Annotated in this window: 49 protein-coding genes (1 of these 49 only partly in view); 25 read left to right on the top strand and 24 right to left on the bottom strand. The window is 62.2% G+C overall.

The features are described from left to right. The 7 genes from AC1Y2B_RS08680 to AC1Y2B_RS08710 all read right to left on the bottom strand — a co-directional run. Positions 1 to 43, bottom strand: the start of a protein-coding gene (locus AC1Y2B_RS08680; RefSeq protein ID WP_482252680.1) for an ROK family protein. 881 nt of this gene lie to the left of the window's left edge; only the first 43 of its 924 coding nucleotides appear in the window; its start codon is at positions 41 to 43; its stop codon lies beyond the left edge, outside the window. Beyond that, the gene (locus AC1Y2B_RS08685; protein ID WP_482252681.1) at positions 40 to 1,047 is read right to left on the bottom strand and encodes an SIS domain-containing protein; all 1,008 of its coding nucleotides are present in this window, start codon (positions 1,045 to 1,047) and stop codon (positions 40 to 42) included. Before AC1Y2B_RS08685 ends, AC1Y2B_RS08680 begins: the two co-directional genes overlap by 4 nt. Further along, complete coding sequence (locus tag AC1Y2B_RS08690; protein ID WP_482252682.1) at positions 1,044 to 2,186, bottom strand: Gfo/Idh/MocA family protein; 1,143 nt, start codon at positions 2,184 to 2,186, stop codon at positions 1,044 to 1,046. Before AC1Y2B_RS08690 ends, AC1Y2B_RS08685 begins: the two co-directional genes overlap by 4 nt. Before the next feature lie 11 nt (positions 2,187 to 2,197). Next, complete coding sequence (locus tag AC1Y2B_RS08695; protein ID WP_482252683.1) at positions 2,198 to 3,295, bottom strand: ABC transporter ATP-binding protein; 1,098 nt, start codon at positions 3,293 to 3,295, stop codon at positions 2,198 to 2,200. 69 nt (positions 3,296 to 3,364) lie between these two features. Beyond that, positions 3,365 to 4,585: an ABC transporter substrate-binding protein gene (locus AC1Y2B_RS08700; protein ID WP_482252684.1), complete on the bottom strand. Its 1,221-nt coding sequence runs from the start codon at positions 4,583 to 4,585 to the stop codon at positions 3,365 to 3,367. A gap of 50 nt (positions 4,586 to 4,635) precedes the next feature. Next, a complete protein-coding gene (locus AC1Y2B_RS08705) occupies positions 4,636 to 5,481 on the bottom strand; it encodes a carbohydrate ABC transporter permease (RefSeq protein ID WP_482252685.1) in 846 nt (281 codons plus the stop codon). Continuing rightward, entirely contained in the window at positions 5,482 to 6,399 is a 918-nt protein-coding gene (locus AC1Y2B_RS08710) for a carbohydrate ABC transporter permease (protein ID WP_482252686.1), read from the bottom strand. A 214-nt stretch (positions 6,400 to 6,613) separates the two neighbouring features. Here AC1Y2B_RS08710 and AC1Y2B_RS08715 point away from each other — a divergent pair, with 214 nt between their 5' ends. Together AC1Y2B_RS08715 and AC1Y2B_RS08720 are read left to right on the top strand one after the other, a co-directional pair. Further along, on the top strand, positions 6,614 to 7,363 hold the full coding sequence (locus tag AC1Y2B_RS08715; RefSeq protein ID WP_482252687.1) for a GntR family transcriptional regulator: 750 nt from the start codon (positions 6,614 to 6,616) through the stop codon (positions 7,361 to 7,363). 7 nt (positions 7,364 to 7,370) lie between these two features. Then, positions 7,371 to 9,203 (top strand): beta-N-acetylhexosaminidase, encoded by a 1,833-nt coding sequence (locus AC1Y2B_RS08720; protein WP_482252688.1) that lies wholly within the window; start codon positions 7,371 to 7,373, stop codon positions 9,201 to 9,203. Between the two features lie 30 nt (positions 9,204 to 9,233). Here the strand turns inward: AC1Y2B_RS08720 and AC1Y2B_RS08725 are convergent, their stop codons facing one another. The 7 genes from AC1Y2B_RS08725 to AC1Y2B_RS08755 are packed head-to-tail and all read right to left on the bottom strand — an operon-like array spanning position 9,234 to position 19,199. Next, positions 9,234 to 10,925, bottom strand: coding sequence for a hydantoinase B/oxoprolinase family protein (locus AC1Y2B_RS08725; protein WP_482252689.1), 1,692 nt, complete (start codon positions 10,923 to 10,925; stop codon positions 9,234 to 9,236). Next, positions 10,909 to 12,936, bottom strand: coding sequence for a hydantoinase/oxoprolinase family protein (locus tag AC1Y2B_RS08730; protein ID WP_482252690.1), 2,028 nt, complete (start codon positions 12,934 to 12,936; stop codon positions 10,909 to 10,911). Before AC1Y2B_RS08730 ends, AC1Y2B_RS08725 begins: the two co-directional genes overlap by 17 nt. Next, positions 12,936 to 13,517, bottom strand: a complete 582-nt coding sequence (locus AC1Y2B_RS08735; RefSeq protein ID WP_482252691.1) for an amino acid synthesis family protein — start codon at positions 13,515 to 13,517, stop codon at positions 12,936 to 12,938. The genes AC1Y2B_RS08730 and AC1Y2B_RS08735 overlap by 1 nt, the downstream gene beginning before the upstream one ends. Then, a complete protein-coding gene (locus tag AC1Y2B_RS08740) occupies positions 13,510 to 14,337 on the bottom strand; it encodes a UPF0280 family protein (RefSeq protein ID WP_482252692.1) in 828 nt (275 codons plus the stop codon). Before AC1Y2B_RS08740 ends, AC1Y2B_RS08735 begins: the two co-directional genes overlap by 8 nt. Further along, complete coding sequence (locus AC1Y2B_RS08745) at positions 14,334 to 15,782, bottom strand: 6-hydroxynicotinate reductase (RefSeq protein ID WP_482252693.1); 1,449 nt, start codon at positions 15,780 to 15,782, stop codon at positions 14,334 to 14,336. Before AC1Y2B_RS08745 ends, AC1Y2B_RS08740 begins: the two co-directional genes overlap by 4 nt. Further along, positions 15,775 to 18,384: a molybdopterin-dependent oxidoreductase gene (locus tag AC1Y2B_RS08750; RefSeq protein WP_482252694.1), complete on the bottom strand. Its 2,610-nt coding sequence runs from the start codon at positions 18,382 to 18,384 to the stop codon at positions 15,775 to 15,777. Before AC1Y2B_RS08750 ends, AC1Y2B_RS08745 begins: the two co-directional genes overlap by 8 nt. Beyond that, positions 18,381 to 19,199: an FAD binding domain-containing protein gene (locus AC1Y2B_RS08755; RefSeq protein WP_482252695.1), complete on the bottom strand. Its 819-nt coding sequence runs from the start codon at positions 19,197 to 19,199 to the stop codon at positions 18,381 to 18,383. Before AC1Y2B_RS08755 ends, AC1Y2B_RS08750 begins: the two co-directional genes overlap by 4 nt. A gap of 98 nt (positions 19,200 to 19,297) precedes the next feature. Between AC1Y2B_RS08755 and AC1Y2B_RS08760 the strand changes: the two genes are divergently transcribed. The 8 genes from AC1Y2B_RS08760 to AC1Y2B_RS08795 all read left to right on the top strand — a co-directional run bounded on the left by AC1Y2B_RS08760 (position 19,298) and on the right by AC1Y2B_RS08795 (position 28,772). Beyond that, positions 19,298 to 19,720 carry a MarR family winged helix-turn-helix transcriptional regulator gene (locus AC1Y2B_RS08760; protein ID WP_482252696.1) on the top strand — a complete coding sequence of 141 codons (423 nt, stop codon included), beginning with the start codon at positions 19,298 to 19,300 and terminating at the stop codon, positions 19,718 to 19,720. A gap of 71 nt (positions 19,721 to 19,791) precedes the next feature. Next, a complete protein-coding gene (locus tag AC1Y2B_RS08765; RefSeq protein WP_482252697.1) occupies positions 19,792 to 21,825 on the top strand; it encodes an oxidoreductase in 2,034 nt (677 codons plus the stop codon). Between the two features lie 150 nt (positions 21,826 to 21,975). Further along, positions 21,976 to 22,872, top strand: coding sequence for a hypothetical protein (locus AC1Y2B_RS08770; RefSeq protein WP_482252698.1), 897 nt, complete (start codon positions 21,976 to 21,978; stop codon positions 22,870 to 22,872). Positions 22,873 to 22,958: 86 nt separating this feature from the next. After that, a complete protein-coding gene (locus tag AC1Y2B_RS08775; protein WP_482252699.1) occupies positions 22,959 to 23,801 on the top strand; it encodes a flagellar motor protein MotB in 843 nt (280 codons plus the stop codon). Between the two features lie 87 nt (positions 23,802 to 23,888). After that, on the top strand, positions 23,889 to 25,193 hold the full coding sequence (locus tag AC1Y2B_RS08780; RefSeq protein ID WP_482252700.1) for a flagellar hook protein FlgE: 1,305 nt from the start codon (positions 23,889 to 23,891) through the stop codon (positions 25,191 to 25,193). Between the two features lie 9 nt (positions 25,194 to 25,202). Continuing rightward, on the top strand, positions 25,203 to 26,660 hold the full coding sequence (gene flgK, locus AC1Y2B_RS08785) for a flagellar hook-associated protein FlgK (RefSeq protein ID WP_482252701.1): 1,458 nt from the start codon (positions 25,203 to 25,205) through the stop codon (positions 26,658 to 26,660). Between the two features lies 1 nt (position 26,661). Then, complete coding sequence (locus AC1Y2B_RS08790) at positions 26,662 to 27,672, top strand: flagellin (RefSeq protein ID WP_482252702.1); 1,011 nt, start codon at positions 26,662 to 26,664, stop codon at positions 27,670 to 27,672. Next, the gene (locus tag AC1Y2B_RS08795; RefSeq protein WP_482252766.1) at positions 27,672 to 28,772 is read left to right on the top strand and encodes a flagellar basal body P-ring protein FlgI; all 1,101 of its coding nucleotides are present in this window, start codon (positions 27,672 to 27,674) and stop codon (positions 28,770 to 28,772) included. Before AC1Y2B_RS08790 ends, AC1Y2B_RS08795 begins: the two co-directional genes overlap by 1 nt. Before the next feature lie 68 nt (positions 28,773 to 28,840). On the opposite strand, the gene fliP is transcribed toward AC1Y2B_RS08795, so the two are convergent. From fliP to fliF, 4 genes are read right to left on the bottom strand one after another with little or no spacing between them, the layout of a single operon-like run. Then, positions 28,841 to 29,566 (bottom strand): flagellar type III secretion system pore protein FliP, encoded by a 726-nt coding sequence (fliP, locus tag AC1Y2B_RS08800; protein ID WP_482252703.1) that lies wholly within the window; start codon positions 29,564 to 29,566, stop codon positions 28,841 to 28,843. Further along, a complete protein-coding gene (locus tag AC1Y2B_RS08805) occupies positions 29,563 to 29,832 on the bottom strand; it encodes a FliM/FliN family flagellar motor switch protein (RefSeq protein ID WP_482252704.1) in 270 nt (89 codons plus the stop codon). Before AC1Y2B_RS08805 ends, fliP begins: the two co-directional genes overlap by 4 nt. After that, positions 29,825 to 30,421, bottom strand: coding sequence for a FliH/SctL family protein (locus tag AC1Y2B_RS08810; RefSeq protein ID WP_482252705.1), 597 nt, complete (start codon positions 30,419 to 30,421; stop codon positions 29,825 to 29,827). The genes AC1Y2B_RS08805 and AC1Y2B_RS08810 overlap by 8 nt, the downstream gene beginning before the upstream one ends. Beyond that, positions 30,421 to 32,028 (bottom strand): flagellar basal-body MS-ring/collar protein FliF, encoded by a 1,608-nt coding sequence (fliF, locus tag AC1Y2B_RS08815; protein ID WP_482252706.1) that lies wholly within the window; start codon positions 32,026 to 32,028, stop codon positions 30,421 to 30,423. Before fliF ends, AC1Y2B_RS08810 begins: the two co-directional genes overlap by 1 nt. Positions 32,029 to 32,142: 114 nt before the next feature. Here fliF and AC1Y2B_RS08820 point away from each other — a divergent pair, with 114 nt between their 5' ends. The 10 genes from AC1Y2B_RS08820 (at position 32,143) to AC1Y2B_RS08865 (ending at position 41,728) form a co-directional block, all read left to right on the top strand. Then, entirely contained in the window at positions 32,143 to 32,622 is a 480-nt protein-coding gene (locus tag AC1Y2B_RS08820) for a flagellar basal body-associated FliL family protein (protein WP_482252707.1), read from the top strand. A 9-nt stretch (positions 32,623 to 32,631) separates the two neighbouring features. Continuing rightward, positions 32,632 to 33,027, top strand: a complete 396-nt coding sequence (locus tag AC1Y2B_RS08825; RefSeq protein ID WP_482252708.1) for a hypothetical protein — start codon at positions 32,632 to 32,634, stop codon at positions 33,025 to 33,027. Next, entirely contained in the window at positions 33,024 to 33,584 is a 561-nt protein-coding gene (locus tag AC1Y2B_RS08830) for a MotE family protein (RefSeq protein WP_482252709.1), read from the top strand. Before AC1Y2B_RS08825 ends, AC1Y2B_RS08830 begins: the two co-directional genes overlap by 4 nt. Before the next feature lie 64 nt (positions 33,585 to 33,648). Next, positions 33,649 to 34,521, top strand: a complete 873-nt coding sequence (motA, locus tag AC1Y2B_RS08835; RefSeq protein WP_482252710.1) for a flagellar motor stator protein MotA — start codon at positions 33,649 to 33,651, stop codon at positions 34,519 to 34,521. After that, complete coding sequence (locus AC1Y2B_RS08840) at positions 34,518 to 36,713, top strand: tetratricopeptide repeat protein (RefSeq protein ID WP_482252711.1); 2,196 nt, start codon at positions 34,518 to 34,520, stop codon at positions 36,711 to 36,713. Before motA ends, AC1Y2B_RS08840 begins: the two co-directional genes overlap by 4 nt. 81 nt (positions 36,714 to 36,794) lie before the next feature. Then, a complete protein-coding gene (locus AC1Y2B_RS08845) occupies positions 36,795 to 37,466 on the top strand; it encodes a lytic transglycosylase domain-containing protein (protein WP_482252712.1) in 672 nt (223 codons plus the stop codon). Continuing rightward, positions 37,466 to 39,544 carry a flagellar biosynthesis protein FlhA gene (gene flhA, locus AC1Y2B_RS08850; RefSeq protein ID WP_482252713.1) on the top strand — a complete coding sequence of 693 codons (2,079 nt, stop codon included), beginning with the start codon at positions 37,466 to 37,468 and terminating at the stop codon, positions 39,542 to 39,544. Before AC1Y2B_RS08845 ends, flhA begins: the two co-directional genes overlap by 1 nt. Beyond that, the gene (locus AC1Y2B_RS08855) at positions 39,541 to 40,317 is read left to right on the top strand and encodes a flagellar biosynthetic protein FliR (RefSeq protein WP_482252714.1); all 777 of its coding nucleotides are present in this window, start codon (positions 39,541 to 39,543) and stop codon (positions 40,315 to 40,317) included. The genes flhA and AC1Y2B_RS08855 overlap by 4 nt, the downstream gene beginning before the upstream one ends. Next, positions 40,314 to 41,399: an EscU/YscU/HrcU family type III secretion system export apparatus switch protein gene (locus AC1Y2B_RS08860; protein ID WP_482252715.1), complete on the top strand. Its 1,086-nt coding sequence runs from the start codon at positions 40,314 to 40,316 to the stop codon at positions 41,397 to 41,399. Before AC1Y2B_RS08855 ends, AC1Y2B_RS08860 begins: the two co-directional genes overlap by 4 nt. Then, positions 41,396 to 41,728: a hypothetical protein gene (locus AC1Y2B_RS08865; RefSeq protein ID WP_482252716.1), complete on the top strand. Its 333-nt coding sequence runs from the start codon at positions 41,396 to 41,398 to the stop codon at positions 41,726 to 41,728. Before AC1Y2B_RS08860 ends, AC1Y2B_RS08865 begins: the two co-directional genes overlap by 4 nt. A gap of 271 nt (positions 41,729 to 41,999) precedes the next feature. Here AC1Y2B_RS08865 and AC1Y2B_RS08870 read toward each other — a convergent pair whose 3' ends face one another. Next, the gene (locus tag AC1Y2B_RS08870; RefSeq protein WP_482252717.1) at positions 42,000 to 44,402 is read right to left on the bottom strand and encodes a glycosyltransferase; all 2,403 of its coding nucleotides are present in this window, start codon (positions 44,400 to 44,402) and stop codon (positions 42,000 to 42,002) included. A gap of 1,184 nt (positions 44,403 to 45,586) precedes the next feature. Between AC1Y2B_RS08870 and efeU the strand changes: the two genes are divergently transcribed. The 4 genes from efeU to AC1Y2B_RS08890 all read left to right on the top strand — a co-directional run bounded on the left by efeU (position 45,587) and on the right by AC1Y2B_RS08890 (position 49,812). Then, on the top strand, positions 45,587 to 46,417 hold the full coding sequence (gene efeU / locus AC1Y2B_RS08875) for an iron uptake transporter permease EfeU (RefSeq protein ID WP_482252718.1): 831 nt from the start codon (positions 45,587 to 45,589) through the stop codon (positions 46,415 to 46,417). 26 nt (positions 46,418 to 46,443) lie between these two features. Continuing rightward, complete coding sequence (gene efeO / locus AC1Y2B_RS08880) at positions 46,444 to 47,544, top strand: iron uptake system protein EfeO (RefSeq protein ID WP_482252719.1); 1,101 nt, start codon at positions 46,444 to 46,446, stop codon at positions 47,542 to 47,544. A 3-nt stretch (positions 47,545 to 47,547) separates the two neighbouring features. Continuing rightward, on the top strand, positions 47,548 to 48,723 hold the full coding sequence (locus AC1Y2B_RS08885; RefSeq protein ID WP_482252720.1) for a Dyp-type peroxidase: 1,176 nt from the start codon (positions 47,548 to 47,550) through the stop codon (positions 48,721 to 48,723). 216 nt (positions 48,724 to 48,939) lie between these two features. Beyond that, the gene (locus AC1Y2B_RS08890; RefSeq protein WP_482252721.1) at positions 48,940 to 49,812 is read left to right on the top strand and encodes an oxidoreductase; all 873 of its coding nucleotides are present in this window, start codon (positions 48,940 to 48,942) and stop codon (positions 49,810 to 49,812) included. A gap of 1,946 nt (positions 49,813 to 51,758) precedes the next feature. On the opposite strand, the gene AC1Y2B_RS08895 is transcribed toward AC1Y2B_RS08890, so the two are convergent. Then, positions 51,759 to 52,250, bottom strand: a complete 492-nt coding sequence (locus AC1Y2B_RS08895) for a sterol desaturase family protein (RefSeq protein ID WP_482252722.1) — start codon at positions 52,248 to 52,250, stop codon at positions 51,759 to 51,761. 42 nt (positions 52,251 to 52,292) lie between these two features. Beyond that, a complete protein-coding gene (locus AC1Y2B_RS08900) occupies positions 52,293 to 52,589 on the bottom strand; it encodes a hypothetical protein (RefSeq protein WP_482252723.1) in 297 nt (98 codons plus the stop codon). A 7-nt stretch (positions 52,590 to 52,596) separates the two neighbouring features. Here AC1Y2B_RS08900 and AC1Y2B_RS08905 point away from each other — a divergent pair, with 7 nt between their 5' ends. After that, positions 52,597 to 52,836 carry a hypothetical protein gene (locus AC1Y2B_RS08905; protein ID WP_482252724.1) on the top strand — a complete coding sequence of 80 codons (240 nt, stop codon included), beginning with the start codon at positions 52,597 to 52,599 and terminating at the stop codon, positions 52,834 to 52,836. Between the two features lie 16 nt (positions 52,837 to 52,852). Here the strand turns inward: AC1Y2B_RS08905 and AC1Y2B_RS08910 are convergent, their stop codons facing one another. From AC1Y2B_RS08910 to AC1Y2B_RS08920, 3 genes are read right to left on the bottom strand one after another with little or no spacing between them, the layout of a single operon-like run. Continuing rightward, entirely contained in the window at positions 52,853 to 53,896 is a 1,044-nt protein-coding gene (locus AC1Y2B_RS08910) for a lipocalin-like domain-containing protein (RefSeq protein ID WP_482252725.1), read from the bottom strand. Next, positions 53,886 to 56,270, bottom strand: a complete 2,385-nt coding sequence (locus AC1Y2B_RS08915) for an FtsX-like permease family protein (protein WP_482252726.1) — start codon at positions 56,268 to 56,270, stop codon at positions 53,886 to 53,888. The genes AC1Y2B_RS08910 and AC1Y2B_RS08915 overlap by 11 nt, the downstream gene beginning before the upstream one ends. Further along, positions 56,267 to 56,917, bottom strand: a complete 651-nt coding sequence (locus AC1Y2B_RS08920) for an ABC transporter ATP-binding protein (protein ID WP_482252727.1) — start codon at positions 56,915 to 56,917, stop codon at positions 56,267 to 56,269. Before AC1Y2B_RS08920 ends, AC1Y2B_RS08915 begins: the two co-directional genes overlap by 4 nt. Positions 56,918 to 57,212: the final 295 nt, after the last annotated feature.

The raw sequence follows: 57,212 nt of genomic DNA on the forward strand, positions 1-57,212 counted from the left end.
CGCCGAGGTCGATGCCTGCTGCGATGTAGGCGGGGGGCGTCATATGGTTTGGGTCACTTTGGACAAGGTCTCGGGGCGGTCGGGGTCGTGGCCGAGGGCGAGGGCGGTGGCGAGGACGAGGGGATAGGCGAGGCAGAGGAGCATGGCGGCGGCAGCGGCGGGGGTGAGGTTTGCAGCGCCAATGTCGGAAGGGCGCAGGCGGTAGGTGGTGCCGCCAGCCGCTTTGAAGCGGGCCTCGGCGGTGTCGAGGGAGGCTTGGACGTCGGGTTGTTCGGTGTCGAGGATCAGGATCAGGAGCGGGTTGGTCGCCAGTTGCAGGGGGCCGTGGAGGACCTCGGACGAGGAATAGGCCTCGGCATGGATGGCGCAGGTTTCCTTGAGTTTGAGCGCGAGTTCTTGGGCCGCGCCGTAGCCGGTGTCGCGACCGATGACATAGACGTGGTTGGCGCGCAGGAGGGCGGAGAGGACGGCTTTGGTTTGGGGGAGCGGGCTCAAGTGGGCGTCGAAGGCCTTCGCGGACGCCGCTGCGCGGGGGGCGTAGGCGGGGGCTAGGTGGGAGAGGAGGGCCATTCCGGCGGCGATGGAGCCTATGACGGACTTGGTGGCGGGAACGGCGAGTTCGGGGCCGGCGCCGATGGGGAGGGTGAGGTGGGCGTGCTCGGACACTGGGGAGTTCGGGGCGTTGATCAGGCCGATGACGGTGGCGCCGCGGGCTTTGGCGCCTTGGGCGGAGAGGACGAGGTCGTTGGAGGCGCCGGATTGGGAGACGACGAGGGCTAAAGCCCCGTCCAGGGCCACGCCTTTGCCGACGGAGAAGATGGAAGGGGGGAGGGAGGTCATGGGGAGGCCGGTTTCCCGCATGAATTCGTAGGAGAGGATGTTGGCTGCGGCGTCGGAGGAGCCGCGGGCGATGGTGTAGATGGCTTTGGGGTGGAGTTGGGCGATTTGGGCGGCGTCGGAGGCTGATATGGCGGTGCGGATGGTGCCCGCGAAGACCGCAGGGGCCTCCGCCAGTTCCGATTTCATGTGCGCGCCGGGCTCGGTCATTTCCGCAGGCCGTAGCTGTCGAGTTTGGCCCAGACCGGGGAGAGGTCGACGATGGTGCCGGATTCGCGGGCTTGGTCGAGGCCGAGGGCGGCGATGCCGGCCTCCATTGCGTCCAGCACCGACACTGGCAGGCCTGCGGCCTCGCCGCGCAGGAATTTGGTGATGTCGCGGCACATCAGGGTATCGGCGCCGTAGTGGGCGCCTTTGACGGCAGGGCCTTGGGTGTAGTCGTTGTCGACCAAGCGGCGGCCATCGCGGGCGGTGACTTTGAGGAAGCCACGGACGAAGTCGCCCTCGGCCATGCCGTGGGTGCCCATGATGCAGAAGCGGCGGTGTTCATCCGGGACGTTGAGGTTGGTGTGGAAGGCGAGGGAGGCGCCGGTTTCGTATTGCAGGATGGAGGTTTGGAAGTCGATGATGTCACCGTCGGAGCGGAAGGGGTCATCGACGGATTCCCAGACGGATTTCTTGACGTGAAAGATCTCGGCCTCGGCGTTGTTGGAGGGGGCGTTTTCGGGGAGGAAGGATTTCCGGCCACCGAAAGAGGCCACTTTGGCCGGGCGCGAGGCGGTGACCATGTTGTAGATGTCGAGGTCGTGGCAGCACTTTTCGAGGAGGAATCCGCCGGAATAGTGAACCTTTCGCCGCCAGTCGCGCATGAAGAAGGCGCCGTGGTAGGGTGCGATATGCTCGTTGGCTTCTAGGGAGACGATGCGGCCCAACTGGCCTTCGGCGAGGGAGGCGCGCAGGTCGACCATGTGCTGGGAATAGCGCAGGACGAGGCCGATCATGGCACGGGAGGCGCCGCCGTAGTTCGACAGCAGGCGGGCGAGTTCGAGGGTTTCGTCGATGGAGACGACGACGGGTTTTTCGGTGAACATCTGCACGCCGGCCTCAAGGCCAAGGCGGATGTGTTCGAGGTGGAACAGGTTGGGGGAGAAGACGCAGAAGAGGTCGGGCTTGGCGTCAGACAGCATGGCCTCTACCGTCGGGTAGCGGGGGACGTCGGTGCCGATCATCTCCAGAAAGGTCGGCTGGGGGTCGTAGAAGCCGACGAATTCGACCTCGGGCATTTCGGCTTTCAGGGTCGACAGGACGTGACCGGCCCGAAGGCCGATGCCAGCAGTGACAACGCGCATATCAGTCTCCTTCAGGCGGCGAGAGCGGGGGCCATGAGACGGCGCAAGACCGCTCCGCTGGCGTCGAATACGTGGCAATCGGCGGGGTTGATCGACAGGTCGATGGACTGTCCCTCGGCCACGGCGGCGTCGCCGGGCAGGGCGGCGCAAAAGCGTTGGCCGTTGGGCAGGAAGCCGTAGGTGATCGAAACGCCGCCGAGACGTTCCAGCACGCGGACTTTCATCGAGAGGCCCTGACCGAGGTGGATGTTTTCGGGGCGCATGCCAACTTCGATGCGGTCGCCCTTCTTGGCGGAGGCGCCATCGACGGGCAGGGTCATCTGCACGCCGCCGTCAAGTTCGACGGCAAGGCCACGGGTGTCGTAGCCCAGCACCTTGGCGGGGACGAGGTTCATGTTGGGCTGGCCGATGAAGGTTGCGACGAAGCGGGTGGCGGGGTGGTGGTAGAGTTCCATCGGCGTGCCGAATTGCTCGACCTTGCCGGCGGAGAGGACGACGATGCGGTGGGCCATGGTCATCGCCTCGACCTGGTCATGGGTGACGTAGATCATGGTGGCAGCCAGGTCGCGGTGGAGTTGGCTGAGTTCGACCCGCATGTCACCGCGCAGGGCGGCGTCGAGGTTCGAGAGCGGCTCGTCGAACAGGAAGATCTTGGGGTTGCGCACGATGGAGCGGCCAATGGCGACGCGCTGGCGCTGGCCGCCAGACAGTTGGCCGGGTTTCAGCTGCAGTTTTTCGGTCAGTTGCAGGATCTCGGCGGCTTTGGCGACTTTGGATTTGACCTCGGATTCAGGCAGTTTCTGGACGCGGAGGGGGAAGGCGATGTTTTCGTAGACGGTCAGGTGGGGGTAGAGGGCGTAGGATTGGAAGACCATCGAGATGCCACGGTCGACAGGGGCAAGGTTTGACACATCGGTGCCTTCGATGACGATGGCGCCGGAAGTCGCTTCCTCCAACCCGGCGACGATGCGCAGGAGGGTGGATTTGCCGCAGCCGGACGGGCCGACGAAAACGACGAATTCCTTGTCCTTGATGGCAAGGTCGATGCCCTTCAGGACTTGAGAGGTGCCGAAGGACTTGGTGATGTTTTGCAGGTTCAGCGTGGCCATGGGGTCCTCGGGCAAAGCAGGCGGGGGCTTAGGGGATGCGGGCGACCCGGAGGCCGCCCGCGACTTCGGTTACTTCACTTCGGCCAGATCGGCGGCGGCTTGCTTGACCAGATCGTCAACCGATCCGCCCTCGCCCAGCATCACGCCCTGGATCATGGTGGTGAACACGCCTTGCAGCGACTTGAAGTCGGTGACCATCGGCTCGGGTCCGCCGGTCGAGATGCCGTCGACGAAGATCTTCCAGAAGGGATCATCCATGTAGAAGGGCTTGGCCACGCCCAGCTTTTCGTATTGGAAGATCGGGGTCAGGCCCCAGGACTGGTCAAGGTCATACTGCGCATCGCCCGAGGTCATCGCGGCAGCCAGCTTCTGGGCGGCGGCTTGGACAGCCGGGTCCTTCTGCTTGAAGACGGCGATGGAGTCGGTGATCAGGATGGTGCCCGACTTGCCCGACGGGCCATGCGGAACCGGGACGACAAGCATGTTGGGAACCTTGTCTTTCGACTGGCCCTTGGCCCACGGACCGGAGACATACATGCCCAGCTTCTGGTCGTTGAACAGATCCTTCATCTGGTCACGTTCCCAGGCGGTCGGGCCTTCTTCGGCGTAGGGCAGGATGTCCTTGTACATCTGCAGGGTTTCGCGGGTCTGCGGGCTGTCCAGCGTGACAGCGCCGGTGTCGGCGTTCAGAACCGAACCGCCATCGGAATAGAGGAAGTCGAGGAACATGTGCATCGTGTTGTCGAAGTCTTTGCCGGCGATGCCGATGCCTGCGACATTGTCTTTTTCCTTGATCGCCTTGGCCATGGCGATCATGTCAGCCCAGGTTTCCGGCGCCTTGCATTCCAGACCGGCGGCTTTCACGAGGTCGCAGTTGATGTAAAGCGCCTTGGTCGAGAAGGCGTGGGGATAGCCCCAGTATTTGCCGCCCGAAGACACGGTCTTCAACACGCCGGGCTGGTACTTGTCGACCATGTCAGGCGCAATTTCCGCCGGAACGATCAGGTCTTCTTTCGACAGCTTCAACAGCGTCCGCGAGCCGATGTAGGCCAGGCCCACTGGGTTGCCGGCAGAGGCCAGCGTCATCGCCTTGTCTTGGCAGGTGCCCCACGGAACCTGCTCGACACTGACCTTGATGTCGGGGTTGTCAGCCTGGAACTTGTCAGTCACCACCTTGTCGGCCGGGCGCGGATCGCCGCACAGGATCACGGACAGATCCGTGGCATGGGCCGCCATCGCCGAAGTGCCCATCAGGGCCGCGGCGAGGAACAGAGTCTTTGTGTATTTCATTGTGAACTCCCTTTGTTGGTTAGGCTTGGAATGGGTTGGTTTCTTGGTGGTCACTCTTTCACCGCGCCGGCGGTCAGACCGGCGACGAGGTATTTCTGCAGGAACAGGAAGACGATGATGACGGGCAGGATGCCGGTCAGGGTGGCGGCCATCATCTGGTTCCATTCCACCGACTGATAGCCGATGAATTCGAACAGCCCGGCCGCGAGGGGCTGGTATTCGCGCACCTGATTGAAGGTGATGGCGAAAAGGTATTGCTGGGCATAGGCGCCGATGAAGACCGATACGCCGACGACGATCAGGCCCGGGACGGCGAGGGGCAGCACGATCCGGCGCAGGGTGTAGAGGCGGGACGCGCCGTCGACATAGGCGGCTTCCTCAAGTTCTTTCGGGATCTTTTCCAGATAGCCGCGCAGCAGCCAGATGCCGGTAGGGATCAGGAAAGCGACGCCGGGGATGATCATCGACCAGTAGGTGTTCAACAGGCTGAGGGTCTGCATCACACGGTAAAGCGGGATCAGCAGCACGGCGCCGGTGAACATGTTGACGGCAAGGAAGGCGCCGAGAGAGATGGATTTGAACGGGAAATCGAGCCGCGCATAGGCATAGGCGGCGGGGATCACGAAGATCATCGTCAGGGCCGTGACCATGCTGGCGATATAGATCGAGTTCAGGATGTAGCGGCCCAGAAGCGGCACCTTGATCCACATGTCGTGGTAGGCCTGAAAGGAGAATTCGTTGGTCCAGAACTCGTAAGGTGAGTGGAACAGGTGGCTCATCGGCGACAGGCTGGTGCGGAACATCTCGATGAAGGGGAGAAGGATGAAGGTCAGGAAGACCAGAATGGCGGCGTAGATGCCGATTTTGTGGAGGAGCGAGTAGCGGTCCATCAGCATTTACTTCACCCCGTAGAACTTGTTCACGCGGTTCAGAAGCGTGAGGTACAAGAGCGAGAACAGGCCCAGCAGGATCACGATGGCCACGGCACGGGCGGAACCTTCACCGAATTTGAAGTTGCCGATCGCGGTCTTGTAGGTGTCGATGATCATCGTCGTGGTGCCGCCGCGCGGGCCGCCTTGGGTCAAAATCCAGATGATGTCGAAGGAGTTGAAGGTCCAGATCGCGGACAGGAGCGCCATCGAGACGATCACAGGCATGATCTGCGGAATAGTGATGCGGCGGAAGCGGTACCAGCGGCCAGCACCATCAACCCAAGCGGCTTCATAGAGGTCACGGGAGACGCCCTGCATGGCGGCCAGAAAGAACAGGCTGACCATCGGCGTGCCGACCCAGACATCGGTGATGATACAGGAATAGAAGGCCGAGTTCTTGTAAGCGAGGAACTCGAACGGGCCATCAAGGATGCCGAAGCGCTGGGCCATGCCGGACACGATGCCGAATTGGCCGTTATAGACCCACAACCAGCCGATGCAGCCGATGGCGATCGGGATGACCCACGGCGGCATGATCAGCATGCGGAACAGGCCGCGGCCGGGGACGGCGGCGCTGAGGAGCGTGGCCCCGATCAGGCCGACGATCAGCTTGAGCGAGACCGACAGCACCATCCAGTAAAAGGTCAGCCCGATGATGGTGAAGAACTTGCTGCTGCCGAGAAGTTTTTGGTAGTTCGACAGCCCCACCCAGCTTTCGCTGTTCATGTCGGCATTGGTAAAGGACAGGCGGATCGTTTCCAGCAATGGCCAAGCCACGATGACGCCGATGAAGGCGACGGCGGGGAAAATCAGCGCCCAGGCGAACCACGCCTCTGACAGGCCGCGACGGCGTGCTTTGATGGGCGGCGAAATGTCAGTCATTCGTTTCCCCGTATCCGCTCGGTGCTTCAGCGCCGAATCTCTTGTTGGGAGCGATGTTACCAAAGTCGGATGCTTTTACTACCTATATAATACCAATTACGCATAAATTCTGTTTCTCTTTGATTTTTGGCTTGTTTTTTGCCCGAATCGAGCGCCAAATGATGGGCGTGGTCTGGTTTGACCGCTGAAATGTAATACCAATCACAGTGCCGCCATGACCGAGTTGCCTGACCTTTTTGCGCCCCAAAGCTGGTATCGGTCCGACAAGGGGCCGCGCTATGCGCAGCTGTACCGGCACATCGGCGCGCTGATCCGCTCTGGCGCGCTGGAGGCCGAGGCGCAGTTGCCGCCGGAGCGCGATCTGGCCGAGATTGCCGATGTCAGCCGGGTGACGGTGCGCAAGGCGGTGGCGCAGTTGGTGGAGGAGGGTGTGCTGGAGCAGCGGCGCGGGGCGGGCACCTTCGTGCGACCCGTGCCGCAAAGGCTGGAACAGTCTTTGTCCAACCTGATTTCGTTTACCGAACATATGCAGCAGCGCGGCAAGACCTCTTCCAGCCAGGTTCTGCAACGCGGGTTGTATCCACCCCGGCCCGAAGAGCAGATGGCCTTGGGCATTCTGACCGGTCAACGGGTGGCGCGGATCGAACGGCTGCGCAGTGCGGATGGGCAGGCGATGGCGCTGGAATGGTCCTCATTGCCCGAGGACATTTTGCCGGACCCATTTGTGGTGCAAACCTCGCTGTATTCGGTGCTGCGCGATCTGGGCTGTGCCCCGGTGCGGGCGGTGCAGCGGGTGACGGCGGTCAATCTGGAGGAAAGCGAGGCGCATCTGCTGAACCTTGCCACGGGCGCCGCGGTGCTGCGGATCGACCGCACGGGATATCTGGCATCAGGCCGCCCGATTGAATTCACCCGGGGTCTTTACCGGTCTGACATTTACGATTTCATCGCGGAATCGCGTTAGGAGCATCATGGAACTTGGCTTTGACGCCCGGATTGTGGGCCGGGAAATTCACTGCGACATCGTCTCTGACAGGGCGCTGCAGGAGGCGGTGTTCTGCTGTTCGATCATGACCCCGGCCCAGGTGGTGTCGGGGGGTACGCTGGTGCGGCAGGTGGCCGGCTATTCCGAGATTGCCTTGCCGGATCTGGCGGCAGGCGTGCCACATCGGGTGGTGCTGGTGCATGCAGACCCGCATTTTGCGCCCAAGAACCGGGCTTGGCTGCCGCTTGGCCCCTATCTGCGCACGATCTACGGGCCGCTGCCGCTGCCTGAGACCGAATTGGGCGTGCGGTATGACAGCGAGCCCCTGCAGGTGGTGGCGGAGTTTGACGGGCTGAAACTGGTGCCGCAGCCGACGACATGGGTGCCGAAGGGCGGCCTGTTGCGGATGCGGACCTTTTCGGTTCAGGACCTGCAGTTCGCGGCCGCAGATGCCTTGGCACGTCGGCGTGGCTTGGGCGCGCTGGTGGCGGAAGATGGTGCAACGGTGACGATTGCGCGCGACGAGGCGCTGGGCGAGGATCACGTTGTGGAGATTGCTGCCGAAGGCGTGTCGATCCGCGCTGGAACCGATTCCAGCCTGTTCAGAGCCGCAATCACGCTGCTGACCCTGCGCGAAACCCATGCTGGCGCCTTGCCTTTGGGGCGGATCACGGATGGCCCCAGGTTCGACTGGCGCGGCCAGCATCTGGACTGCTCGCGGCATTTCTATGAGGTGGCAACGATCCTCAAGCTGATCGACCTGATGGCGCTGCTGAAGCTGAACCGGTTTCACTGGCACTTTTCGGATGATGAAAGTTTCCGGGTTCAGGTCGATTGCGCGCCGGAGATCTGGAGGAAGACCGAGTTTCGGGGCGAAGGCCAGCTGATCCCCGGCGTGTGGGGCGGCGGCATCCGGTCGGGCGGCAGCTATTCCAAGAAAGACGTGGCGCGGGTTGTGGCCTACGCGAAGGCTTTGCACATCGAGATCCTGCCGGAAATCGAGGTGCCTGCGCATGCCCATGCGCTGAACGCCGCCCATCCGGGGATGCGGGATCGTGGCGACAACGGCGCCGAAATGTCGGTGCATGGCTTTCTGGAAAACACGCTGAACCCGGCGATGCAGGCGACCTGGGATCTGGTGGAGCCTTTGTCACAGGAAATCGCCAGCCTTTTCCCACTGGGCATCCTGCATTTGGGCTGTGATGAGCTGCCGCACGGGGCTTGGGATGGCTCGCCGGCGATCACCAAGCTGAAGGCGGATCTTGGGCTGCAGACACGGGATGATGTTCAAGGCTGGGCCATGTCGAGGCTGGCGGGGTTTCTGGCGGCGCGCGGCATCCGCTCGGCGGCTTGGGAAGAGGCGGCGAAGGGCGGAAATGGCGGGATTGGTCATGATGCGCTGCTGTTTTCCTGGACCGGGCAGGGTCCGGGGATTGCCGCGGCGCGGGCGGGGCACGAGGTGGTGATGTGTCCGGCGCAGAACGTCTATTTCGACATGGCGCACACCTCTGACCGCGAGGATTGGGGTGCCGGCTGGGCGGCCTATGTGGCGCTTGAGGATGTGGTGAACTGGAAACCGGTGCCCGAGGGGGCCGAGGATATTGCGGGCAATGTGCTGGGGGTGGAGGGCTGCTTCTGGTCGGAATTCACCACGCATGATGCCGAAATGGAGCCGATGCTGGCGCCGCGCATTCTTGGGATGGCGAACAAGGCCTGGGACCGGACAGACCGGGTGGACGGGCCCGCGCTCAGGGCCTTGGCGCAGGCCTATGCGCCGTTGTTTGACCGGATCGGCTGGCAGCGGCACAAGGGGGCCTGACACGGCGGGGCTGTGTTGGGCACCTGTCGGTCAGGCTTTGAACAGGCGGTTTGAGGTTGCTTCGGAATACCGCCCAAGGCGCAGGTCTTCCGCGATCAGCGCCGGGTCACGCAGGGTTGCCGGGCCATAGCCTCCGCCACCCGGGGTGCGGACGCGGACACGATCTCCGGGGGCAAGTGCGATGTCTTGCGCCTTTGAAAGGTGCTCGGGGATCGTTGTCACGCCGCCCCGCGTCACTTCCACCCGGTTGAGCGCGCCATCTTGGCCACCAAGCGCGCCTTGCGGGCCGGTGCGGCCATGGTCCATCACGAAACTGGCGCGGGCGTTGCCGCGCAACAGCTCAATTTCGTAGTCCAGCCCGAAGCCGCCGCGGTGTTGGCCTGCGCCGCCCGAACCTTCGTGCAGGGCATAGCGGTGGTACAGAACCGGGAAATTCTGCTCCATGATCTCGACTGGCGGCGCTTTGGAAATGCCGATGGTCGAGCAACCGTTCGACAGCCCGTCGTGGTCGGCATTGCCGCCATAACCGCCGCCCGAGATCTGGTACATCACATAGTCGCGGCCCTTCAGCGGGTCATGCCCGCCCAGCCCGAAATTGCCGCTGGTTCCGGCGGGGGAGGCGGTCACACGGTTGGGCAAAGCAGGCACCAACGCGGCGAAAACCGCCTCGGCGATGCGCTGGCTGACCTCGGCGGCGCAGCCGGAGACGGGGCGGGGATAGGCGGCATCCAGGAAGGTTCCGGCGATGTTTTCCACGATCAGCGGTTCAAAGGCGCCGGCGGAAAGCGGCACCTCGGGGAAGATGTGGCGAATGGCAAGGTAGACCGAGGACAGGGTCGTGGCGCGGACGGAATTCATCGGTCCTATGCAGGGCGGCGAGGAGCCGGCGAAATCGAAATGCAGCGCATCGCCCCGACGCTCGACCGACAGGGAAATGGTGAGGGGTTCGTTCACCACGCCGTCGCTGTCGATGAAGGCTTTCGCTTCGAAGCGGCCCTTGGGGATCAGGGTGATCAGCTTGCGCATCTGGGTTTCGGCGCGCAGCCTGATCTCTGCGATGGCTTTTGCGACTGTGGCATCCGTGTACCGGTCCAAAAGCATCGTCAGACGGTCGGCGCCGACCAGCAGCGCGGAGGCCTGTGCCTTGACGTCACCGATGCGCTGGTCGGATACGCGGATATTGGAGCGGATGATGTCCCAGATTTCCCGATCCATCTCGCCGCGCTTGAAAAGTTTGACGGGCGGCAGGCGCAGCCCCTCTTGTTCGGCGCTGATGGCAGATGCGGAAAACCCGCCCGGAACAGCGCCGCCGGTGTCAGGCCAGTGGCCGGTATTGGACAGCCAGAATGCAAGCCTGTCGTTGCGGAAATAGGGCAGCACGAAGCGGACGTCCATCAGGTGGGTGCCGCCAAGATAGGGGTCGTTGACGATGTAGATATCGCCAGGTTCTGGCGCTGCCGTCAGGCCGGCGGCAATGCGCGAGATGAGGGATTGGGTGGAAAACTGCATGACGCCGACAAAGACCGGCAGGCCCTGCGCACCTTGGGCGATCAGCGCGCCATCCACCGCAGCATAGATGCCGTCGGAGCGGTCATTGGCTTCGGCAATCACCGGAGAGAAGGCAGCGCGGGAGAAGGTCAGATCCATCTCGTCACAGATTTGCTGCAGGCTGGCCTGAATGACAGAGAGGGTGACGGGGTCGATCTCAGTTGGTGTGGGCATGGGGAACCTCGATGATCAGGTTGCCGTCGGGATCTGTGCGAACGGTGCAGCCGGGATCGACGAGGGTGGTTGTGTCCATCTGCTCGATGATCGCGGGGCCGATCAGGGTGGCCGAAACCGGCATGTGGTCGCGCCAGTAAACCGGGGTTGGCGTCCAGCCGTTGAACCAGACCGGGCGGATCTCGCGCTCCGAAAGTGTCTCTGAACGGGTGGAAACAGGGATCAGTTGTCCAAGGTCAGGCTCTGGCCTGCGACCGATCACCGAGGTGGAGAGGTTGACCAGATTGGCGCGGATGGAGGGCAGATCCACGCGGAAACGGGCGAAATAGGCGGCCTCGAACAGGGATTGCAGCGCTTCCCGGGTGGGCCTTGCATGGGGCAGGCGGATGCGCAGCAGGTGGGTCTGACCGATGAACTGCATGTCGGCGGCGTATTCGGCCTCGATCATTGCGACTTCAACCGGTTCCGCCCTGATCAGGGCGCGGCCCTCGGCCTCCTGCGTGGCGAGGATGGTGTGGACGCGGTTGATATCGGCGGAATCCAGCGGTTGGTTCAGGGTGCGCACGAAGTCATGGCGCAGGTCGGCCACGACGCAGCCCAAGGCGTTGGTCAGACCGGGACGGGCGGGCACCAGAACACGGGGGACAGCGAGTTCCTGCGCCAGGGCCACCGCATGGAGCGGGCCCGCGCCGCCAAAGGCAAACAGAGCGAAATCACGCGGGTCCGCACCCAACGACAGCGAGACCATGCGGATCGCCCCGGCCATGTGGGTGTTGGCTATGCGCACGACGGCCTCGGCGGCGTGTTCGACAGACAGGCCGAGGGGGGAGGCGATCTGCTCTTGCATGGCTTGGCGCGCTGCCTCTGCCGCTTGACCGAAGCGGGCGGCGGGCAGGCGGCCCAGCAGCAGATTGGCGTCGGAAATTGTCACCAAATTGCCACCCCTGCCATAGCAGACCGGCCCCGGATAAGACCCTGCGCTTTCCGGGCCAACCCGCAGCATGCCACCGGCGTCGATCCGGGCGATGGAGCCGCCGCCAGCACCCACGGTGCGGACGTCGACCATCGGCACGTGGATCGGCATGGCATATTCCACCTCGATCTCGTTCGAGACCGGGGCGCGGCCGTCGCGGATCATCGCAACGTCGGTGGAGGTGCCGCCCATGTCGTAGGTCAACAGGTTTGGCATTCCTGCCCGCCGTCCGGTGGCAAGAGCCGCCATGACACCCGATGCGGGTCCGGACATCACGGTCTTGACCGCCTCTCGGGACACCTTTTCGGCCGCAATCATCCCGCCGTTGCCGTTCATCACCAGAAGCGAGTTCAGATAGCCCTTGTTCTTGAGGTCCTGCGACAGGCGGCTGATGTAGCGTTCCAGCAGGGGCTGGACGGCGGCGTTGACGGCGGCAGTCACCCCTCGCTCGAATTCGCGGCTTTCAGAGAGCAGCCCATGGCCCAGGGTGACGTGGTCATTCGGCCAGATCTCGCGGGCAATCTCTGCGGCGCGGCGTTCGTGGGCGGGGTTGGCATAGGCGTGCAGGAAGTGGATCACAAGGCTTTCGCAGCCTTGATCCCGCAGCTGGGTCACAGCGTGGCGGACGGCAGCCTCGTCCAGCGGTGTCACGACATGGCCCAAGGCATCCATCCGCTCAGGGACTTCCAGGCGCAGGTCACGGGGGATGACAGGCCGGAACTGGCCCTTCATGCCGTAAGCCTGAGGCCGCGTGCGACGACCAAGTTCCAGCACATCGCGAAAGCCCCGCGTGGTGATCATGCCGGTCTTGCACAAGGCGCGCTCCAGCACGGCGTTGGTCGTGGTGGTGGTGCCGTGGACGATCAGGCCGATGTCGGCAAGGCTGACCCCGGCTGCCTCGAAGGCCGCCAGAACGCCGCCTGCCTGATTGGGCAGCGTGGTCGGCACCTTGGCCATCTTCAGATCGCCCGTCGCAGGGTCAAGGATCACCAGATCGGTGAAGGTGCCGCCGACATCCACGCCCGCAACCCGTGCCATCAGCGCAGCCCGTCCAGACCTTTGACCTGGGCAAGTTCCAGCCCGCCCATGCGCGAGTGAATGCGCGGACCTTTTGACATGGCAAGCACGAAGACAATCTCGTCGGCGCGCGGGGCGTCCGGGACGGTGACGGTGATGGCGTCGAAATGGCCGCGGACGTAGGCGGCGTTGATGTGGCCCAGCGGAATGTCCAGACTGCCGCCCATCGGCGCGACCTTCATCGCCGAGGGGACGATCGCGCGGCTTTCGCCCAGCCGTTCGCGCATCGCATAGCCGCCGGGCGCGTGCCACAGGGCGCCATGTTCGGCCTCGCCCGCCGCACCGACCATGGCGCCTTTGCCATATCCGTCGATGCCCTCCCGTCCGCCAAGCGCTGCGATCAGGCGGTCGGTCATCATCAGGCCTAGGGGCTTCAGATCCTCCATCACGGGCTGCAGGTCAGGCTCGAACATGCCGGAAAACGGGTTCTTGACGACGGCGAGGATCGCGGCGCGCAGGCGGGGAGAGGCGGCGACAGGGCCACCCTCGTGGAAGATCTCCTCGATTTGCAGGGTCAGGCGACGCAGGGGAAAGTCAGGCATGATGGGGCTCCGATAGGGCAAGGACACCGGTGGTGCGCAGTTGGGAATTGAGGGAAAGTGCCGCACCCCGGATCAGTCCCCGAGAGAGACATGTTGTTGCGACGGCTTGCCCGTTGGACAGCGCCAAGGCGGTTTCCGCGCGGCGCAGGGGGCCGACCCCGCTGGTGACCAGACGGTCACCCAAGTCAGTGTCACATTGCAGGCTGTTGGCCGGAACGCGCGTGATGGCGGGATGCAGGGGCAGGTCCACGGCATTGGCGATCATCGTTGCCGCTGCATCGGCCATGGCGGCGGTGTCAGCCAGAACCGTGACACAGTCGGCGATCCCCAGCGAAAAGCTGCGCCCGCGCCAGCCGGAGGTGGCAATGCCGCGGATTTGGTCTTCTGCAAGCACTGTGACCTTGTGTGGCGTGCCCGCGATGGCCGCTGTCAGGCTATGCCCGGGCGAAAGGTGCAGGGCGATGTCCCCGCCATTGTTCACATAAGCCCGCTGCAAGGGGGCTTGGGTCATGGCGGCAAGCACCGTTTCGGCGACGGCTCCGGCCACGGCGGCCATGGGGGTGATGAACGCGGGACGAAACGGCGCGACCGCCGCCGCCATCTTGCGGGCAATCGCGCCCGTCACCGCCTGCTGCGGCGAACGTAACGCGGGCAGCTCGGCCACGAGGTCTTCCAGCAAACCGTCGAAACGGAGAACCGCATTTTGATAGGCCTGTTGAACGGCCCGGGCTTCGCCCCAAGCTTCGCAGATCAGGTCAATCGGGCCATGGTTCAGGTGAAGCCTGCCATCGGCCAAACATGCGGCATGGGGACCGTTCATCCGACATCCTCCGTCGGCCAAGGGCGCAGATGGGCGGTTGTCGGATAGTCAGCACCTTGGGCCAAGGCTTGCTGCAGGGTTACGATCTGCTCGGCATGGCCCCCCATCGCGAGGTAGTCAGACCGGGGCAAGGTGAACTCCAGCGGCGCGACCAAAGCGGGGGTTGGCACATAGCCAAAGGCCCCCTTGGGCAGGCGCAGCACGTCCACCATGAAGGTGATCCCGCCACCCGGCCAGATATAACACTCTGCCCCGCCGATGGTCAGCCGGGTCTGGCGCTGTTGCACCGAGCGCGTCAACTTGACAGGGTTACGGGTGACGCCCGCGCGAAGCGAGCCTCCTGCGCCGCCGACGAACAGGACGGTGCAGAGGGCAGGCTCGCAATTTTCGGCAATCAGGGCGACGGTCGGAAGAAGGCGGTCGGGAAGTGGCTGCTTTTGCGGGATCAGAGCCTCGTCCAGCACGTAATAGGCATGATCCTCGCCGGTGGTGGAGACCATCAGCAGTGTCATGCCGGGCCGCGCGCCTTTTTCCGGGCGCCACGGTCCGAGGATCTCCAGTGGGTCGACCAGCTTGGTGCCACCCCAGCCAAGCCCGGGATCCGAGACGCGGAAGTATCGGCCAGGGGTGGAGCGGTGGCCTTTGATGCGGATCCCGGTGGCGGGCCAGTCCAGAACCTTGCCGGCCTGGTGTTCCGAGACGACGCCCGTGATGTGGTCATCGACGACGACCACCTCATCGACCAGACCCTTCCATTGCACGGCGAACATGCCGATGGTGGCAGAGCCGCAGCCGACACGCATGCGATGTTCGGGAATGCCGTCCACAATCGGGGGTTTTCCGGCCTGAACGATGACGTTGGCCCCATGGTCGATGGTCAACTCCACCGCTTCGCCGTTGCACAAGGCCAGCATGGCGGCGCAGGTTTCGCGCCCCTCGGACTTGGAGCCGCCGGTCAGGTGATGCACGCCGCCGAGGGACAACATCTGGCTGCCATACTCGGCCGTGGTGACGTGGCCAATCGCCTCCCCCTTGCAATGGACCGTGGCGCCTTCGGGGCCAAGGAAGCGGTCTGTGTCGATCTTCACCTTGACGCCACAGTAGGAAAAGATCGCTTCGGTCACCACGGTGACCATATCGGCCCCATCGACCTTCGAGGAGACGATGAAGGGCGCAGGTTTATAATCGGGATACGTGGTGCCCGAGCCGATGCCGGTGATGAAGGTATCGGCTGGAACAGGCTCTGACGCAGCGGCTTCGGGCCAGATCTTGGCGGCGAAGGGAATGATGCGGCTGCCCGATTGCAGGGCGTGCGACAGCATCACCACGGGGTCGGTGCGGACGATCCGGCCCCCGGCATTGGCATAGCGGTCACAGGCGCCTGTCTGGCCGGGGGCGATGTAGCACATCACCGGGCAAGCGTCGCAGCGGATTTTCTCAGACATGACCGGCCTCTTTCATCGCGGCGAGGATACGGTGGGGCAGAGCGGGAAGCCTTGTGATGCGCGCGCCGGTTGCGTGGCGGATCGCGTTCAGGATGGCCGGGGCGGTGGGGATCAGGACATGCTCTCCCAGACCTTTGGCGCCGTAGGGGCCTTCAGGGTCTGGCACCTCGATCAGGATGCTTTCGATCAGGGGGACATCGCCGAAGGTGGGGATCAGGTAGTCATGCAGGTTGTCGGTGCGGCCTGCGATGTAATCCTCCATCAGCGCCATGCCGATCCCTTGGGCGATGCCACCCTCAATCTGGCCCTCGGCCAGAAGGGGGTTGATGACGCGGCCAAGGTCATGGGCGGCGGTGATCTTGTGCAGTTTGACGGTGCCAAGATCAGGGTCGACCGAAAGCTCCACCATCTGCGCGCCATAGCCGTAGACGGCGTAGGGGCTGCCCTGGCCATTGGCATCCAGCGGTTTGGTGGGCGGATCGTAGGTCTGCGCGACGCTGATCGCATAGCCCTGCGCATCAACGGGACGCGAGGCGAGCGGTTGGTTGCCCAAACGGTCGAGGGTGCGGCGCAGCGTCTCGGCGGCGGCTTTGGCGGCGCGGCCGCTGACATAGGTCTGGCGGCTGGCCGAGGTTTTTCCGGCATCGGGCGTCAGGAGCGTATCGGGTCCGATCAGTCGCAAGGTGCTGACGGGGACGCCCAACGTCTGTGCCACGATTTGCGCAATGACGGTGTTGGAGCCTTGGCCGATGTCTGTGGCGCCCTGATGCAGGACGATCTGGCCGTCCGGTGTCACTCCGATGCGGATGGTGGAGGGATTGGGCAGGGCGGTGTTGCCGCAGCCATACCAGCAAGACGCCACACCAACACCACGAAAGGGTGTCTTTTCCGCTTCACCAAGGGCGCGGTCCCAGTGAGGGCGCAGGGCCGCAAGACATTGGGCGATCCCGGTGGCGCGCATCACCTGACCCGTCGCGGAACGGTCGCCATCGCGCAGCGCGTTGATCTGGCGGAACTCCAGCCGGTCAAGGCCGACCTGTGCTGCCAGATCGTCGAACAGCGTTTCCTGCCAGACGGCGGCTTGCGGCACGCCGAAGCCGCGGAAGGCGCCCGACACGGGGCCGTTGGTGTGCACCGCCCGTGCTTGGGCGCTGACGGCAGGCGTCAGATAGGGGCCAGAGGCATGAACGGGCACGCGGTTGGCCACCGTCGGCCCCCATGAGGAATAGGCCCCGGTGTCAAAGCGGCCCTCGAATTCCATCCCGGTGATACGGCCGCGCGCATCACAGCCGATCCGGCCTGCAATTTCGGCCGGGTGGCGCTTGGTGGTTGAGGCCATGCTTTCGGCGCGGGTGTAGGTCATCCGGCTGGGGCGGCCGGTCAGCAGCGTGACAAGGCCGATCAGCGGTTGCAGGCTGACATCCAGCTTGGAGCCGAACCCCCCCCCGACGGCGGAGGGGATGATGCGCACCCGTTCCATCGGCAAGCCAAGGACGGCGGCGGTGTCATCGCGGTCCATGATCGGCGCCTGGGTGCAGGCGCGTAGCACAAGGGTGTCGCCCTCCATCCAGGCGGCACCGGCTTCGGGCTCGATATAGGCATGTTCGACATGGGTGGTGGTGATGGAACCAGTGGCAACATGGGCAGAGTTTGCGATGGCCACGGCGGCGTCGCCTTTCACCACCTGGCCTTGCGTCAGCCGGTTGCCGGGGCGGTTGGGGTGGACAAGTGCAGCGCCCGCGACTTCCGCCGCTTCTGGAGCGTGAAGGCTTGGAAGCGGATCCCAGTTGATCGGAAAACCGCTTAGGTCCGGCTCGATCCCCGGTTCAAAGGCCACCAGCGCCACGCATTCCCCGCGAAACCTTGCGGGCGATGGGGCGATGGCAGGTTGATCCACAAAGGCAGGAATGACACCAAAGGCGTTGCGCCCGGGGATGTCTGAAGCGGTATAAATGCCAGCAATACCGGGGCGTGTGGCAAACCCGGCAATATCGCCGAAGGTGAACGCGGCATGAGGGTGCGGCGAGCGGATGGCCTTTACCGTCAGCGCGCCCGCTGGTGCGAAATCGGCACCGAAACTGTCGCCTGCGACCTTGGCCTGACCGTCGATCCGGGGAAGCCGGGCCCCGACATGGGACGTGACAACAGGCTTTGAGACGCCGGCGTTGGCATCCACGACGGCAGCGATGATCTTGCGATAGCCGGTGCAGCGGCACAGGACCCCGCCCAAGGCATGTTCAACCTCCTGAGGCGAGGGGTGCGGGATGCGCGCCAAGAGATCGCTGGCGGCCATCAGCATGCCGGGTGTGCAGATGCCGCATTGCGCAGCCCCATGGCGCAAGAAGCTGGCGCGTAGCCGGTCGAGAGCCGGCGTGTCAGATTCGACTGTTTCAACCGTGGTGCCTTCGACTTGGGCCGTGGGCATCAGGCAGGCGCAGACCGCGCGGCCGTTGACCAGCACCGTGCAGGCGCCGCAGTCGCCGGCATCGCAGCCGACTTTGGTTCCCATCAGGCCAAGATGCTCTCGTAACGCCTCTGTCAGGCGCAGTGTGGGCGGAACATCAAGGGAGGCGGACGCGCCGTTGAGGGTGAAGCGGATCATTCTGCCACCTCGGCCGCCAGACGGCGCAGCAGGGTCACGGTGGCATCAACGCGGTAAGTTGCAGTGGCCCGGATATCATCGATCGGGGCAAGGGCGGGGCGTATCAGGTCGGGGTCGATGTCAATCCGGCCCAGGGTCTGGCCGATCAGCGCACGTTCCAAGGCAGGCAGACGACGGGCGGTGGGGCCGCAAGCGCCAACCGCGGCGCTGGCTTGAAGGATCTGACGGTCTTGCGCCACCACCCGCAGGGCGGCCATGACGATGGAAATCACCAGATGACTGCGCGCGCCAAGTTTCACAAAAGCCGAACGGCCCGCCAGCGCCGCAGCCGGGATGTGGACAGCCACCAAAATCTCGCCCGGCTTCAACGCCAGTTTGCGCGGCCCGATCAGGCACTGTTCCAGCGCGATCCGTCGGAGTCCGCCAAGCCCGGCAATCTCCACCTCGGCCGACAAGGCCAGAAGCGGAGGGATGCCGTCGGCGGCGGGAGAGGCATTGCAGATGTTGCCACCCAGGGTCCCGGTGTTCTGCACCTGCCGCCCGCCCACCATCGCAGCGGCCTGCTGCAAGGCGCGCAGGGCGGGCGGCAGCGGGGCCTCGGCAATCTCGGACCAGGTGGTGGCGGCCCCGATGCGCAAACTGTCGCCCAAGGCAATCCCGCGCATCTCGGCGATCAGGGTGACATCGACCACATCACCCGTCAGGCCCCATCCGGCGCTGGGATACAGATCCGTCCCACCGGCCAGCACCCTGTATCCGCCCGCCGCGAGGACAAGCGCTGCCGGCAGATCAGAGGGGCGGGCGTAACCGGGCATGCGGGCCTCATTCATTTGCATACGAAGCAGTTTGCGGCCTGTGCCGCGCCGCTGTCAACTTCCTTGCGCGGCGGGTCTGGCTTGGCTATCTCGATCTGATGAAGCCAAACACGCCCGCTTATTGTCTGGATGAACAGGTTGGTTACCTGCTGCGGCGGGTGACGCAGCGGCATTTGTCGATCTTCAGCGCGGCAATTCCAGACCTGACGACGACGCAGTTCGCCGCTTTGGCCAAGCTGGTGGAGTTGGGGCCGCAAAGCCAGAACACGCTGGGCCGGGCCACCTCGATGGATGCCGCGACGATCAAGGGCGTGGTGGACAGGCTGGTGCGCGATGGTCTGGTGGAAACCGCCGCCGATCCCGATGACCGCCGCCGCTTGACCGTCAGCCTGACCGAGGCCGGGACGACGCTGTATCGCAACCGCATCGCCGCCGCCCTACAGGTGACAGCGGACACGCTCGCTCCGCTCAAGGCTGAGGAGCAGGCCGTTCTGACGGCGCTTTTGTCGCGCTTGGCCTAGCGAACAGGTCGCAAACCGGCGCTTCTTTTTGCTGGCAGGCATTAGGCTTGGCCCAAACCGGAGGCCTGCCCATGTCGAACGATGCCCTGCTGCAACCCTACACCTTGAAACACCTGACCCTGCGCAACCGGATCATGACGACCAGTCACGAACCGGCGTACCCCGAGGAGGGGATGCCCAAGGATCGCTATCGCCTTTACCATCTGGAGCGGGCGAAGGCGGGTGTGGCGATGGTGATGACGGCGGGCTCGGCTGCGGTTTCCAAGGATTCGCCGCCGGTGTTCAACAACGTGCTGGCCTACAAGGACGAGGTCGTGCCGTGGATGAAGCGCATTGCCGACGACTGCCACGAGGCGGGGGCGGCGGTGATGATCCAGCTGACCCATCTTGGGCGGCGGACGCGGTGGGACAAGGGCGATTGGCTGCCCGTTCTGGCGGCAGGCCCGGGGCGCGAACCCAGCCACCGTGCCTTTCCGAAGGTGATCGAGGATTGGGACATCGAACGCGTCATCACCGACTTCGCCGATGCCGCGGAGCGGATGAAGGAAGCCGGTCTGGATGGGGTGGAGTTTGAATGTTACGGGCACCTGCTGGACCAATTCATGTCGCCCTTCACCAACCAGCTTGAGGCGCCCTACGGCGGCAGTCTGGAAAACCGGGCGCGTTTCGCGATGGAGGTTCTGGCGGCATGCCGCAAACGGGTGGGCGAGAAGTTCCTGCTGGGCATGCGCTACACGGCCGATGAAGCCGAAGCCGGGGGCATCAGCGCGGACGAAGGTGTTGCCATCGGCAAGATGTTCCGCGATTCCGGGCTGGTCGATTTTCTGAACATCATCAAGGGACGCATCCACACCGATGCCGCAATGACCGATGTGATTCCGATCCACGGCATGAAAAGTGCACCTCATCTTGACTTCGCGGGGCGCATGAAGGCCGAAGTGGGCATGCCGACGTTCCACGCCGCCCGCATTCCCGATGTGGCCACGGCACGTCATGCCATTGCCACCGGGCAGCTGGACATGGTCGGCATGACGCGCGCCCACATGGCCGATCCTCACATTGTGCAAAAGATCATCGAGGGGCGCGAGCATGACATTCGCCCCTGCGTGGGGGCCACCTATTGCCTTGACCGGATCTATCAGGGCGGCATGGCGCTATGCATCCACAACCCCTCGACAGGTCGTGAAGAGACGATGCCACATCAGATTGCACCGGCCGCAACCCGGCGTCAGGTTGTGGTGGTGGGTGCAGGTCCGGCCGGGTTGGAGGCGGCGCGGGTGGCCGGCGAGCGGGGCCACAAAGTGACGGTCTTCGAGGCGGCGGCAGAGGCTGGCGGCCAGGTGCGTCTGCTGGCCCAGACCAAGCGCCGGGCCGAGATGATCGGCATCATCGACTGGCGCATGGCACAATGTGCGGCTTTGGGTGTGGAGTTCCGCTTCAATACCTGGGCCGAACCTGAGGATATTCTGGCGCTGAGCCCCGATGTCGTCATCGTGGCCACGGGCGGTATGGCGCAGAAGGACATCCTTGCCTCTGGCAATGAACTGACTGTGTCGGCGTGGGATATCCTTTCCGGTGATGTGAAGCCCGGTCAGAACGTGCTGCTTTACGACGATGCAGGCGATCACACCGCGTTGCAGGCAGCGCAACTGCTGGCGGAAGCCGGATCGACCGTTGAAGTGATGACCCCGGACCGCACCTTTGCCCCCGACGTGATGGCGATGAACCTTGTGCCCTACATGCGCGCCATTCAGGACAAGGCCGTGACCTTTACGGTGACCTACCGCCTGACCTCGGTCGAGCGGGATGGCAACCGGATCAAGGCGACCATCGACAGCGACTATAGCAAGCTTGGCATCACGCGGCACTTCGACCAAGTCGTGGTGAACCATGGCACCGCGCCTTTGGACGAGGTCTATTTCGCGCTGAAGCCCCGCTCGGTCAATCTGGGGGCGGTCGACTATGAGGCCTACATCGCAACCCAGCCGCAAACGCTGGCCGCCGGCCCGGCGGGCTTCCAGCTGTTCCGCATTGGAGATGCGGTCGAGGCCCGCAACATCCATGCGGCTGTTTATGATGCACTTCGCCTGGTCCGTACCATCTAGGGTTGTATATGGGCCAAATCCCTCAGTTTTTTTGAAGGAATGCGGATTTGCCACAGTTTCGACCCAATGATTTGACGTTTCGTTAACGGGCATGTCACGCAATAGTGACGTGGGTTGCTGCACAGTTTGCGGCAACAGCAGGAGGTTGAAATGATATCGTCTCAGGTGTCTGAGGACGTCGTCCAAGTTGCCCTGGTCGCCGTGGGTAGCCACCCCGGGCTGGCAGTTGGTCCATTGTCGCAACATTTTGGCCTGAAGACGACCGAGGCCGAGGTCTTGTTGGCGCGGGGGTGCGGGGTGATCGCCTCTCGTGTCCCGCGGTTCCAAGCCAGCGCTGCGGTGCCCGTTCTTGCGGCTCTGGGGCTGCAAGTGGCGATTCTGCCGATGGACGCGGTGCCGCTGCCAGAGCGATTTGACCTTTCCATTCGCGTGAAGGACAGCGCCGCGATCCCCTTTGTCCGGCAGGTCCTGAAACGGTCGGGTTGCACTTATGAGGCCAAACCTGAGGATTTCTTTGGACCGGCAGGGCTGGAGATCACGGACCTTGCGCAGGTCACGGCGGAAGACTGTGCCGCTGCCTTGCGGGCCGGGTCTGGGGTCAGCGTAAGGCTGTGCGCACAAAGCCAGGCGGTATATGATGTCTTTTTCGCAGCCGGCAGATCTTCGGAAGAGATGGCGCGGGTTCTCAAGCACGTGTCGCTTCTGGCGCTTTCGCCGATGGATCACTGCCCGGCAATCGCCGCGGGCTTGGACCGTCGCATGCTGACCTACCTGCTGGCCTGCTTTCCAGAAGCCGGATTGATCGGCGTCAATCAGGTATTTCAGCGCTATGATCTGTCGATGCGGAGTTTGGGCCGTCTGTCGATCCTTGACCTGAGCGATTTTCTGGCCACGCGGGGTCTTGCCACCAAAGACGCCCTCAAGGCGGTGCGGTCGCCGCAAGGCTTGCGCCTTGACGCCGGGCTGAGCCGTGCCGCTGCTCTTCAGTTTGTGGCGGACTATGCGATGATTGGATTGAGTGTTCGCGCCGATTTGGTGCGCGCCTGACTGAAAACCCATAAAATGCCCGCAGTTAAGCCCGGATTCATGCAGATCCACTAAGCTTGGCCTTGGGTGAGACTATGGGTGTGGGAATGGCTGGGCAATCAAATGCCGCGCCAGTCATCATCAAACGCAAGAAGGTCATAAGCGGCGGCGGTCACCACGGTGGGGCGTGGAAGGTTGCCTATGCAGACTTTGTGACGGCCATGATGGCCTTCTTCATGCTGATGTGGCTTTTGGGCGCGACGACGGAAAAGCAACGCAAGGGAATCGCGGACTACTTCAATCCGACGATTCCGATCAACCGCGTCTCGGGCGGCGGCGATGGCGCCTTTGGCGGCGATTCGATCTTCAGTGATCAGACCTCGGCCAAGAATGGCACCGGACAATCGGCGGCTGCCCCCGGTGATGAGCAGAAATCCGGCGGGGCCGGTGGTACGGCCGCGGGCGAGGACAAGGCCGCGCAGGATGATGCCCTCAAACGTTTGCAAAGCCAGCTGGAGGGCAAGGGCGGTGAAAGCCAGACGATGCAAAGTCTGCTCAGCCACGTGGTAACGAAGGTCACCGATGAAGGTTTGGTGATCGAGATGTTCGATGTCTCAGGCAGCCCGTTGTTTGCCGATGATACCGCAGCGCCAACCGACACTTTGAAGGGAATTGCCGCACTTTTGTCGGATGTTCTGGGACAAACGAAGAACCAGATCGCCGTGGAGGGCTATGTCCACGCTTATCCGGTGATGATGGTCAAGAATCCGACCTGGGACCTGTCGTCCTCTCGGGCGCAGGTTGTGCGGCAACTGCTTGAAAATGCAGGCATGTCAACCGAGCGTATCTCTCGCGTCAGTGGTCATGCCGACCGAAAGCCTGTCACTGCCGACCCGACGGCCCTGCGCAACAACCGGATCGAGGTGATCCTGCTGCGCAAGGATCGGTAAGCGATTTGGATTTTACCTGTTAGGCTAATCTTAAGTCGGAGCGTGCAGCCTGTCCTCACAAGGTCGAGCTGCAGAAAGGCGCTATCGATGACGATTTCCTCTTCGCTGAATGCGGGGGTGGCAGGGTTGAACGCGAATGCCAACCGTCTGGCAACCATTTCGGACAACATCGCGAACTCCTCTACCTATGGCTACAAACGTGCCACGTCCGATTTCTACTCGGTTGTGGTGCATGGTGACCTCAGCACGTCCTATGCCGCGGGCGGCGTGCGGTCGACCAGCTACCGGCTGATCGATGAACATGGGCCGCTGATCGGCACCGCCAACGCAACCGACCTTGCCATCGACGGGCGCGGCTTCATGGCCGTCACCACGATTGACGCCGTCAATCGTGGTGTGGGCGATTTGCCGATTTCCCTGACCACGACCGGCTCCTTCAAAGCCGACGCAGATGGCATCCTGCGCACGCCAACAGGGCAGGTGCTGATGGGATGGCCTGCCAATCCGGACGGCACTTTGTCCAACTTCCCCCGCGACACGATGAAGGCGATGACACCGGTCAAGCTGGATCAGAATCAGTATGTATCCAACCCGACCACGAAGATGTCGCTGGGGGCCAACCTGCCCGCCACCGCGACGGAGGCCGGAGCCAATGGCCAATCCTACCAGATGTCGGTGCAATATACGGGCAATCTCGGCACACAGGAAACGCTGCACTACGTCTTCACGCCGACCGTCCCATCCAGCGGCGCCTCCAATACCTGGGACATGACGATCGCCGATTCCGCGTCGGGCAACGCGGTGATCGGAGAATATACGGTGGCTTTTGACAGCTCGCAAAGCTCGGGCGGGACGCTGGCTTCGGTGACCACCGTGTCGGGTGCGGATTACGATCCGAGTACGGGTACCATCCCCCTCGCCGTTGCTGGCGGCAATGTGGACCTGAACATCGGCGCCGTGGGCGTGACGGGTGGCATGACACAACTGTCGCAAAGCTTTGCCCCGATCGGCAAGGCCACCAACGGGACGCCAGTTGCCCGTCTTGTCGGGGTGGATATCGACGACAACGGATATCTGCATGCCAATTACGATCAGGGCTTTTCCAAGGTGATCTACCAGATCCCTGTGGTTGACGTGCCAAATCCCAACGGGCTCAGCTCGCACAGCGACCAGACCTATCAGATTTCGGCTGAATCCGGACCCTTTTACCTGTGGGACTCGGGCGATGGTCCGACGGGCAAGATGGTTGGCTATAGTCAGGAACAGTCCACCACCGACGTCACGTCGGAACTGACCAACCTGATCACAACGCAGCGGGCCTATTCGTCGAACGTCAAGGTGATCCAGACGGTCGACGAAATGCTGCAAGAAACCGCGAACCTCAAGCGATAGGGGGCTTAGGTGACCATTGGCGGCACCCTGGCCAGCGCACTTTCCGGCTTGACGGCAGCGTCCAAGCGGGCGGAGTTGGTATCCTCCAACATCGCCAACGCCACGACCCCCGGCTACGGTCGCCGCACACTGGATGTGACGTCGCAGGTTGTGGGCACCAGCGGGCAAGGCGTGCAGATTGTTGGTGTCAGCCGCGCCGTCAACCAGCCGCTGATCAGTGACCGCCGCCTGGCCCAATCCGCGCAGGGTGACGCGGATGCGCGGACAGCCTTTTATCAGCGACTTGAAACCCTGATGGGCACGCCTGATCAAGCCTCGTCGATCAACGGCCGCGTTGCCGCGTTCAACTCGGCCTTGACGGAGGCCATTTCGCATCCGGAGTCCGAGCCCCGCTTGAGTGCGGTTCTGGATGCCGCCAAAGGGATCACAAGCAGCATTGCGGCTGTTGGCAAGGACATTCAGTCCGCCCGTACCGCGGCTGACGGCGAAATTGCGGCACAGGTGAAGCAGTTGAATGACGGGCTGGACAAGGCCTCCAAGCTGAACGTCCAGATCCGCAAAGGCTATGGCGTGGGCCAGGATACTGCCGCCTTGCAAGACCAGCGCCAGCAGGTGATTGATCAGATCTCGCAGATCGTTCCCCTGCGGGAGGTGCTTCAAAAAGACGGCTCGGTATCGCTTTATACGACCACGGGGGGTGTCCTTCTGGATGGTGTCCCATCGGTTTTCGGGTTCAATCCGACCTCAGGTGTTTCTGCGGCGATGACCTTGCAGTCGGGCGGCCTGTCGGGCCTGACCCTGAACGGGGTTGCAACACCGACCGCAGGCGCGTCCTCGGTCATTCTCGGGGGATCGCTGTCCGGAAACTTCGCCGTTCGCGACGATCTGGCAGTCACCGCGCAGTCGCAGATTGACGGTGTGGCGCGGGATCTGGTCGAACGCTTTCAAGACAGTGGGCTGGATGCCACCCGGGCACCCGGCGATCCGGGCCTGTTCACTGACAAAGGCGCGGCGTTTGATCCCGCCAACGCGCTGGGTCTGGCCCAGCGGCTGATGGTCAACAGCGCGGTTGATCCCGGTCAGGGCGGCGCCTTGTGGCGGATCCGCGACGGTTTGGGGGCCAGCTCGCCCGGAGCCGTTGGGAATACGGCATTGTTGACCGACCTGAACACCGCCTTGACGGCAGAACGCAGTCCTGCCTCTGGCGGTTTCATGGCTGGCGCCCGCAGCTTTTCGGTCCTGACCAGTGATCTGCTTTCTGTGACCGCCTCCAACAAACTCTCGGCGCAAGGCGACTCGACCTATGCCGCGACGCGTCTGGAAACCTTCACCTCGATGGAGGCGCAGGGGGGGGTCGATACCGATCAGGAAATGCAGGATCTCTTGCAGATCGAGCAAAGCTATGCGGCCAATGCCAAGGTCATCAAGACCGTGGATGACATGTTGAAAACCCTGATGGATATATAAGATGCCCAGTATGACCGTCGGCGATATGGCGCAGTCCCTGATCCTCAGCCGTCAGGGAATGAACCTCAAGACCGCCATGCAAAAGCTGTCGACCGAGGCGACCACGGGTCTGGTGTCGGACCAGACCGCACGCCTGCGCGGCAACTACGTGCCCATCGCCGGGATCGAGGCTAGCCTGACCCAGCTTGACGCCTACTCGACGGTAACCTCCGAAACAGGGGTCATTGCCAGCGTCATGCAAACCGCCCTTGGCACGATCTCGGATCAAACGAGTGCCCTGAGTTCGGCTTTGCTGGCGGGGGCGTCGGGAGCCACATCGACCGTGCAGATCGACACATTGGGCAGTGACGCGGCGCACCGGCTTGATACGGTGATGTCGGCGCTGAACACCAGATTGGGCGAAAGGTCGCTTTTTTCAGGCCAAAGCACGGACAAGACTTCTGTTGCCAGTGCCGATACCATGCTGACAGCGCTGCAAACGGCCGTCACCGCTTCTGGGGCAATCTCTTCCGCAGACGTCCAGACCGCGGTGAACGCCTGGTTCGATGATCCCAATGGTTATGCGGCGACGGTCTATCAGGGTGGAGCGCCCTTGGGCCCCGTCCCCGTCAGTCCCGATCAGACTGCGCAGATCGATGTCACCGCCAAGGACCCTGCGATCATCAACACCTTGAAAGGCCTTGCCATGGGAGCGCTTTTGTCGCGTGGCGTGCTTGCCGGAAGTGACGTGGCACGGGCCGATCTTGCCAAGCGGGCCGGCGAAAGTCTTGCCGGGTCCCAGACCATCATCGCCCAACTTGGCGCACGTCTTGGCACGACGGAGGCTACGGTCGAGAATGCCGCCACCCGCAACGACGCTGAGAAGAATGTGTTGCAGACGGCGCGGTTGAACCTTCTGTCGGTAGACCCTTACGAGACGGCTGCAAAGTTTCAAGAAACCCAAGGCCAATTGCAGACCCTCTATGCCCTCACCGCGCGTGCATCGCGCCTCAGTCTGGTGGATTTCCTGTGATACTCCGCGCCCTCTGTGTCTCTCTGGTCACGCTTCTGACCTGCCCTGCGGCAGCAGAAGCCATCCGAATCAAGGACTTGGTAGAGTTTGACGGTGTTCGTGGCAATGACCTTGTCGGCTATGGTCTGGTTGTTGGCCTCAATGGCACTGGCGACGGTCTGCGCAATTCGCCTTTCACCGAAGAGATCATGTCCAACCTATTGGAGCGTCTTGGCGTCAACGTCACCGGAGAGCAGTTCCAGCCCAAGAACGTGGCGGCTGTCTTCGTGACGGCCTCGCTGCCCCCCTTCGCGCGGGCTGGCGGACGGATCGATGTGACGGTTTCGGCGATTGGCGATGCGAAAAGCCTGCTCGGGGGGACACTGGTGATGACGCCGCTGAACGGGGCGGATGGACAGATCTATGCGGTTGCACAGGGGACAATCATCGCCGGCGGTGTCTCGGCTGAGGGGCAGGCCTCGAAAGTGACCGAGGGTGTGCCAACTGCAGGGACGATCCCCGCTGGAGCGCATGTCGAACGCGAGGTGCAGTTTGATTTCAGCCAGATGCATTCGGTCCGTTTGGCTTTGCGGTCGCCAGATTTCACAACGGCCTCGCGGATCGAGACCGTCATCAACACAGCCTTTGGCGGCAATGTGGCGCTGATGCAGGATGCCGGTACCGTTGCCCTGAACATCGATGCCACACATATGGACAGCCCGGCCCATGTCATCGCCAAGGTGGAGAACCTGACTGTAGAGCCTGAAGCGCGCGCCCGGGTTGTCGTGGATCAACGCAGTGGCACCATCGTGATGGATGACGACGTCCGCATCAGCCATGTCGCCATCGCACAAGGCAACCTCACCCTGCGGGTCGATGAGATGCCGCAGGTCGTGCAGCCAAACCCGTTTGCCCAAGGTGAAACCATTACCGTGCCGCACACCAATGCCGATATCCAGAACGCCCCCGGCACGGGCCTGGCCGAGGTTCAGGGCGGTACCAGCCTCTCACAGGTTGTAGCCGGTCTGAACGCCTTGGGTGTGGCGCCGCATGACATGATCGACATCCTGAAAAGCATCAACGCCGCCGGCGCACTTCATGCCGAGTTCCTGGTGAACTGACCGATTCAAGCAAAGACGGCCGCGCCGCCGGGCGAGGCCTTCTGGCACCGGAGCGCGAAGGGTCGCTGTCAGCTTCCGGCGTAGCTGCGAACCAAAGCGCTAGAGATGAGGGTCCAGCCATTGGCCACGACGAAAAAGGCCAGTTTGAATGGCAAGGAAACCACTGCCGGGGGCACCATCATCATCCCCATCGACATTAGGATGGCTGCCGTCACCAGGTCGATGATCAAGAACGGCAGATAGATCAGAAATCCGATCTGAAATGCCCGCGAGATTTCTGACAGCATGAAGGATGGGACCAGAAGCGAGAAGGGCGCATCGGCAAGTTTGGCTGTCTCGCCCGGACGCAGCGCCTCAAGGGCTGCGAAGGTATCGGGATTGGTGCGGTTGGCCATGAAACCGTGAAAAGGGGCCGCGATCAAGGGGATTGCCTGCTGCACTTCGATCTGACCGGAGGTCAGCGGCTCAACCCCCTTTGTCCAGGCCTCGGTGAAGACCGGGTCCATGACGAACCAGGTCAGGAACAGCGCAAGGCTGACGATCACCATGTTTGGGGGCGATTGCTGCAGGCCCAATGCCTGCCTCAGGATGGACAAAACCGTGACGATGAAGGGAAAACAGGTCACCATCACCGCCAGACCGGGCACTATGCTGAGCAGGGTGACCAGGGCGATGATCTCGACCGATCGGGTCGCCAAGGAGGAGTTGTTACCAAAGTCCAATGACACCGATTGGGAAAAAGCGGGTGCGGCGGCCAAGATCAGCACAACCGCCAGAGCGGCACTCCGTTTCACAACCCACCCCGGAGATTGGCCACCTCGGTAAGGCGCACGGCAAGTTGCCCGGCCTGATCACCCTCCATCTCCTGCAGCTCGCCACGCGCGATCAGCCGGTCACCGACGTAAAGTTCCACGGGGTCATCCACCCGGCGATCCAAAGGCAAAATGGCGTCGCGGCTAAGCCGTAGCAGGTCTTTCACCATCGGGCGCGCCTTGCCGACCGAGATTGTGACTTCGATTGGCACCTGTGCGAAGGGGTTCGAGTCGGCGGGATCATCCATTTGGTCTGTCCTTTCCGGGAAGGTCGAAGAAGCCGCGCACGGCGGAGGTGATGTCAGCGGTAGCCTTGTCCAAGTCGACCTGCGTCTCCACAGTGCCGAGGCGAAGGTAGACCTGCCCTTCACCCAGGGTCGGCTCCTCCTCGATGGTCAGCGGAAGGCCCGTCGCTTGCTCCAGAAGGGCTTCGACAGAGGCGCGGGCGGCGGGGTTGATCACCAGTGTGACCGGCGCATCGCCCAGTCCTTCTGCCAGCGGCATGAGGGTTTCCAGAACGAAGGGGGCGAGGGTTTCCCGCGCAATCTCGGGCAAAAGCTGGCCGACGATCTGCAGCAGCAAAGGCTCCACCGCTTTCAGAACATGCGTGCGCGCCTCGTGATAGGTGAAGCTGAGGGTCTGCAGATTGCGCGCCAGTTCAGCACGGATTCTGGTCTGATCTTCGGACATCGCAGCACTGGCGTCATCCCAGCCGGCCTTGTAGCCCGTCTCGTATGAGGCCAGCTTTTCATCCTCAAGCGCCACACGGTCCAGAACAACCGTATGGGTCTTTTGCGGCTTTGGTTCGGCGTCAAAAACCTCGAGCTTCAAGGCCATCAAACCGGCTCCTCGTCATGTTCCATCCAGGCGCGCAGGATCTCGATCGACTCTGCCTGACGCTCTTCGATCAGGCGACGCAGGCGGGCGACGGGATCGGTTTCGACGCCCGTCATGGCGGCTTCCTGTTCGGAGAAGTCAGCAACTTGCGGGAAGATGCCGCCGTCGTCGATTTCCCCATTCAGGGCAACGGGTGCGGATGAACTCAAGCCATTGGGCAAAGCAAGGGGCGCTAGAGGGGGCTGCAACGCGGCGGCCGCTCGACCCGACGAGGTCAGAATGGGCCGGATGACGAAAAGCCCCAAGATCAATGCAACGAAGGCCAAAATCCCCAGCTGGATCATCGACATCAGATTGATCGGGCCCAGTGCCGCCATGAAGCCGGATTCCGCAGCGGTGCCTTCGACAACTTGCTGGTCAAACGGCAGCGATTTCAGGGTCAGGACGTCGCCGCGCGTGGTATCAAGGCCAACGGCAGAGGCGACGAGTTCCTTGAGCGTTGCAAGCTCGGCGTCGGTTCGGGGTTGAAAGGTCACTGACCCGTCGGCGGCCGTGACCTTCTGTTGGTCGACAAGCACGGCGACAGAAAGTTTTGCAACCGCTCCGGGTGTCTTGATGACCTGACGATTGGTCTCGGACACCTCGTAGTTGACTCGCTCGGACTTGTCGGAGTTCTGGCTTTGGTTCGTTCCGCCGGGCCCTGCAGCCCCCGTCGGCAGGTTCGACGCGACAGTCACGTTGCCATCCGCGCCTGTCGAGGATCCGGTCTTGTCCTGCGTTTCCGTCGAGATGGCGACCTTCCCCTGCGGGTCAAGGGTGCGCTGATTGACCTCTTCGCGGTCGGTGACAAGGTCGACATTGACCTCGACTACGGCCTTCCCAGGGCCAACGCGTGCAGCCAGAAGGCGTTCCACGTTCTGCTTGATTTCTGCCGCCTTCGCGTCGCCAGCTGTATTGGGTGCTGCTGCATCTGTGTCGGAGGGAATCAGCCCCGCCACCGAGTCAATCACGGCCACATCGTCTGGCTGCATGCCCGACACGGCCCCGGCGACCAGATGACGGATCGCGTTCGCCTGTTCGGCCGACAGGTGACCCGACCGGGTTGTGACCGTGACGCTTGCCGTGGGTTTGCTTTTGTCTTGAAACAGTTGGGTCGGTGCCTGCGCGATATGGACCCGCGCCGCCTTGACCTCTGGCAGCGCCAGAACCGTACGCGCCAGTTCACCTTCCTTCGCGCGCCAATAGGCGGCATCGAACATCTGCGAAGTCGTGCCAAATCCTGAAAGGGAATCAAGCAGTTCGTAGCCGGTCCCACCGGTTGCCGGAAGGCCTTGCCCGGCAAGGGTCATTCGCAGACTGTCACGTTGCGCCTCATCGACATAGATCGCATCACCGCGAATCTCATACTTGACGGCCTGCGCATCCAGCGCCGTCACAACCGCCCCGGCCGAAGCGCTGTCGAGCCCGGAATAAAGAAGCGCCATGTTGGCCTGCCCCGCCAGACGCGCGAGGCCAAGAATGGCCAGAAACATCGTGACAGTCGCGCCAATCACGATGGCGCGCCGCTGGTTGCTGAGATTGGTCCAAAGCGAAAGCAGATTCTGCACTGTCGTCTCCGTTCAGGGCTTCTGCCCCTCACCGCCACTTTGAAGGGTCCGTCTTAACAATCGGTTAGTAGGAATGGGTCTATCTTTGTTCTCATAGCGAGGATGGAGGTCCCTTTGGCCGAAGCCGAAGTGCCGCAGGATGCGGCCCCCAAGAAGAAGTTGAAATTGCCCCTGATCTTGGGGCTGGTGCTGTTCCTGAGTTTGGGCGGGGGCGGGTTCTATGCCGTCTACTCCGGCATGATCCTGGCGCCTGCAGCCGCAAGCAAACCGTCGGAGGACACCAAGGACCCACCAGCCATCGCCTTTGTGCCACTTTCGTCCGTGACGATCTCACTGGGCAAGGCAGCAGATAACCATCATCTGCGCTTCACCGCGCAACTGGAGGTGGCCAAGGACAAGGTTGAGGAGGTCACCGGCCTGATACCCCGCATTCTGGATGTACTGAACGGCTACCTGCGTGCCCTAGAGGTGGCTGAACTTGAGGACCCCGATGCCCTCGTGCGGCTGAGATCGCAAATGCTGCGCCGCATTCAGATTGTCACCGGTGAGGGGCGCGTTCGCGATCTGCTCGTCACTGAATTTGTGCTGGATTGAGAGGGTCACATGAATCTGATTTCTGATATTCTTCTCTCGGCCGGGGCTTTTGGGGCCGCGATCTATTGTTATGTCCTGGGGGCGCGACTCAAGAAGTTCACCACTTTGGAAAGTGGGATGGGCGGGGCAATTGCCGTTCTGTCCGCACAGGTGGATGACATGACCAAGGCGCTGGACAAGGCACGTCTGGCCGCCACCGGCTCGGCCTCCAGTCTGGAGAATCTCACGACTAGGGCCGAGGGGGTGGCGGCACGGATTGAACTGCTGCTGGCCTCGATGCACGATCTGCCCGAACCCAATGCACCATCGGCTTCGACCCAGACCGAACCTGGCGAAGAAGCGGATCGCAAGTTGCGGTTCATTCGACGCCGATCTGCGCGCAACGACCTGGAGGCGGCCGAATGAAGGCGCGCAAACCACAGTCCGGCCGCAGCGTTCTTGTTGTTTTGTCACTGATTCTTGCTTCCTCCGGGGCCTTGCGATTGGGCTCCGGCATTGGTGCGGCGCTGGCCAATTCGTCTGTGGAATCGGCTGCAGCGCCCTTGAACTGTCCGACCCCGCCAGCTGCCTTGGCCGCCGCACTGGCCGGGCGGGAGGCGCAGGTCAAGGCCGAGGAGGCGGCAGCTGCAGAAAGGATGGCGGCCCTGAACTTGGCCGATCAGGCGATCACCAAGCGCATGGACGAGTTGAAGGCGGCTGAAGATGAGCTCAAGAAAACCCTCGCCATTGCAGACGGCGCCTCCGAAAAAGACTTGGCCCAGCTGACCGCCGTCTATGAAGCCATGAAGCCGGCCGATGCTGCGGCCCTGTTCCAGACGATGGCGCCCGAGTTTGCTTCCGGTTTTCTTGGTCGGATGCAACCCGCCTCTGCCGCCGCGATCATGGCGGGCATGAAACCGGACAAGGCCTATGAAATCTCGGTTCTTCTTGCTGGTCGCAATGCTCTGGCGCCGAAGAACTAGGGTCAGGGTTTCTTAACATCGGCATGTCAAACTTGCCGGGGGTAAAAGAAGGTAGGGGCTGATCATGATTGCGATCGTCGGCATCATAATGATCTTTGTCATGGTCTTCGGCGGATATGCTTTCGCGGGCGGCAAGATGGGGATCATTCTGGAGGCTCTGCCGCATGAAATGATCGTGATCGGTGGTGCCGCAATAGGTGCCTTCCTTTTGGGAAACGATTTGCCGACGGTCAAGCAGGCCGCCAAGGACCTCGGCAAAGTGTTCAAAGGCTGCAAATGGAAGCCCGCCGACTACCGCGATCTGCTGGCACTTTTGTTTGAGTTGGTGCGAATAGCGCGCTCCAATCCGGTGGCGCTGGAAGAGCATGTTGAAAACCCTGATGGGTCGAGCATTTTTGGACGTTTCCCGAAGATCCAGCATGACCATGATGTCGTCGAACTGATCTGTGACACGTTGCGCGCCGCCTCGATGAACTACGACGACCCGCATCAGGTGGAAGAAGTTCTCGACAAGCGGATGGAGGAGGCGCACCACCATGCGCTCCATGGCAGCCACGCTTGGCAATCCATGGCGGATGCCATGCCCGCCATCGGGATTGTTGCCGCTGTGCTGGGCGTGATCAAGACCATGGGCTCGATCGACCAGCCACCAGAGATCTTGGGCGGCATGATCGGCGGTGCGCTTGTCGGAACGTTCATGGGTGTATTTCTGGCCTATGGGTTCATCGGCCCCATGTCCTCTCGCATCAAGGCAGTGGTGGATGAGGACAACTATTTTCACCAACTGATCCGCGAGGTTTTGATCGCCAACCTGCATCGTCACCCGCCAAATATCTGCATCGAAGTCGGCCGCCAGAATACGCCGCATCATGTGCGCCCAAGTTTTTCCGACGTTGAAGCCGTGTTGCGCGGGTTGAAACAGGAAAACGCGGCATGAAAGTGCTGATGGCCCTTCTGGTCGCGCTGGTTTTGTTTCCTGTGGCAGCATTGGCAGGGCCGGCTGTTGTCACCTCTGGCGACCATCCAGGTTTCACCAGGCTCGTGGTGCGTTTCGATGGCCCGGTCAGCTGGCAGGTTGGGCGGGCTCTGGATGGCTACATTCTGCGGGTTCCCGACAAGCGACCCACTTACAACATGACGAATGCCTTTGCCCTGATCGGGAAGAGTCGTCTCGCCGCGTTGTGGTCTGACCCCAACACTGGGGACCTGCACTTCGGCATCGCCTGCGCGTGCTATGCCATGCCCTTCGAATTTCGGCCCGGTATCGTTGTTGTGGATTTGCACGATGGCCCGCCGCCGAAAGGATCCTCCTTCGAACAGCCGCTCGACGATCACGTGCCGCCGGCTGAGGTTCCTGGTGCAACGACACCGCCGACGGCCGAACCATCCTCCGTTTATGACTGGACCATGGTCAAGGGTGCCGGTCTTGATGCTAATCCCGGTCTTCTTGTGCCCTTGAAACCTTTGTCGGTTGATCTGGGTGCCGTCGATACAGGGTTGGAACCCTTGCGATTGTCGTTGATCGAGGAGATGAGCCGAGGTGCCTCCGAGGGCATTGTCGATATGGCAAAACCCAAATCGGTTCCGCAACCTGCTCCGGGCGCGGCCGATCCTTCAGTCCAGATCCACCTGGGAGAGACGCCGGATCTGATCATCCGGCAAAAGGGAATTGGCGAAAGTCCGTTGACGGCTCAAGGTGCAGCATGCGTTTCTGATCAGGCGCTTGACCTTTCTGTTTGGGGATCTAGCCGCCCAGTGGCTGATCAGATCGGCCCCGAAAGGCAAGGTCTGACGGGAGAGTTTGACAAACCCGATCCGGATGCAGTTACCCGTGCGGTACGGTTCCAGCTTTTCATGGGTTTTGGTGCTGAAGCGCGCGAACTGGTGCGGACATTTCCAGAGAATCTTCCCGACAAAGGGATATGGGACAGCATGGCCCGCATCCTTGACGATGAACCCGACCCGGCGCCGGTCTTTTCGGGGATGGAGGACTGTGACACAGCGGCAGCCCTTTGGTCTACCTTGGCCGATCCCAACGCCAAGCCCAGTGGCGAAGTGGGAAAAGCATCTGTGCTGAGAAGCTTTTCGGCATTGCCGCCGCATTTACGGCGTCTGTTGGGGCCAAGATTGGTTGATCGGTTCTTGGCTGCCAAGGATATGACGGTTGCGACAGCCTTACGCGATGCCGTGCTGCGTGCGCCGGGGGACAATGGCCCGGAGGTTCTTATGATGCAAGCCGCCATGAGCCGTGCGGCTGGTCAGCCGGGCGAGGCGGAGGCAAGGCTTGAACCCTTGGCCAGCAGCGCCGGCCCCGCCTCGGCAGACGCTTTGGTGGCCTTGGTCGAACAGCGCGTCACACTGGGGCAATCTGTTGATTTCTCTCAGGTACAGGCACTTGAAGAGCTGCTCAAAGAGCGCAAGGACGGGCCTGACGCGGGCCGATATCACCACGCGCTGCTGCTGGCCCGTGCCGCCTCCGGTGATTTTGATCATGCCTTTTCCGAGCTGGCTCAAGTGCCCGATGCAGAGGCTTCTCTGTGGCATGTGCTGGCCGTTTCGGGACCTGACAGCGCGCTTCTTGAGCATGCAACTTTGGCACCAGGGGATGCCCCGCCCCTCGCCGCCAAACAGAATGCTTCCCTGATCGCTGATCGTTTGCTGGGCCTTGGGTTTGCGGATCAGGCGGCAGAATGGCTCAAGCTGGATGATCAGGCGCCAACCCTGTTGAAAGCGCGCATGGACTTGGCGCAGGGGAATGCCAAGGATGCCCTAGCGCTGCTGCAAGGGGATGACTCGGCCGCGTCTCTCGCGGTGAAAGCCAAAGCCCTGCAGGACATGGACAATGAAAAAGCTGCGGCAGAAGTCTTTGCCAAATTGGGAAAACCTGACGAGCAATGGGCTGCGGTGAGCCGGTCTCAAGCTTGGGACACCCTTGCTGTGTCGGGACCTGATCCTTGGAAGGCCGTCGCTTCGATTGTTGCAACTTCACCGGCTGCTGCTTCTGGGGCGAAGCCGGGCGAGGGGCCGTTGGCCCGCAACAAGGCCTTGGTCACCGACAGTGCCTCCACGCGGGACGCCATCACCTCCCTGCTCAACGCAGTAAAATCACCCTTACCCCAAACTCAATAGCCGGCCCCTTACGCTTTGGTAAGCTTTGCGCGCTAGGCTCAAGACCGGCGGCCAAGAATTGGTCAACACCGGGTGAAAGCATTGAAAAGAAATGATATCTCCCCAATCGTCGGCCTATGGATCGTCTGCGTGGTCTTGGCCACTGCGGCACACGCGGCGCCGGGGCTCTTATGCGACAATGCCGCCGCAATCGCCGCTCAGTCGACCGGCGTCCCCATAGACATTCTGCTCGCAATCTCCCGGGTGGAGACCGGGCGCAAAGCGGGTGGTGCGCTCAGCCCCTGGCCATGGACGATCAACGCAGATGGCAAGGGCGCGTTTTACGATACAGAGGCTGAAGCCGTCGCCGCCGCACAGGCGCATCTGACTGATGGGACCGGCACGTTCGACATCGGTTGCTTTCAGCTCAATATTCGTTGGCATGGACAGGCGTTTTCCACATTTGAAGACATGTTTGACCCTCAGAAGAACGCAGACTACGCCGCGCGGTTCCTGAAATCGCTTTACCAGAAGACAGGGTCCTGGGCCGATGCGGTGGCGTCCTACCATTCGCAGTCGCCGGATCGTGCGCAGGCGTACCTTGATCAAGTGAAAGCCGTGCTGGAAACCCCCGATGCGCCCAGTCCGCCAACGCCAGTTGCCTTGCCTCGAGAAAACACGTTCCCTTTGTTGCAATCCGGGGCGCAAGGCAGCTTTGGCTCGGTTGTGCCTTTGATCTCCGCGCGTGGGCCGTTGATCGGGGGAAATTCCTGATGCTTGGCCTGAAAATCGACCCCGCAACGCTGTTCCGCCCAACGATCCTTCTTGCCCTGGCTTTGATGGGGGTCATCCTGATGATGGTCCTGCCCGTCCCATCTTGGGTGCTCGACATCGGTCTCGCGCTGTCGTTTGCCTTGGCAATCCTTATGCTGACGGTCACGCTTTTCATCGAACGTCCGCTAGAGTTTTCGGCGTTCCCAACCATCCTACTGGCTTCGCTGATGCTTCGGTTGTCGCTGAACGTTTCGTCGACGAAGCTGATCATCGGGCAAGGGCACACGGGAACCGCTGCGGCGGGCCATGTGATCCAAGGCTTTGCAGAGTTCATCATGGGCGGCAACCTGCTGCTTGGGATCGTCATATTTGCCGTGCTCCTGATCGTGAATTTCGTCGTCATCACCAAGGGGGCCGGCCGGATGGCCGAGGTGGGCGCCCGCTTTGCCCTGGACGGGATGCCTGGCAAGCAATTGGCGATCGACGCGGACATGTCGGCCGGGGCCATCACGCATGCTGAGGCAAAGGCACGCAGAGAGCGCGAACTGGCAGAGACGAACTTCTTTGGCTCGTTGGATGGGGCCTCGAAATTCGTCAAGGGCGATGCGGTGGCGGGGCTGATGATTACGGGTCTGAACATCGTCATGGGTCTGATCATGGGCGTCTTTGTTCATGGGATGCCCGTGGCGAAGGCCTTTGAAACCTATGCCATCCTGACCATCGGCGACGGGCTGGTCAGCCAGATTCCCGCGGTGATCATCTCTGTTGGTGCCGCCTTGCTGTTGGCACGGGGCGGCGCGGTAGGGGCGACGGATATCTCGTTCTTCGCACAACTGGGCCGGTATCCCGGCGCCTTGGGGACAGTCGCTTTGCTGATGGCCCTGATTGCCCTCGTACCCGGCATGCCCTTCTTTCCGTTCATGATTGGGGCGGCGGCCCTTGTCGCAGCCGCCTGGCGCGCTCATCGCCGCAACATGACCGCTCCGAAAGAGGCCGAGGCCACGTCCGCGACGCCCCTCAAGAAATCCATCGGGGATGTTCTTGATTTCGACGAGATACACATCGAATTTGCCCCAAATCTTGTGGCGATGGTGCTTGACCCCGCCACGGGTCTGGATGCGCGCATCACGAATATGCGCAACCACATCGCAGCGCAGTTCGGCTTGATCCTTCCCGAAATTCGCCTGACCGACGAGGCGACCCTGAACCCCGGCACCTACGCCATCCGTCTGCAAGGGGTCGAAAAGGTGCGCGACAAGCTGATCCCCGACCGGGCTCTTGTCCTGCTGGGGGATGGCATTTCGGCCCCGGATGGCGTCGACGTGAAAGAACCGGTCTATGGAGCGCCCGCTCGTTGGATCAGACCTGACTTGCAGGAAGATGCGGTCCTCGTCGGGCTGACGGTCGTTTCAGCGCCGGAAGTTCTTGCAACGCATTTGCTGGAAGTCATCAAGGGCAATCTGGCCCGCCTGTTGTCCTTGCGGGGGCTGCGCCGCCTACTTGATGAGTTCACCAAAGTCACCGACACCGCCCGCGCCGACCAGAACAAACGACTGCTTGATGAGCTGGTTCCCGAAAAGGTTCCGGTCGACACCTTGCTGACGGTGCTGCGGCTGTTGTTAGAAGAAAGGGTATCAATCCGCAACTTGCCGTTGATCCTTGAGGCTGCCGCGGAAGCACGTAGCCTTGGCACGCCGGAAGCGATTTGCGAACACGTGCGCCAGCGACTTGGTTTCCAGCTCGTTGCAGAGTTGCGTAGGGATGACGGGACGATACCTCTGATCCAGCTCGCCCCGGAATGGGAAAAAGCCTTCGCCGCCCATCAGATTGAAAGCGACAGAGGGCAGCGGGATGTGGCCTTGCCGCCCGACCAGTTCAGCCGATTGGCGAATGGTTTGGCCGAACGCCTGAACCGCGCCGCCGAGAGCGGGACATTCCCGGCTCTGGTGACGTCCACGTTGCGCAGGCGCTTCTTGCGGACCGTGATGGGCGCGAAGGGCCTGAATGCCCCGGTCCTGTCCTATGAGGAGATCGGCGTGGAAGCCCGGCCGGCCCTTGTGGGTGTGGTGCCGGTGTGAACGACCTGCTGGCGCAAATGATGCAGATGGCGGGGGTCACGCAAGCCTGGCTTTGGGTCGCTGCCCTGGTCTTCTTGCGGGTCAGTGCCGCGGTCTTCCTGATGCCCGCATTTGGAGAGCAATCGGTGCCGCAACGCATCCGGCTGGCTCTGGCCTTGGCTTTGACCGCGATCGTGGTTCCGGCAGTCGCCGAAAGGTTACAGGCCTTGCCGTCGATTCCCTTAGCTGCTGCCGAGGAAGTGCTGGCGGGACTTGCCTTGGGCATTGGGATGCGGCTTTTCATTCTTGCGCTGCAAATGGCAGGATCGATTGTGGCGCAGACCACCTCTTTATCGCAGCTTTTTGGCGGAGCCACGCCGGAGCCGCAGCCCGCCATCGGCAATTTGCTGACCATGGCCAGTCTGGCACTTGGTTTGCGCGCCGGTCTGCACGTCAAAGCGGCAAGCCTGTTGATCCTGTCCTATGCGTTTCTGCCCGCCGGCCATTTCCCCCGCGTTGCAGATCTTGCGGACTGGGGATTGCAAAGGGTGGTTCAGGCAACCGTTCTGGCCTTCTCCCTTGCGGCCCCCTTCGTTATCGCTTCGGTGATCTACAACCTCGCACTGGGTGTCATCAACCGTGCCATGCCGCAGATGCCGGTCTCGCTGGTTGGGGCTCCGGTGCTGATGGCGGGGGCGCTCGTGCTCATGGCGCTCATCGTGCCGGTCATGCTTGCGGTCTGGATGGAGGGGTTTGACGCCTTTGTGGCCAACCCAAGCGGGGCCGGGCCATGAGCGGCGAAGACGACGATGCGGAAAAATCACATGAGCCGTCCCAGAAACGGCTGGATGAGGCGCGAAAGCGCGGCGACGTGCCCCGCTCGATGGAGTTGTCGACGGCGGCGGTCTATGGCGGGGCGGCCCTCTCCGTTGCGATCTCAGGGCAGTATGCGTTGGATCACTTCGGCGAAACTGCGATTGGCATGATCGAACACGCAGACCAGTTGTCGGGGCTGATGGTTGCTTCCGCGCCTGCGCCGGTTATGGGACTGCTGGGCAGTTTTGCAGAGCCTTTTCTGCCTCTTTTCCTGCTGCCGATGGGGGCTGCGATCTTTACCATCGCGGTTCAACGTGGCTTCATCGTCGCACCAGAACGCCTTATTCCGAAATGGTCCCGCATCTCTCCCTTGACCAGTCTGGGTCACAAATTTGGGCGCGAGGGGCTGTTTTCGTTTGGAAAAAGTCTGTTCAAATTGATTGTCGTCTGCCTTCTCGTCGCTGGGATGGTCCCGCAATATGCCAACGCCGTGTTGATGAGCCCGCGCTTGTCGGCGGGGCAAACCGGCCTTTTGATGACGCAGATCATCTTCCACTTCCTGTTTCTTGCGTTTCTGGTCAGTCTCGCCTTCGGGGCTCTCGATTACGGCTGGCAATGGTTGCAGCATCGTCGCCGCAACATGATGACCCGGCAGGAAATGGTGGAGGAGCATCGCGACAGCGAAGGTGACCCCCACATGAAAGGGCATCGGCGGCAAAAGGGGCGTGAAATTGCCTTGTCGCAAATGCTTCAGGATGTGGCTTTGGCCGATGTGGTCCTGGTCAACCCGACGCACTTTGCCGTCGCCCTCAAATGGCGTCGTGGTGACAGGTCGGCTCCGATTTGCCTGGCCAAAGGGGTTGATGAAGTTGCTGCCCGGATCCGCGAAAAAGCGGCAGAAGCTGGGATCCCCATTCACCGTGATCCCCCTACGGCGCGCGCGATCTATGCCACCGTCGATGTCGGCCATCCGATCCGGCGTGAACATTACAAATCCGTGGCCGCCGCGATCCGCTTTGCCGAGGCTATGCGCAAACGCGCGAAAGGCAGATCCGCATGAGCGACCCGGAAAAACTGACGCGTCTGGTAGAGGTCAGCCGCCTGCTGCTGGACACCCGCCTATCTGCGTTGGAGCAGGCCGCTCGCGCCCGCCAGCACAGCTTGGACCGATTGGCCGAAATCAACAAAGCCCCGACGTCGGCGGACCTGTCGTTGATCCCCGCCGCAGAGGTTGCGCTCCGCTACGAGCTTTGGGCCGACCAGAGACGGTCAGAGATCAACACCCTCCTTGCCCGACAGACGGCAGAGTGGCACGAGGCCCGGCAGGATGCCGCGCGCGCTTTTGGCCGCAACCAAGTCTTGGGGAGGTTGAAGGATCGGTTCGGTTAGGCATGGCACGGCGGCGTCCCTTCGCGCAAATTGACCGGTAGCCAGGGTCCCACTTCCCCGGCACGGGCTTTGACAAGGCCGTGCCGGGATTTTCGCTGGCGGGAAGGTCCGTTGCGGCGATCTGTGTGCGCGACACGCCGATTTTCACGATCCGGCCCTTTGGGAGCAGGTCATAGCCTTGCTTGTATCTTCCGCTGACACAATACCGTCAAATCCAACGCGTGGGGCGGCTGGCAGAAACCAGCCCGACGACCATGCTGCGGCGCAATTTCTAAAGGGGCGGGGCATTGCGGCGCATCCTTCGGACCAGCCCATTCAAGCGTGACGTTTCAATGCTGCGATGCAGGGCTTCGACATCTGCACCATGGCGTGAACAGAGGGTTTCCCACAGCGCACTGGAGGTTTTCGCAAAACCATCGCGCAAGACATTCATCTTCACAAAAGGAAAGCCCGCGTTCAACAATTTGTCCCAATGATCATGGGGCAAACTGATGTCCGCCACTTCGGAAGCGCTGGCTCCTAGAACCTGATCAAACCCGAATACGATGTGCTGCGTCGTATCTGGGAGGTTCTCACTGATCCAGGCTATGGGATATTCGTATTGCTGGATCACCTCTTCCTTGTCGTGCAGATTGGCCACTTGGCTCCAAAAATCCCGCAAGGGCGCGGCGGACAAATTTGCGCGGTTCCATCCGAAGAAGAAGCTTTGGGCGTGACGTTTCTTGATCGTGCATTCCGTCAAGGCAAAGAACCCGGCATCCTGAATGCGAATGGCATCGAGTGTTGGAGCAAGTGACTGGAATGGACCCAAAAGACTGTCATTGGCGAAATAAAGCCGCCGCGCATCCCAGACCTGTGGGAACTGCCGCAAGAGATCTGACCATGCCCCAAAATCATGGCCAGCGTTCTCTCGCAAAAGCACACCATCGGCGATCTCAAGAATAGTATCCGCCACCGGGGAACCTATATCTTCCATAACAAGGCAGATTATCACCACCAAGCCCAGTTGCCTCAATTCACGGAGATATCGGAGGGTGTATTCGGATGGCATGCCGAGCGGGCAATGCGTCACAAAAAGACAGACCTCCTGACCCATTACATCGTCAGGAGGCCTTTTATAGCATTGATATCGAGCGGTTACGGTATGTTCTGGACGAGCGTCTTCCTGCAGTCGACGGCGTTCTGCAATCCGATCCTGCGCAAACCAGGCTTTCTTGTGGTATTTGATCTCTGGTTCAAGGGCGCTGACGGCCTCTGCAACCAAAACCCTAAGGCTGGAATGCCGCGCGTAAATTCGCAAGAGGCCTTGCAGCACAAGATCCTGACGGCGCTCTTCCGAAATACTGCCTGCGCCTGAATGGTGGACATAAGCATTGTCCGCGATAACGGAATCAAGCCCAAGATCAATCAGCTTCAGACACAGATCCTGCACTTCCCAATAGCCGTAAGGAAACGCCGCGCAGTCCAGTCCGCCAGCGAGGTCGAACGACGCGCGATGAACAAGCAGGCAAAAACCCGACAGAAGGGGGACCCGTGGGAAGATGTCACGCGTGGTTTTGCGGACAAGATCAGCGATTTCGTCCGGTGATCGTTGCTCAATCGGAGGATTGGCATTCGTGTGCGTTGGCCTGATCGTCTGATAATATCCGTTGTTTGAAAGCGGGCCGACCAAAGCTGTATTCGGGCCAGCTTTCATCGCTTGTATCATGCCATGGAGCCAATGCGACGTAACTTGTGTGTCGCTGTTCAGGAACAGCATATGGGGCGCTGTGCTTTCTCGAACACCCGCCATTATGGCGCGCGTAAAGCCAAGGTTCTCGGCATTTCGCACCAAAAGTACGTCGGAATGGTTGTCCCGGTATCCAGCCAACCACGCCGCCGATTCTGGGGTCGAGCAATCATCCACAAGGATGATTTGCCGAATCGCCGCCGAGTGCCACTTGCGGATCGAGTCAAGGCAGGCGGCTAGATCGCCGATCGAATTGTAAACGGGAATGATGATGTCGATGCAGGCATCACACTCCAAATCCGACCGATCCAACGGTATGCGATCCGCAGGTTCGGCCAAAATGCCGACACCGTCCAGAAACATCTGAAATCTCTCATTTTCGCCAGAATTCAGGAAGCTGCCAAAGGTCTCGGTGAACAGTTCGCCGGCAAAGACATCTCGCGGGTGCTTCTCAAGGTACTGGGCAAGGTCGACAAGTGCGGCCTCTTCATGACCGGGGCCCGTTGATGCCGCAATCTGCAGCAACTGTCGGAAGTCTCCCAACTGGTCAAACCGCGACAGCAGGCCAACGGTTTCCCGCGCCCGGGGATCTTTCAGTTGCAATCTTGCCCCGGCAAGCGCAACCAAGGCATCGATGTTGTCCGGCTGCAGGTCCACTGCTGTTGCCGCATGGTCAGCGGCCAAATGCGGGGCGCCCAGCCGTAAGGCGGTGTTGGCAATCAACGCATGAAGACCGGCGTCATTCGGCAGGCAGTTCAGTCCGAAGCGAAACTGCGTATAGGCTTCAGCGCTGTCCCCTGCCATAAAACGGGCGATCCCCAAGTCGCGAAAATGCTGCGCAAGATGGCTGCGGTCCGTTAGGGTGTTGGATCCGAATGATGGCGGGCACGACGATTTCAACTTATGGAATCCCATATTATTTTCGGTTGTCGCTTGCACTTCCATGTCGCAGCCACCTATCTGATTGTCAATTGAGGACCGGGAGCCTTAAACTGAACGCCTTATTCGGATATCATTGCTGCCTCAGCACATGGGGATCGCTTAATCTGCAAAAGTAATGCTTTTTGTCGTCAGGCGTGTTCGATGGATCTATTCTTAAATCAAAATAGTAAAATGCAATATCTTAAGTCTTTCATCGTGCTGGTGTCTGTCGGGTTGCCGTACCCGGGTGGCATTGGAAGCCCGCCAAATTTCGTGTTGCAATCACATTAACCTTTGTCGCTTCTTGCGCCCCGAACTCATATCCTGACCCCAGCGGCAAGTGGGCAGGACCGGCGGCACTAGGGTGAAATGGTCCGTCCGCCGAGCGAAGAAGCAGATGCCGCCGCCGTGTCGAGAAGTGGGCAGGAGCGAGGTCGCCTCCACCGTTTTGCGCACTGTGTTGATGGGTGACCTTGGCCGGTCACTGGCGGCTTGGGCACTGACCCAAGCCGCTTCCCGGGACGCAGGACCACTCCCTTTGCCACATTCTCTGACCCGACCCGTTGTTGCTCCCGGACCCCGCGCCACCGGAATGGCCATGACCGCAACCCCGCAGTCCTGACCATCCCCTGAACGCTTAGCCGCAAGAGCGGGATGCTTTCCGACACTGAACCCTTGCTCCGGCACTCCAGCCTGGTCACAGTCGTCCCCGTCGGATACGATCGGCCACACCGAGTGGCCCCGGCGCCTAACGCAAAACCCCATGATTTCCGATGGCGGGCCGTAAAGCCAACGGAGCTGGATGGCCATTTGACGGTGCCTGCGTCTGGCGTTCGCGATCCTACGGAACAATCTGCCACCCGGTTGCAATCCTGCGCCGGGTTGGAAGAACACAAATGTGTTGCTTGCCGTGTGAACCATCTGTGTTGCCCGGACGGCTTGGTCAAGACTGATCCTCACCGTCGCAGAGGCCAAGACGGGGCCAAGACCGCTTGCCACGGGCGGGTTGGGTGCATCTCGGCGGCACTTGGTGCCGGGTTCGGCTCTGAAACATGCAGCCCGCTTTGGGGGGCAGCATCGGCGTCGCGGCCCCTTGGACACCGTGGGCAGTCATGGCCATCAAGAGAGGTATTTGTTGACAAAAACACTTTGGCCGTTATTGTTGAGTAACGCTATCAGAAATCAGCGACTCAACGCCGGAGAGACCCATGCTTGTGACCTTCCTGATCATGCTGCGCGAAGGCATAGAGGCAGCGTTGATCATCGGCATCATGGCCGGCTACAGCGTCAAGCGCGGCAGGCCCGCCGCCGTTCCGTCGATCTGGGCGGGCTCGGTTGCCGCTTTGCTGATGTCAGGTTTGGGCGCCGGGCTCTTGTTGTGGACGAAGGCCGATTTTCCCCAGCGGCTGCAGGAAACCTTCGAAGTGGTGGTGGCCTTGGTCGCCATTGCCGTGCTGTTGTCGATGGTGTTCTGGATGCGCCGGGCCGGTCGCACCTTCAAGATCGAGATAGAGCGCACGCTGGACCGTGATCTGACGGGCGCGGGCGTGGGGTTTTCGATGGCGCTCTTTCTGACCGCGTTTCTGGTTGTCGGACGAGAGGGCGTCGAGTCGGTGATGTTTCTTGTGGCGATCCTGCAGCAAGCTTCCGGTCCGGCGATGCTGTTTGGCGCGCTGCTTGGCCTTGCGGCAGCTGTTCTAGTCGGGGCGCTGATCTTCCGACTTGGGGTTCGGCTAAACCTTGCCAGGTTCTTCCGCTGGACCGGGGTTGTGGTGATCTTCATCGCGGCAGGGCTTGCCGCGCAGGCGTTGCGTGCGCTGCATGAGGCGGGTTTCTGGAATCTGCTGCAAGGGGTGGCTTTCGATCTGTCTGCGGTTCTGCCAGCAGACGGTGTTCTTGGATCGCTGCTGTCGGGCATGTTCGGCTATTCGGCAACACCGACCTGGGGCGAAGTTCTGGCCTATCTCGCCTTGCTGATCCCGACGCTGGTCTTGTTCTTGCGGCCCAGCCCCGCCCGGCTGGAGCCGCGCGCCGCCTGATACCCACTTCTCACCGGAGGCTGATGATGCGCCACCTGCGCCGTGCGATGATGCTTGCCCTGATGTCTGCCGCCGCTGCGGCCTCGGCCGATCCGATCGCTGTGACGATCACGGAGTCCGGTTGTGATCCGGCGAGCGTCAGCGTCCCATCCGGTGCCGTGCAATTTCTGGTCACCAACCGCTCATCCCGCGTGGTGGAGTGGGAGGTGCTGCAGGGCGTCATGATCGTGGCCGAGAAAGAGAACATCCTGCCGGGCTTCAAGCAGACCCTGAACGCGACGCTGGACGCCGGCAGTTATGCGATGACCTGCGGGCTGTTGTCCAACCCCAAGGGCACGATCATGGTGACGGGCGGGCAGGCGCTGGGCGCGGTCGATCCGATGGAACTGGTTGGCCCGGTGGCCGAGTACAAGCTTTGGGTCCAGACAGAAGCGGATGCCTTGGTTGAGTCCACGGCAACCTTCACTGCGGCCGTGAAAGCCGGCGATATCGCCAGGGCCAAGGCGCTGTTTGCGTCGGCCCGTGTCCGATATGAACGGATTGAACCGATCGCGGAACTGTTCAGCGACCTTGACGCCGCGATGGATGCGCGGGCCGATGATTGGCAACTGCGCGAAATGGACCCAGGGTTTTCGGGCTTCCACAAGCTGGAATATGACCTGTTTGCAACCGGTGATGTCTTGGGTTCCGGTCCTGCGGCCGACAAGTTGATGGCCGACACCATCGAGCTTGCGGCCCGCATCAAGGATCTTGCGGTGCCGCCGGCCGTGATGGTCGGGGGGGCGGCAGCCCTTATCGAAGAGGTGGCGGCCTCCAAGATATCGGGCGAGGAGGACCGCTATTCTCATACGGACCTGTCCGATTTTGCTGCCAACGTTGAAGGCGCGCAAGAGATCGTCACGCTTTTGACCCCGCTGATCCAGCCGCGCGACGGTGACCTTTCGACGCGAACCAGCGCGGCCCTCGCCGATGTGCTGAAAGTTCTGGACACTTACCGGGATGGCGACGGGTTCAAGCCTTATTCTGACCTCTCGGACGCCGACCGCCGGGCGCTGGAGGCAAAGATCGCGACGCTGGCCGAAGATCTGGCCCGCATCCCCGGACTATTGGGTTTGAAAGTCAGTTGAACCATGGCGACCCGTCGTTCAGTTCTTTTGGGTCTTGGCGGTGCCTTGGCCCTGTCCGAAACGATCCGCCCGGTGTTGGCGGAAACCCCGCCCGATCTGGGTGCACAGGGTCCGCATCAGCCGGGAATTGCGACGCCGAGCACGCCTTTCGCGCTGTTTGCGGCGTTTGATTTGCTGGCCATTGACCGCGACGGGCTGGAAACTTGCCTGCGCCATATATCCGCCGTGATCGCCGCCCTGACCACGCCCGGGCCGATCCCCCAAGGCACCGATGCGCTGATGCCCCCGCCCGACAACGGCCTGCTGGGGGACCAAAGTCCGCCGCAGCGCTTGTCGGTCACCGTCTCGGTTGGCGCCGCGTTATTTGACCCGCGCTTTGGCCTTGCCGACCGCCGCCCAGTAGAGCTGGCAGCGATGGAGCGTTTTCCCAACGATGCCATCGACCCTGACTATGCCCATGGCGACCTGATGCTTCAGATCAGTGGCGACACCCGCGAGGGCGTGTTGCACGCCTTGCGGGCGATTGTCCGGCAAACCGGCCCCTTGATGGCACCCCGCTGGCAGATCGAAGGCTTTCTGCCGTCTCGTGCCGCAACTACGTCCGAGACGACGCCGCGCAATATGTTGGGCTTCAAGGACGGCACCTCGAACATCAACCGCGCGGATTCAGCGCAGATGGACCGGCTGGTCTGGCTACAGCCGGGCGCGGGTCACGATTGGATGGTGGGTGGCAGCTACCAGGTGGTCCGCCTGATCCGCAATCTGGTGGAACGCTGGGACCGCACCCAACTGGCCAGTCAGGAGGCGACCATGGGCCGCCATAAACTGTCTGGCGCGCCCTTGGGCAAGACAGACGAGCATGACGTCCCCGACATGACCGCGCTTCCTGCCACTGCCCACATCCGGCTGGCCAACCCGCGACAGCCTCTGACCGAGGCGAACCTGATCCTGAGGCGCGGCTACAACTATGCGCGCGGGTTGGACAAGGCCGGCCGGATGGACATGGGGCTGATCTTCGTCAGCTATCAGGCCAGCCTGACCAAAGGTTTTCGCACCGTGCAAAACCGTCTGAACGGCGAGCCGTTGGAGGAATACATCAAGCCCTTCGGCGGCGGCTATTTCTTCGCGCTGCCCGGTCTGGCCGGGCAGGATTTCCTTGGTCAAGGCATGTTGGGCTGAAACCCGGTGACTTCCCCCCGTGGCCCCCGGCCTTGGCCGCGACGAACCGGGTGGCGGCCGGTGTTGCTGCTGCGCAATCCGGCCCGAACGACGGCCCGGCAATCCTGAAACGCGGCAGATTTCTTTCTGCCGACCGGTCCCAGACGGGAGAGCGGATTTCCAAAGCCCGGGAAAGCTGACAAAGAGAGGTCGATCACAACGGAAAGGATCCCCCTCATGTCAACCGCAACACTCGGCGCCCAAGCTGCAGGCCGCTTCACGTTCCCCGGCACGGGGTTGAGCGTGAACCGCATGGGCTACGGTGCCATGCAGCTTGCGGGACCGCATGTTTTTGGCCCGCCGCAGGACATGGACGAAGCCCGCGCCGTCCTGCGCGAGGCTTTGGCTCTTGGCATTGACCATGTCGACACCAGCGACTTCTATGGTCCGCATGTTACCAACCGCCTGATCCGCGAAGCGATTTCCCCCTATCCCGAGGCTTTGGTTCTTGTGACCAAAGTGGGCGCATGGCGCGATGACACGGGCGGTTGGATCCTGAACCGAGAGCCGGATTTCCTGCGCCGGTCGGTCGAGGACAATCTGGAACGGCTGGGTCTGAACCGGATGGCGATCGTGAATTTGCGTATGGGGGGGCCTGAGGACGACATGCAGGCACCGATGCGGGCGATGCGCCAGATGCAGGACGAAGGACTGATTTCCCACATTGGCGTCAGTACGGTCACCACGGCGCAGCTGGCCGCCGCGCGCGACATCGCGCCGATTGTCTGTGTGCAGAACCACTACAATCTGGTTCACCGGCATGACGACGCGATGATTGACGCCTTGGCAGAGGACGGGATTGCCTATGTCCCTTACTTCCCGCTTGGAGGTTTCAGCCCCTTGCAGTCGCACGGGCTGACAGAGATCGCCGCTGAAATCGGCACCTCTGTTCAGAAGGTGGCGTTGGCCTGGTTGCTGGCGCGCAGCCCGAACATTCTGGTCATCCCCGGAACCTCCCGCCGAACCCACCTGCACGAGAACATTGCTGCTGCCAGTCTGCGGCTGACTGCGGCACAGTTCGAAAGACTGAACGGTCTGGCGCGGACCTGAAAGTCCAACGGATCAAAGACGAGTGCGGGACGCCTCGGTGAAGGATCTGACGGCAAGTCGGAACGTTCAATGCGACCCGCTGGGCGTCCCGCACCGCGTCTTCGCCCCGGCAGCCCGTCGCGCCCCGCCCGGGTGGTGAGGCGGGTGCCTTGGACAAAGTCTATGGCATCGCAGCCCAAAACCTCGTCAAATCCAAACCCGGCAACGTCCGCGATCAGATCGTCCAGCACTTCCATGAAGGCCAAGACCCTGATTTGGGTCGATTTCAGGTCGAGCCAGGCGTTCTTTCGGGCCCTTGCTGTTGGGCGACATCTGCGGTCGTAGCACTTGCCGCATAAGCCTGTAGGATCGGTCATCTCCGCTACACCAACACGGCAAAGGGGCTGGGCCGCACTGGACCCTACATCAGCCGACGAAATCCGGCGGCTGCAAGATTTCTGTGCAGGAGGGTTCTGAACGCCGAACGCCCCCCAGTGCGCATGACTTTTGCCTGGGGCGCATTTGGCCCCTTTGCCCGTCCAATGTTGCTGTTCAACGACGACTGCATCGCGCGATTTGGCAATGAACAGCTGTCTGGTTGTATCAAAGCACCTGTCTTTGCCGAACGTTCGGCAGCCGGACGACTGGGACCATGCCGGGCGGATGCCTGCCGCGATGCGCCGGGCGCAGTTGGAAGAACGTGTTGGTCACCAGCGATGTTGCGGGCATCCAGTCCGCCGTTCTGGCCGAACTGGATGTCTGCAACCCTGTTCCCCCGCATGCTCAACGGGCGGTTTGCGAACATGCCGCCCTGCAACTGGACTGGTGGAAGTTAGCTCTCGGACTGCACCTGTCTTGGATTCATTTCCGCTGCTGACAACACCAAGATCCTGACCGATAGGGCCGTCGACACCTATGGCGTCTAGCGGAACGAGAGGATCACGGGCAGGGTCGGCGCCCCTGGGTCGCCCCTGGCCCAACCTTCATCATATCACACAGCAGAACAGCACCGCGATTGATTGATCCGTTCGCGTCCTTGGCATTTTAACTTGGCGCTGGAGCCTGCAGTCGGGACCATTGAACGGATCGGCATCCTTCTGACGGCCTGTAGCTGCCTCAAAACGCGATCTCAGGCAAAGTTTCCCGGCTCGTCCACTGTCTCTCCTGGGCGCTTTGTCGGTATCAGGGATTGACGCATACCAGTCGCGCCGCGTCTGCTGGATGGCATGACAGATGGCCATCTGTTGATCTGAGAAACGCACATATGAAGTGCTGCGGGCGCCGGTGCCGCGTCTCGTGCCCGGGCAGTCCAAAACACGTCGGGGCCTTCATGGCCCAAGACGGCCAACAAGGGCCAAGTCTCAAATGTCAGGCCTGATCGCGTTTGCCCATGACCTGCGCTTGTTCTGCTTGCGATGGACCAAGGCCGTCCGCGCTTTCCTCGCCGGATCGTAGTTTCAGAGGGGGCGTTTACGTCCACCATGGAGCGCCCCCTTCATGCCGTCCTGTCAGGCGAGAATATCTTGCAACCCCACCGGCTGGCCCGATTTCAAGGGCAGGGTCGCGGCTACGAAGGCCGCCTATTCTGCCGTGACGGCGGGCATTTAGCGTCCAATGAGGAAGCAAGTCGTCTTGGCCTCTGTCCTCCCGCGCCACTGGCTGGATCGACCATCGACGATCCCACGGCTGACACCGTCGTTGGCGCGCCGCACATCAGGAAATTTGCTGCATCGAAGACGTCGATCATCATGTCGCGGAACCGTGCGCCCGATGCCTTGACCCAGACGACCGGCGTCAGGGCCACTATTGCGGATGCCTTCAGCAGGGTCTTCACGAGTGTCATTGCAGTTCTTCCCATTGTGCCTTGCGGCGCTTTGAAACCTTGGTTTCAGGTGAAGGCGCCCGGTGTCAGGCAGCCCGCACAGCCGCGTCCCGTCTCCAGCAGGACGCCAACCGATCTTGGAATGTCAGGGGTTTGCCTTGGCTTTCAGCCGCGCCTTCTTCTTCTGGAAGCGGGCCTCCATCAGGGCCTCGGCCTCCTTGGTGCCGTCGTGCCAATAGCCGAACCACTTGTCCAAGGGGATCAGGCCGTCGCCGCCGTAGTTCACCTCGAAGTACTTGTGGTGCAGGTAATGGGCATAGGCGTGGCTACCCAGCGGAGAATCCTCGGTGATCTCCAGCTTGTCGAAGCCGATGTGGCCGTTCAGCGCGCCGAAGCCTGCGATGTGAAGCTGGAACAGGGCGATGATCGGGTTGGACGGGATCACAAGGTGCCAGAAGGCCACGGCGTCGTACAGGAACCCTTCCACCGGATGCATCGACAGGCTGGACCACGGTCTGGGGTTGACCGAGTTGTGATGCACCGAATGGATGTGTTTATACAGGAAATCGGTGTGGATCAGGCGGTGGATGCACAAGAAATGCACCTCGTGGATCGCAGGGCAGAGGAAGACCAGCACCGTCAGCCAGACCGGGTTCTGCGCCCATTCCAGCCACGGGACTTAGCCCTTGTCGAAGGCGTGCAGGAAGATCACCTGCACCAGCGTCCGCCGCGGGATCAAGATGAAGAACGACCGCAGGACGTTGTCGATGTTCTGGCTTTTGAACCAGAAGACGTCGGACCTTTGGTCGGCAGGCAATTTGCCGTTGTACTTGAACCGGGTGCCTTGCTTACGACGCACGTACCAGAACAGCTCCACCCCGCCGTACAGCAGGAAGATCGCCCCCGCGTTGACCGCGTAAAGCCACAGCGCCCAGCCCCATGACAGGGTTTGCAGGGCCTCGATCGGCGGGATCACCGGGGCAATGGCGGAGCTGTGCGCATCGGGGCGGACGTCAGACCTGGTGGTGGCGGGCTATGACCTGATGGACAGCACGAGCGCCGGGCCGCTGGATGGCACCTTGAAGGTGGTGATCGCCCATCCTTTGCGTCAATTGGCGGATGAGTTGGTCAAGGGCATGGTGCGTGCCAACCGTTCGCCCGATGACAGCATCAACCACACCCGCATCGTGCCCTTCCAAATCTATACCCGAGAGAGCCTTTGACGCGAGTCTGTCAGGATCAGCGGTCGTAGCCGGTCATCTCAAGATATCCGACGCCGCCCTGGCTGCCCGAAATCGCCACCGGTCCCTCCCAATAGGGAACCGTGGTTGTCATCCAGGCCTCGGGGTTCAGCGCCTTTACCGTCACATCAAGGCCCTTTTCGGGCAATTCAAGGTGCCATTCTACCGGCAGATCGTGCCCGGCGACCCGGTGGCTTGCAAGAGGCGTGGCGGTGAAGGCGCCGTCGGGCAGGGCCTTGGCGCTGCCGTCGGCGGCGATCCACGTCGCGGCGGTGAAGTTCTTGCTACCGCGCAGCACGAAGCCCATCAGCTTGTCGCCACTGTCGAAGGACAAGGAAAACCAGTCCCATCCCGTCTGATCCTGCGCCAAGGGCTGCGAAGACCATTCATGGTCAAGCCAAGCGGTGCCCGTGACCGGGATCTTCCCGGTGGGCAGGCTCAGGTTGCCCGTGAGTTTGAAGAAGGGTTGCGAATAGTAATAGCTCGCTTGGCCGGAGCCAGATTTCACCGAATAGCCTTGTTGCCCGTGCAGCACCAAAGGACCCGTGGCCGTCAGGCTGGCGTCATAGGCAAAATCCTTGCCCGAGGCGGCCATGTGCAGGTGCTCAAGGTCGGGCCCTTTCAGTTCCCAGTCGTCGATCCAAGCGGAAAACGGTGCAGCCTCGACCCCCGCCTGCCCAATGCCGCCGCGGGCCAGATGCTCGGCCACGAACTGCTTTTGTGCTGTCGTCACCGCAGCATGGCCCATCCACACCTGCGGGGTCTGCCAGCCTTGCCCTCCCCGAGGGGCGAGGGCAGACCGAAACAGCGTCCATTGCATCCCATAGGGCGTGCCGTCCGGACCGGTCAGGTTGGCGGTCACATACCACCACTCGATCCGATAGGTCGGATGCGCGCCGTGGTCCGCCGGAAACTGCAAAGGCGCGTCGGCTTGCGGTTGGGCGAAATCCCCCGCCGCAGTGCCAAGCCCGGCAAACCCCTGCGCCCCGGCCTGCACCGGAAGCCAAAGCAGCAGAAGAAGAAACAGCGCCTTAGCGTTCATTGCGAAATACCCCCAGCAATTGCGCCGGCGGCGTCCGCCACAGTCGCCACGCCGGCCACAGCGCGGCAAGCCCGGCGGCCAGCAGGGTCAGCCCGCCCAGCCGCAGGTAGTCCATCGGGAACAAATACATCGGCAGCCGCCAGCCAAAGGCCTCCACGTTCACCACCGCCAGCAGCGCCCAGGCAAGGCCCAATCCCAGCGGCAGCGCCAATGCCCCGGTCAGGGCAGCCAGAACTGCGGCCCGCAGCAACTCCAGCCCCGCGAGCTTGCGCCGCGTCAGACCAAGGGCCCAGACTGGCGCCAGTTGCGGCAGACGCATTGCAGCCAGCGTCAACAGGCTCATCATCATGGCAAAGCCCGCCACGGCCAGCGTCAGGATGTTCAGGGCTGATGTCACGGCAAAGGTGCGTTCGAAGATCGACAGTGACAGGGCCTTGATCGCTGCCTGATCCAGCATCGCGTCCTTTTGCAGGCCCAGCGTGCCTTGCACTGCGGCGCGCAAGGCCGCGACCTTGGCCGGATCCAGCCGCAGCCCGAAGCGCAGCGCCGTCACTGTCGGGAAATGCCGGCGGAACAGGGACTCGGTCAGGATGATTTGCCCGACCGGGTTGCCGTAGTCGCCATAGATGCCCAGCACAGGCAGGGACAATCCCGGAGCAATTGCGATCTTTGCCCCCAGATCAAGCGCGGCACGGCGGAAGAGTTGTTCGTTGATCAGCACACCCTCGCCCCGTCCCAGTGCATCCCACACGTCCGGCACCGCGCGCAGGAAGTGCCAATTGTCGCGATAGGTGGCATCGTCGCGCGCGCCGTAAATCGTTGCGGGCAGGCCTGCGACATCCTGATTGGTGGACAGGATCGGCAGGATCGCCCTGACCTTGCCTGTCACAAATTCTGTCAGGGCCTTGGCTTCGGCCGGATCCTTCGTGGTGACGTAAAGCTCCGACGCAAGGCGCTGATCCAGGAAGGCCACGAAGGTAAGCCGGAACGAAGACACCATGGTCGATACGCCCACATTGGCCGCCATGGCCAGCAAAAGCGCCATCAGGGCCAATGACAGGCCAGGCAGTTGTTGATGCGTGTCAGCCCAGAACCACTGCGCCACGGGCCGTCGCGCCAGCGCCTGCCCAACGCGCAGGATGACCGCCAGCAGGGGCGGCAGCGCCAGCGCCCCGCCGATCAGAAACGCGCCCAGCATCACAAAGCCAATCATCAGCCCGTGGCCCCAGACGGCCAAAAGCGCCGACAGCGCCAGCAGGGTCAAAGCCAGCAGCACTTGCCAACGACCCTGCCGCGCCATGGCCCAGGCCCTTGGCTGCGCGCTGACCAGCAGCGGCATCCGTGCCAACGACCAAAGCGCACCGCCGGCGGCCACGGCAGTGCCCCCCAAAGCCATGCCCAGGCCTGACAGCCACCAGGTCGGACGCAGCGACAGCTCGCCAGACACTTCTGCCCCGTAAAGGCCGCGCAAGGTCGCCGCCACATCGGGCAACAGCGTCGCCGCCACAAGATAGCCAAGCGCCACGCCGATGGCCCCCGCCACCAGCGCAAGTACGGCCAGCTCCGTTGCGATCAGGGCGATCAAGTGCCCCAACGGTGCCCCCAGGGCGCGCAGGGTGCGGACCATCTGACGCCTTTGCTCGAACGCCAGCCCGATCGCTCCGTGCACGATGAACAGGCCAACCGCGAAAGACAGCAGACCGAAGGCGGTCAGGTTCAGATGAAAGCTGTCGGTCAGCCGCGCCGTATCGTTGCCCTGTTGCGCCGGGCTTTCCGAGAGCTCTGGCGCCACTTCGGTCAAGGGTCGGCGGGTCAGGGGTTGGTCTGGCGCCAGCAGCAAACGGTCGATCTGACCCGGCCGGCCCAGCAGCCGCTGGGCAAGGCCAATGTCCATCATGGCGGTGTTGGGTGCAACCTCTGCCACAACCGTCTGCGCGCCGGTGTCAGGCAGACGGGCCAAAGTCTCGGCCCGGGCGAAGATCTGCCCCGAAGCGGACAGGAATGTCGCCAGATCTGCGCCCTGTCCCGAAGCCAGCGGCCCCACGCCAGCAGGCGCGGTGACCGGGTCTATCCCGACCAGCCGCACTGACCCCAACTTGCCCTCGATCACAGGAGACACATTCCACCCTGCCCGCCGCAAAGCGACATAGGTCGCCTGCGGGATCGCAGCCCCCTCTTTGGCGGTGATCTGGGCATAGGTTCCGCCGCCAAGCGTCGCAGCCGCCGCATCATAGCTGGCCCGCGCCTCGGCGTTGATCGCTTGCACCCCGGACCACAGCGCCGTGCCCAACGCGAGCCCGGCCAGCATGGTGATCAGATGCAGCTTGTTGCGCCACCAATGCGCCATCAGGGCCGCAAGGATGGTCCGGATCACGAGATTTGTCCGGCGCGCAGATGCAGGCGCCGGGTCATGCGCGCCGCCATCCGGTCAGAGTGTGTGGCAAGGATCAGACCGGCCCCCGTCTCGGCGACCAAGGCGCAAAGCAGGTCCATGACCCGGTCCGCCGTCGCCTCGTCAAGGTTGCCGGTCGGTTCGTCCGCCAGAACCAGCTTGGGCCGTGGTGCCAAAGTGCGTGCGATGGCCACACGCTGCTGCTGACCGCCAGACAATTGTTCAGGATATTTCCGCAAATGATCGCCCAGCCCAAGCCGCTCTGCCAGCGTTTGCGCCAGATCCGGATCATGGCACCCTGCAAGCCGAGCCTGAAAGGCGATGTTGGCCGCCACCGTCAGCGAGGGGATCAGGTTGAACTGCTGGAAGATCACCCCAACGGTCCCGCGCCGCAGGTGCGCGCGCCCCACATCGTTCAGCGGCGTCAGATCGGTGCCGTCGATCGCCACCACACCGCTGTCAGCCGTATCCAGCCCACCCACCAGATGCAGCAAGGTGCTTTTGCCCGACCCGGATTCGCCTGTCAGGGCCAGCATGTCGCCCTTGTCCAGATCGAAGGACACCCCCCTCAGGACCGCCGCTTCGGTGCCGGGATAACGCTTGCAGAGGTCTTGAACGTTCAAAAGCATCGGTCATCCCTTTTGCTGATACATAAGGCTATGCCAACAAAAGAAAAGCGCGTTCCGCGGGGAAGCGGGCGCAGCCGCTTGGGCTTGGCCTGCCCGGGTTTTTGTTCCGCGCCGTACGTCGATCAAGGCACAGTCTGCGCAAACGCGGCACGAAAACAATACGGTGTCAGGGCCTGCAGCGCACTCGCCTGGCGCGGTGATGCCCAACATGCAGGACCGCGAGATCCACTGCCGGGCTTTTGGGTTCCGAAGCCATCTCTGTGTCTGCGCTCGATCCCAACAAGGCGTTCTTGCA

The sequence above is a fragment of the Stagnihabitans sp. genome, assembly GCF_964946895.1.

Excerpts from the sequence above, each read along its gene's own strand:
- AC1Y2B_RS08685 (WP_482252681.1), bottom strand. The coding sequence starts at position 1,047 with ATGACCGAGCCCGGCGCGCACATGAAATCGGAACTGGCGGAGGCCCCT.
- AC1Y2B_RS08690 (WP_482252682.1), bottom strand. The coding sequence starts at position 2,186 with ATGCGCGTTGTCACTGCTGGCATCGGCCTTCGGGCCGGTCACGTCCTG.
- AC1Y2B_RS08695 (WP_482252683.1), bottom strand. The coding sequence starts at position 3,295 with ATGGCCACGCTGAACCTGCAAAACATCACCAAGTCCTTCGGCACCTCT.
- AC1Y2B_RS08700 (WP_482252684.1), bottom strand. The coding sequence starts at position 4,585 with ATGAAATACACAAAGACTCTGTTCCTCGCCGCGGCCCTGATGGGCACT.
- AC1Y2B_RS08705 (WP_482252685.1), bottom strand. The coding sequence starts at position 5,481 with ATGCTGATGGACCGCTACTCGCTCCTCCACAAAATCGGCATCTACGCC.
- AC1Y2B_RS08710 (WP_482252686.1), bottom strand. The coding sequence starts at position 6,399 with ATGACTGACATTTCGCCGCCCATCAAAGCACGCCGTCGCGGCCTGTCA.
- AC1Y2B_RS08715 (WP_482252687.1), top strand. The coding sequence starts at position 6,614 with ATGACCGAGTTGCCTGACCTTTTTGCGCCCCAAAGCTGGTATCGGTCC.
- AC1Y2B_RS08720 (WP_482252688.1), top strand. The coding sequence starts at position 7,371 with ATGGAACTTGGCTTTGACGCCCGGATTGTGGGCCGGGAAATTCACTGC.
- AC1Y2B_RS08725 (WP_482252689.1), bottom strand. The coding sequence starts at position 10,925 with ATGCCCACACCAACTGAGATCGACCCCGTCACCCTCTCTGTCATTCAG.
- AC1Y2B_RS08730 (WP_482252690.1), bottom strand. The coding sequence starts at position 12,936 with ATGGCACGGGTTGCGGGCGTGGATGTCGGCGGCACCTTCACCGATCTG.
- AC1Y2B_RS08735 (WP_482252691.1), bottom strand. The coding sequence starts at position 13,517 with ATGCCTGACTTTCCCCTGCGTCGCCTGACCCTGCAAATCGAGGAGATC.
- AC1Y2B_RS08740 (WP_482252692.1), bottom strand. The coding sequence starts at position 14,337 with ATGAACGGTCCCCATGCCGCATGTTTGGCCGATGGCAGGCTTCACCTG.
- AC1Y2B_RS08745 (WP_482252693.1), bottom strand. The coding sequence starts at position 15,782 with ATGTCTGAGAAAATCCGCTGCGACGCTTGCCCGGTGATGTGCTACATC.
- AC1Y2B_RS08750 (WP_482252694.1), bottom strand. The coding sequence starts at position 18,384 with ATGATCCGCTTCACCCTCAACGGCGCGTCCGCCTCCCTTGATGTTCCG.
- AC1Y2B_RS08755 (WP_482252695.1), bottom strand. The coding sequence starts at position 19,199 with ATGCCCGGTTACGCCCGCCCCTCTGATCTGCCGGCAGCGCTTGTCCTC.
- AC1Y2B_RS08760 (WP_482252696.1), top strand. The coding sequence starts at position 19,298 with ATGAAGCCAAACACGCCCGCTTATTGTCTGGATGAACAGGTTGGTTAC.
- AC1Y2B_RS08765 (WP_482252697.1), top strand. The coding sequence starts at position 19,792 with ATGTCGAACGATGCCCTGCTGCAACCCTACACCTTGAAACACCTGACC.
- AC1Y2B_RS08770 (WP_482252698.1), top strand. The coding sequence starts at position 21,976 with ATGATATCGTCTCAGGTGTCTGAGGACGTCGTCCAAGTTGCCCTGGTC.
- AC1Y2B_RS08775 (WP_482252699.1), top strand. The coding sequence starts at position 22,959 with ATGGCTGGGCAATCAAATGCCGCGCCAGTCATCATCAAACGCAAGAAG.
- AC1Y2B_RS08780 (WP_482252700.1), top strand. The coding sequence starts at position 23,889 with ATGACGATTTCCTCTTCGCTGAATGCGGGGGTGGCAGGGTTGAACGCG.
- AC1Y2B_RS08790 (WP_482252702.1), top strand. The coding sequence starts at position 26,662 with ATGCCCAGTATGACCGTCGGCGATATGGCGCAGTCCCTGATCCTCAGC.
- AC1Y2B_RS08805 (WP_482252704.1), bottom strand. The coding sequence starts at position 29,832 with ATGGATGATCCCGCCGACTCGAACCCCTTCGCACAGGTGCCAATCGAA.
- AC1Y2B_RS08810 (WP_482252705.1), bottom strand. The coding sequence starts at position 30,421 with ATGGCCTTGAAGCTCGAGGTTTTTGACGCCGAACCAAAGCCGCAAAAG.
- AC1Y2B_RS08825 (WP_482252708.1), top strand. The coding sequence starts at position 32,632 with ATGAATCTGATTTCTGATATTCTTCTCTCGGCCGGGGCTTTTGGGGCC.
- AC1Y2B_RS08830 (WP_482252709.1), top strand. The coding sequence starts at position 33,024 with ATGAAGGCGCGCAAACCACAGTCCGGCCGCAGCGTTCTTGTTGTTTTG.
- motA (WP_482252710.1), top strand. The coding sequence starts at position 33,649 with ATGATTGCGATCGTCGGCATCATAATGATCTTTGTCATGGTCTTCGGC.
- AC1Y2B_RS08840 (WP_482252711.1), top strand. The coding sequence starts at position 34,518 with ATGAAAGTGCTGATGGCCCTTCTGGTCGCGCTGGTTTTGTTTCCTGTG.
- flhA (WP_482252713.1), top strand. The coding sequence starts at position 37,466 with ATGCTTGGCCTGAAAATCGACCCCGCAACGCTGTTCCGCCCAACGATC.
- AC1Y2B_RS08860 (WP_482252715.1), top strand. The coding sequence starts at position 40,314 with ATGAGCGGCGAAGACGACGATGCGGAAAAATCACATGAGCCGTCCCAG.
- AC1Y2B_RS08865 (WP_482252716.1), top strand. The coding sequence starts at position 41,396 with ATGAGCGACCCGGAAAAACTGACGCGTCTGGTAGAGGTCAGCCGCCTG.
- AC1Y2B_RS08870 (WP_482252717.1), bottom strand. The coding sequence starts at position 44,402 with ATGGAAGTGCAAGCGACAACCGAAAATAATATGGGATTCCATAAGTTG.
- efeU (WP_482252718.1), top strand. The coding sequence starts at position 45,587 with ATGCTTGTGACCTTCCTGATCATGCTGCGCGAAGGCATAGAGGCAGCG.
- efeO (WP_482252719.1), top strand. The coding sequence starts at position 46,444 with ATGCGCCACCTGCGCCGTGCGATGATGCTTGCCCTGATGTCTGCCGCC.
- AC1Y2B_RS08885 (WP_482252720.1), top strand. The coding sequence starts at position 47,548 with ATGGCGACCCGTCGTTCAGTTCTTTTGGGTCTTGGCGGTGCCTTGGCC.
- AC1Y2B_RS08890 (WP_482252721.1), top strand. The coding sequence starts at position 48,940 with ATGTCAACCGCAACACTCGGCGCCCAAGCTGCAGGCCGCTTCACGTTC.
- AC1Y2B_RS08905 (WP_482252724.1), top strand. The coding sequence starts at position 52,597 with ATGGCGGAGCTGTGCGCATCGGGGCGGACGTCAGACCTGGTGGTGGCG.
- AC1Y2B_RS08910 (WP_482252725.1), bottom strand. The coding sequence starts at position 53,896 with ATGAACGCTAAGGCGCTGTTTCTTCTTCTGCTGCTTTGGCTTCCGGTG.
- AC1Y2B_RS08920 (WP_482252727.1), bottom strand. The coding sequence starts at position 56,917 with ATGCTTTTGAACGTTCAAGACCTCTGCAAGCGTTATCCCGGCACCGAA.